Raw genomic sequence first — 55955 nt, forward strand, 5'->3', positions numbered from 1 at the left:
CTACGCCTTTTTGCTGGTTCCATTACGTCCTCCTGAAAAACAGATCAGAAGGTGTAAACCTTATTCAGGACGGGACAAAGTAAACAAAAAAGGCCCGCATCGCTGCGGGCCTTCTTTTTAAGCAGGGTGGAGCAGGGGATTAACCCGCCACCAACACCCGAATCGCTTCCAGTCGCAGCGCAGCCTTGTCGAGCATGGCCAGGCCTTGCTCGCGTTGTTTGCGCAGGGCCACCAGTTCGCTGTCGCGCACGGTCGGGTTGACCGCTTGCAAGGCGGTCAGGCGCGCCAGTTCTTCTTCGGTATCGGCGGCCAGGCGACGCTGCGCCTCGGCGACACGTTCAGTGTGGCGCGGCAGGATCTTCGCTTCACCGGCGTTGATCCGTGGCGTCAGTTGGTCACGCTGGGCCTGGATGAACTTGTTGGCGCTGGCACGCGGCACGCTTTCGAGCTGGTCGTTCAAGGTTTCGAACGACACGCGGGCCGACAGGTCGTTGCCGTTGGTATCGAGCAGGCAGCGCAGGGCGGCCGGCGGCAGGTAGCGACCCAGTTGCAGCGAGCGCGGGGCAACTACTTCGCTGACATACAGCAGTTCCAGCAACACGGTGCCGGGCTTCAGCGCTTTGTTCTTGATCAGCGCCACGGCGGTGTTGCCCATGGAGCCGGACAGCACCAGGTCCATGCCGCCCTGAACCATCGGATGCTCCCAGGTGATGAACTGCATGTCTTCGCGAGACAGCGCCTGGTTACGGTCGTAAGTGATGGTCACGCCTTCGTCGTCGCCGAGCGGGAAGCTGGCGTCGAGCATTTTTTCACTCGGCTTGAGGATCAGCGCGTTTTCCGAATGGTCTTCGCTGTCGATGCCGAAGGCGTCGAACAGGGTTTCCATGTAGATCGGCAGCGCGAACTGATCGTCTTGCTCAAGGATATCTTCCACCAGCGCATCGCCTTCGCCCGCGCCACCGGAGTTCAGCTCCAGCAAGCGGTCACGGCCGGTGTGCAGCTCGGCCTCCAGGCGCTCACGCTCGGTGCGGGCTTCGTCGATCAGCGCTTGCCACTCGCCATCGTCGGCTTCTTCGAGCAGCGGCAGCAGGCGCGGGCCGAACTGGTGCTGCAGGGCGTTGCCGGTCGGGCAGGTATTGAGGAACGCGTTCAGCGCTTCGTGGTACCACTGGAACAGACGCTCTTGCGGGCTGGTTTCCAGGTACGGCACGTGCAGTTCGATGATGTGCTTCTGGCCGATACGGTCCAGACGACCGATGCGTTGTTCCAGCAGGTCCGGGTGGGACGGCAGGTCGAACAGCACCAGGTGATGGGAGAACTGGAAGTTGCGACCTTCACTGCCGATTTCCGAGCAGATCAGCACTTGCGCGCCAAATTCTTCGTCGGCGAAGTAGGCGGCGGCGCGGTCACGCTCGAGGATGTTCATGCCCTCATGGAACACCGTGGCCGGGATGCCGGAACGCACGCGCAGGGCGTCTTCCAGGTCCATGGCGGTTTCGGCGTGGGCGCAGATCACCAGCACTTTGGTGCGCTTGAGCATCTTCAGCTGGTCGATCAGCCACTCGACGCGCGGGTCGAACTTCCACCAGCGTTCTTCTTCGCTGGCGTCCGGTTGAGCCTGGAAGCTGACTTCCGGGTACAGTTCGGCATGATCGCCCAACGGCAGTTCGAGGTATTCGTCCGGGCACGGCAGTGGGTACGGGTGCAGCTTGCGCTCCGGGAACCCCTGCACGGCGGCGCGGGTGTTACGGAACAGCACGCGGCCGGTGCCGTGGCGGTCGAGCAATTCACGCACCAGACGGGCGCTGGCTTCGGTGTCGCCATCGTTGACGGCCGCCAGCAGGGCTTCGCCTTCGTTGCCGAGGAAACCGTGGATGGTCTTGTGGGCTTGCGGCGACAAGCGCCCCTTGTCCAGCAACTCCTGAACGGCTTCAGCCACCGGGCGATAGTTTTCGCTCTCGGCGCGGAAGGCTTGCAGGTCGTGGAAGCGGTTCGGGTCGAGCAGGCGCAGACGAGCGAAGTGGCTGTCCTGGCCCAGTTGTTCCGGGGTGGCGGTCAACAGCAGTACGCCGGGAATGGTCTCGGCGAGTTGCTCGACCAGGGAATACTCGGGGCTGACCTGATCTTCGTGCCACACCAGGTGGTGAGCCTCGTCGACCACCAGCAAGTCCCAGCCCGCCGCGAACAGCGCGTCCTGGGCCTTCTCGTCGTCCACCAGCCACTCAAGTGCGACCAGCGCGAGCTGGGTGTCTTCGAACGGGTTGCCGGCATCGCTTTCGATGAAGCGTTCTTCGTCGAACAGCGCGACCTGCAGGTTGAAGCGGCGGCGCATCTCCACCAGCCATTGGTGCTGGAGGTTTTCCGGAACCAGGATCAGCACGCGGTTGGCGCGGCCCGAAAGCAATTGGCGATGGATCACCAGGCCGGCTTCAATGGTTTTGCCCAGGCCCACTTCGTCGGCCAGCAGAACCCGTGGCGCGATACGGTCGGCGACTTCGCGGGCAATGTGCAACTGGTGCGCGATCGGTTGCGCACGCACACCGCCCAGACCCCATAGCGAGGACTGCAACTGGCGGCTGGTGTGCTCCAGTGTGTGGTAACGCAGGGAGAACCAGGCCAGCGGGTCGATCTGGCCGGCGAACAGACGGTCGCTGGCCAGGCGGAACTGGATGAAGTTCGACAGCTGGGTTTCCGGCAGGGTGACCACTTCGTTCTGCCCGTTGAGGCCGTGATAGACCAGCAGGCCATCGACGTCGTCGACTTCGCGAACGGTCAGCTTCCAGCCTTCGAAGTGAGTGATGGAGTCACCCGGCGAAAACCGCACACGGGTGAGGGGCGCATTCCTTAGCGCGTACTGGCGAGTGTCGCCAGTGGCCGGATAGAGCACGGTCAACAAGCGGCCGTCCTGTGCCAGAACGGTGCCTAAACCCAGCTCGGCTTCGCTGTCACTGATCCAGCGTTGCCCCGGTTGATACTGCTGCGCCATGCTGCCTGACTCCCACCTGAAAAAGCGGGCTATCTTAACGGAATGAGGGCTTCAGGGCCAAAGGACTCTCAGAAAAACTCACAGTCATACGTTAGCCCACCTGTGCATGACGCGCCGTCCGGTGCACTAATGAGTGCCAAATGAGTCACAGTTTGCGACCGATGGCTCAAGTCGCCATCCCCGCAGCCGACAGCCTGCTGAGAGGAGACTGAAAACATGCTGCCACCGATGCTCCCATTGAGTGCCGTGCCGATCACTTCACAGACCGATCCGATCCGTCAGCGTCCGGATATTCCTCCGGTGGTGCCGGTGCAGGAAAGCTCCAGTGAAAGCACCATCGACCTGCAAAAGCGCAATCCTGAAGAGGACGGGTTGGTGCTGCGCGAGGAACAGCGCCGCAGGCAGGAGCAGGAACGACGTCGCCACGAGGCTGATAATGACCCCGAGGCTCACCTGGCGATTCCCGGGGATGAGCTCAATGCCGACAACACCGTGCCGGTGGCGCCGCTGATGGAAGATCAGCCGCGGCAGGGGCTGTGGGTCGATATCGAGATTTGAGCGCAGGCTGGTCAGCACGGCCGTCAGGCCGCATTATTGGCGCAGGGTTGCCGAACGCTACGGCGGCTTAAACTCATTTCAAGCGATGCACTGACCGCCATGAGCCAAGACGACAAACTGATTGACCTCAATGCTGAACGCGCCAAGCGTGTTCATGACCTCAATGACAAGCGACTCAATGAAGTTCGCCAGGCGTTCGAGCAGGCCATGCCGTTGGGCAAGGCCAAAAAAAAGCCGAAGAACAAACCGAAAAAGCGCTGAAAGCCCCCGCATTCATTGATGCGGGTCAAACTTCCCCCTCCCTCTTGCCCAGTCTCGGGCGACATTGATCCCGGTCAATATTCTCTCCTGCCCGTTTGGTTAACTTAGCCCTATCGCAACAGGGCAGGTACAGGAGACGCGTCATGTTTTTCGACAACGTGGTGATCGCCGGAGTGCTGACCGTCAGCCTCATGCTTGTATTTTTTGCAGGGTTCGGACTTTTTATCTGGAAAGATTCGCACAAGCGGAAGTAACCGTAGTTCTTTCTGGATGCAATGAGCACGCAAGGCATTTTGGGCAACTTCGGTTGCCCTTTTTTTTGCCTGTCTTTTGAGGAAGTACAGAAGATAAATGTGGGAGCGGGCTTGCTCGCGAAGAGGCCGTGTCAGTCGGTATCTATGTTTACTGACACACCGCCTTCGCGAGCAAGCCCGCTCCCACATTGGTTCTATGGTGTTAAGACGATTGCAGCAATAAAAAAGGCGCGTTCCTTGCGGAGCGCGCCTTTTTCGTTTGGCTGCTTATCAGCTGCCAAGGGCCTTCGAGGCCAGCCAGAACAACCCGGCCGACAGGGCCACGGTGGCTGGCAGGGTCAATACCCAGGCCAACAGGATGGTTCTGACGGTGCCGCCTTGCAGGCCGCTCTTGTTGGCGACCATGGTGCCCGCCACGCCCGAGGACAGCACGTGGGTGGTGGAAACCGGCAGGCTGAAGATGTTGGCCATGCCGATCAGGCTGGCGGTGGTGATCTGCGCCGACATGCCCTGGGAGTAGGTCATGCCTTGCTTGCCGATCTTCTCGCCAATGGTCAGTACCACGCGTTTCCAGCCGACCATGGTGCCCAGGCCCAAGGCCAGTGCAACCGCCAGGATCACCCAGAATGGGGCGTATTCGGTGGTGGTGGTCAGGTCCTTGCGCAGCTTGTCCAGGTCAGCCTTTTCACGGGCACCGAGCGTTGGCAACTTGCTGACTTTCTTCGCCGTGTCGTCCAGACAGAGCAGGTAACGACGTACTTCGATGCGGCTTTCCGCCGACAGCGAGTGGTAGTCCGCTACACCCTTGAGGGTGCCGAGCAGGGCGCTGATGGTCGGTTCGGTCTGTTGCGGGTTGCAACGGAATTTCTCCGGCAGATCGCCTTCCACGCTCTTGCCCAGGGCCAGGAACTCACCCAGGGTTTCCGAGTTGCGCTGGTAGAACTGGCTCAGGTGCAACGTGGCGTCGCGAGTCCGCTCGATCTGATAGGTCGTGCTGTTCAGGTCGAGGACGAACTGGGCCGGCACGATGCCGATCAGGACCAGCATGATCAGGCCGATACCTTTCTGGCCATCGTTGGAACCGTGCACGAAACTCACGGCCATGGCCGAGATCACCAGTACCAGGCGATTCCAGAACGGCGGGTGTTTCTTGTCGTCGATCTTGCGGCGCTGTTCCGGCGTCTTGTGCATCTTCGACAGCGGGCGCCACCATTTAAGACCGATCAGGATCAGTGCGGCGATCAGGAAACCGGCCATCGGCGAGAACACAAGCGACATGGCGATATCGATCGCCTTCTGCCAGTTCACGCCATCGGCCAACGGTATGTCGTTGATCAAGGCGTTCGCCAGGCCCACGCCGAGGATCGAACCGATCAGCGTATGGGAGCTGGAGGCGGGGATACCGAAGTACCAGGTGCCCAGGTTCCAGGTGATGGCTGCGGCGAGCAACGAGAACACCATCGCCAGACCATGGCCGGTGTTCACATTGATCAGCAGCTCCACCGGCAGCAGGTGAACGATGGCATACGCCACGCCGACCCCGCCCAGCAGCACGCCGAGGAAGTTGAACACACCGGAGAAGAACACCGCCAGGTGAGGCGGCATGGCTTTGGTGTAGATAACGGTCGCCACCGCGTTAGCGGTGTCATGAAAGCCGTTGATGAACTCGAAGGCGAGGACAAAGGCCAGGGCGAGCAAGAGGCTCACAAGCACCCAAGCATCCAGTCCGCTGAATAAATCGATCATGAAGGTTTTCTGACCCGGTCATAAGGGGGCGCGATTATGCCAGAAAAGACTGCTAATCAATGCACTAGCTGCTCATCGGTTACATTCTTCAACGATTTTTTTTGCCGCCGTACCTGAAAACCCACGGTTTTGCTGCGTTTTTTAAGTTGTTGATTTAAATGAAAAAATACTCTGTCACAAAACCGTCGCGACCCGGTAAGAGGTGCCTGAACGGCTGTGAGAAAAATCTGAGAAATAGGTCAGATACCGGAAATCTGCCGGATTCGGCGACGGTGATGGCCGCTGCCCGCTCGTAGCGGGCGCGAAAGGCAACATCCATACATCCCGCTTTTAACGGGTGCAGAGGCAGGCCCTTGTCAGGATCAGGCCGAAGCAGTCACGGCTCTTCGGCTTTGAGTTCCTTTTCCATTTTTTGAATTTCCTGCTGGAAAACCTGATCCTGAACGGTGGCGCGTTTACGCCAGGGTTTGCGTTCCGGTTCGGGTTGAGCGGCGTAAGTGGTGACTTCTCCGCCGTAAACTTCCTTGTAACGTTGTTCCTGGCGCTCTAGTTCCGCGCGCAGTTCGTCTTTCGTCACAGTGCTACCTGATTGAGTTGGGATAAATTCTGGTGAAAACGCGCTGCATCAAATCGTTTGATCATGTTCGTCGAATGGTCAATGCCCGTCCAGGCATCGTTTTTGACAATAACGTGATCAATACTTCCATGTCACAGGCGGCCACGGCACCAGAGATAAACAGCTGACGTAGCTTCAGTTTCCTGGTTCGGCAAGCGCATCGGCAAGGCTGTGCAATGCGGATCTGGCGCTTGCAACGGGCAACGGTGATGGAACATCGCATTGCCGGGCAGCGGGCTCGGCAAGTAAAAAACCGAAGCGCTACTGAATTGTATTATAGCGGGCGATTTGAAGAACACTATCTCCAAAGAGTTAAAAGTTGTTCTTGGTGTGTGACCGTTTTGTTGCTCGCAACTTTACGATTAAGTAGAGCGTCGACTGATTCCAGATCGCTGCGATGCCTTTCTGATGCCATTCAGTCAGGCAAGTTACGGTAATTGGATTTCCCCATTAAGTCCGGTGCCGATTCGACGTAAACATGGGGACGAGAGTCGATGAAAACCGGGCATCGGCGTATCGGTGGATTGCGATTATCGGTCGATCGTTCGATAATCGCACGGAGTTGACGAGTCGGGCTTGAGCGCCAGGCGCCAGCCCTTTGTAATAGTCGCTGATCCGAATGGGTAAAAGGACCTTGTATGAACGATCAAATGCGCAATTCCTTCGCTTCAGTGGCTCCTCCCATCGTTGCCTCACCGGCCAAACGGATCCAGGCACTGACCGGCGATCCGGACTTCATGACGTCCCTGGCCCGTGGCCTGGCCGTGGTGCAAGCGTTCCAGGAGCGCAAACGGCACCTGACCATCGCCCAGATCAGCCACCGCACGGAAATTCCCCGCGCCGCCGTGCGCCGTTGCCTGCACACCCTGATCAAGCTCGGCTACGCCACCACCGACGGCCGCACCTATTCGCTGCTGCCCAAAGTGCTGACCCTCGGCCATGCCTATGTTTCATCGACGCCGCTGGCGGTTTCCGCCCAGCCTTACCTGGACCGCATGAGCGAGCAACTGCACGAGGCCTGCAACATGGCCACGCTGGAGGGTGATGACATTCTGTACATCGCCCGCTCCGCGACCACCCAGCGCCTGATTTCGGTGGACCTGTCGGTAGGCGGACGCTTGCCGGCCTATTGTACGTCGATGGGGCGGATCCTGCTGGCCGCTCTGGATGACACGTCGCTGGGCGAATACCTCGACCACGCCGAATTGCAGGCCAAGACCAGCCGCACGATCCACACCCCCGAGGCGTTGCTCGAATGCCTGCAAGAAGTACGACTGCAAGGCTGGTGCATCGTCGATCAGGAGCTCGAGCAAGGGCTGCGTTCGATTGCCGTCCCGGTGTACGATGCTTCCGGGCAGGTGGTGGCGGCCCTCAACGTCAGCACCCATGCGGGGCGAGTCAGCCGCAATGAACTGGAACAGCGTTTCCTGCCCGGTTTGTTGAGCGCCAGCCGCGACCTCAGCGCCCAGCTGTTTGCCTAAGCTGTTCGATAAACGCACAGAGTCGCGTTTATCGAATTGACGCTGTTTCCTCGGGATCATTACTGTCGCGGCTTCGTCAGCATCTGCTGACACCGTTCGACTGCGATCCGTGGAATAAAAATAATGAACCAGCCTCAGTCTGCTGTAGGTAACTGCCTCGACGTGCAGTCCTTCATCAATGCCCAACCCATTTCGCGCTACCAGTGGCGCGTGGTGATTCTGTGTTTCCTGATTGTCTTCCTCGATGGCCTCGACACCGCGGCCATGGGTTTCATCGCCCCGGCCCTGTCCCAGGACTGGGGTATCGACCGTGCCAGTCTCGGCCCGGTGATGAGTGCGGCGTTGATCGGCATGGTCTTCGGCGCACTGGGCTCCGGCCCTCTGGCTGACCGCTTCGGGCGAAAAGTCGTACTGGTCGGTGCGGTGCTGTTGTTCGGTGCCTTCAGCCTGGCCTCGGCCTACAGCACCAATGTCGATCAGTTGCTGGTGTTGCGCTTCCTGACCGGCCTGGGTCTGGGTGCCGGCATGCCGAACGCCACCACGCTGCTGTCGGAGTACACCCCGGAGCGCAAAAAATCCCTGCTGGTGACCAGCATGTTCTGTGGCTTCAACCTCGGCATGGCCGGTGGCGGATTCATCTCGGCCAAGCTCATTCCGGCCTTTGGCTGGCACAGCCTGCTGTTGATCGGCGGGATTCTGCCGCTGATCCTTGCCGTGGTTTTGCTGCTCTGGCTGCCGGAGTCGGCGCGTTACCTGGTGGTGCGCAACCGCGGTACGGACAAAGTGCGCAAGGCACTGGCGCCGATAGACCCGATGGTGGTGGCCCAAGCGTCCAGTTTCAGCGTACCGGAACAGAAAACCGTGAAGGCGCGCAATGTGTTTGCGGTGATCTTCTCCGGCACCTACAGCACCGGCACCTTGTTGTTGTGGTTGACCTACTTCATGGGGCTGGTGATCGTTTACCTGCTGACCAGCTGGCTGCCGACCCTGATGCGTGACAGTGGCGCGAGCATGGAGCAGGCGGCCTTCATCGGCGCGCTGTTCCAGTTTGGTGGCGTGCTGAGTGCAGTGGGCGTGGGCTGGGCGATGGACCGGTTCAATCCGCACAAGGTTATCGGCACTTTCTACCTGCTGGCCGGGGTGTTTGCCTACGCAGTAGGGCAGAGCCTGGGCAACATCGCACTGCTGGCGACCCTGGTGCTGGTGGCCGGGATGTGTGTCAACGGTGCGCAATCGGCGATGCCGTCATTGGCGGCGCGGTTCTATCCGACTCAAGGGCGGGCCACCGGAGTGTCGTGGATGCTCGGCATCGGCCGCTTCGGTGCCATCCTTGGTGCCTGGATGGGCGCGACGCTGCTGGGGCTGGGCTGGAACTTCGAGCAAGTGCTGACGGCGCTGGTGATTCCGGCGGTGCTGGCGACGACGGCGGTGGTGATCAAGGGCATGGTCAGTCATGCGGATGCGACCTGAGTTCAGGCTTCGGAATCTTCAGTAAGTTTGATGGCCTCTTCGCGGGCAAGCCCGCTCCCACAGGGATACGCGGTCACCTGTGGGCTTGCTCGCGAAGCTTTTGGGGATCGGTAGCCAGACAACAATGTGTTCGATAATCGAACGCTTAGTCGATTATCGGATTGTTTGGCGTTTTTCACAGGCTTAACCTTCAGTCATTCCGGCGCTGCGCATCGGCGCCTTCTTCCACTGTCGGTTAACAATAAACGGGAGCCTGCCCCAATGGCTGAAATCCTTTCGCTGCACGACGCGGTGAAGCAATTCGTAAACGACGGCGATACGGTCGCGCTCGAAGGCTTTACTCATCTGATCCCGACGGCGGCGGGTCACGAAATCATTCGCCAGGGCAAGAAAGACCTGACCCTGGTGCGGATGACCCCTGACTTGATCTACGACCAGTTGATCGGTGCCGGTTGTGCCCGCAAGCTGATTTTCTCCTGGGGTGGTAACCCTGGCGTAGGCTCGCTGCACCGTCTGCGTGACGCCGTAGAGAAGCAGTGGCCCCACGTGCTGGAAATCGAAGAACACAGCCATGCCGACCTGGCCAATGCCTATGTCGCCGGCGCTTCCGGCCTGCCATTCGCGGTCCTGCGTGCCTACGCCGGTTCCGACTTGCCGAAGGTCAACCCGCTGATCAAATCCGTCACTTGCCCGTTCACTGGCGAGGTGCTGGCCGCCGTGCCTTCGGTACGCCCGGACATTACCGTGATTCACGCGCAGAAAGCCGACCGCAAAGGCAATGTGCTGCTCTGGGGCATTCTCGGCGTGCAGAAAGAAGCCGCGCTGGCCGCCAAGCGCTGCATCGTCACCGTTGAGGAAATCGTCGACGACCTCAATGCACCGATGAACTCCTGTGTATTGCCAACCTGGGCCTTGAGCGCGGTTTGCCACGTGCCTGGCGGCGCGCATCCGTCCTACGCCCACGGCTACAACGAGCGCGACAACCGCTTCTACCAGGCCTGGGACCCGATTGCCCGCGACCGTGAAACCTTCACCGCGTGGATCAACGAATACATCCACGGCAGCGCTGACTTCAGCGAGTTCCAGGCCAAACTGGCCGCCGCTTCGGAGGCGAAGTAATGACTTACACCACCAATGAAATGATGACCGTCGCCGCCGCTCGCCGCCTGAAGAACGGTTCGGTGTGCTTCGTCGGGATCGGCCTGCCGTCGAAAGCGGCCAACCTGGCGCGCCTGACTTCTTCACCTGATGTGGTGCTGATTTACGAATCGGGTCCGATCGGTGCCAAGCCAAGTGTATTGCCACTGTCGATCGGTGACGGTGAGTTGGCGGAAACCGCCGACACCGTAGTCCCGACCGGCGAGATTTTCCGTTACTGGCTGCAGGGCGGGCGCATTGACGTCGGTTTCCTCGGCGCGGCGCAGGTCGATCGTTTCGGCAACATCAACACCACCGTTGTGGGTGATTATCACGCGCCGAAAGTGCGCCTGCCGGGTGCAGGTGGCGCGCCGGAAATTGCAGGTTCCGCCAAGAGCGTGTTGATTATCCTCAAGCAATCGTCGCGCTCCTTTGTCGACAAACTCGATTTCATTACCTCGGTCGGCCACGGCGAGGGCGGTGATTCACGCAAGCGTCTCGGCCTGCCAGGCGCCGGTCCGGTCGGGATCATCACCGACCTGTGCATCATGGAGCCGGAGGAGGGCACCCACGAATTCGTGGTCACCGCATTGCACCCGGGCGTGACCCGCGAGCAAGTGGTCGCCGCCACCGGTTGGGCGATTCGCTTTGCCGACCATGTTGAGCAAACCGCCGAGCCGACTGAAGTCGAACTGACTGCGCTGCGCGACCTCGAAGCCCGCACCGCTGCCGCCCACGGCCAAGCCCCCGGAGAAGCGTGATGCGTGACGTTTATATCTGCGACGCGATTCGTACCCCCATCGGCCGTTTCGGCGGTGGCCTGTCGACGGTTCGCGCCGACGACCTGGCGGCCGTGCCGATCAAGGCACTGATGGAGCGTAACCCGTCAGTGGACTGGACCGCCGTGGACGAGGTGTTCCTCGGCTGCGCCAACCAGGCCGGTGAAGACAACCGCAACGTCGCACGTATGGCGCTGCTGCTGGCGGGCCTGCCGGAAACCATTCCCGGCGTGACCCTCAACCGCCTCTGCGCTTCGGGCATGGATGCCATCGGTACCGCGTTCCGCGCCATCGCCAGTGGCGAGATGGAGTTGGCGATTGCCGGTGGCGTCGAGTCGATGTCCCGCGCGCCGTTCGTGATGGGCAAGGCCGACGCGGCGTTCTCGCGCAACATGAAGCTCGAAGACACCACCATCGGCTGGCGCTTCATCAACCCGTTGATGAAAGCCCGGTACGGCGTGGATGCGATGCCGCAAACCGGTGACAACGTGGCCGACGATTACAAAGTCTCCCGCGAAGATCAGGACGCCTTTGCTCTGCGCAGCCAGCAGCGCACCGCCGTCGCGCAAGCCACCGGGTTCTTCGCCGAAGAAATCGTCGAAGTGCGCATTGCCCACAAGAAGGGCGAAACCGTGGTCAGCCAGGACGAACATCCTCGCACCGACACCACCCTGGAAGCCCTGACCAAACTGAAACCGGTCAACGGCCCCGACAAAACCGTCACCGCCGGTAATGCCTCGGGTGTAAACGACGGCGCAGCCGCATTGATCCTGGCCTCGGCCGAAGCCGTGAAGAAACATGGCCTGACCGCCCGCGCCAAAGTGTTGGGCATGGCCAGCGCCGGTGTAGCCCCTCGGGTGATGGGCATCGGCCCGGTGCCGGCGGTGCGTAAACTGACCGAGCGCCTCGGCGTGGCAGTCAGCGATTTCGATGTGATCGAACTCAACGAAGCCTTCGCCAGCCAGGGCCTGGCGGTGCTGCGTGAACTGGGGATCGCCGACGATGCCGCCCAGGTCAATCCGAACGGTGGCGCGATCGCCCTGGGCCATCCGTTGGGCATGAGCGGTGCGCGTCTGGTGCTGACGGCGTTGCATCAGCTGGAAAAGACCGGTGGCAAGAAAGGTCTGGCGACCATGTGCGTCGGTGTCGGTCAAGGTCTGGCCTTGGCGATCGAGCGCGTCTGACGCGCTCTGAAGACTTATAAGAACTGAGGAAAATTTCATGACTGACAAGCCTGGTTACCGTCGCCCGCAGGCGGGCACTCAGCCGCAATACCTGCACCCGGCCTATCAATCCACCAACCTGCGCTCGCCGTCAAAGCCGTTGGTGTTTTTGCCCCATTCGTTATCGGAAATCACCGGTCCGACTATCGGTGCCGAGCGCGTCAACGAGAAGGACAACGACCTGACTGCCCAGCATGAGGGGCAGCCACAGGGTGAACGCATTATCATTCACGGCCGCGTGCTGGACGAAAACGGTCTGCCGGTTCCGGGGATTCTGGTGGAGATCTGGCAGGCCAACGCCGCCGGTCGCTACGCCCATGCCCGCGACCTGCACGACGCACCGCTGGATCCGAATTTCACCGGTACCGGCCGCACCGTGACCGACGCCGATGGCTGGTATCAGTTCCAGACCATCAAGCCCGGCGCCTATCCGTGGGGCAATCACCACAACGCGTGGCGCCCGGCGCACATCCACTTCTCGCTGTTCGGTCCGAGTATCCTGACGCGCCTGGTGACGCAGATGTATTTCCCGGGCGACCCGCTGCTGGCGTACGACCCGATCTACAACTGCGTGCCCGATACCAGCGCCAAGGAGCGTTTGATCGCCACGTTCGATCTGGAAAAAACCATCCCTTCCTATGCCCTCGGTTATCGCTGGGACATCGTATTGCGCGGCCGCGACGCCACGCCGATGGAGAAATAAGATGACGCTGACTGCGACCACGTCCCACACCGTCGGGCCGTACTACCACATCGGCCTGACCTGGCTGAACCGCGAAAACCTGACCGTCGAACAAACCCTGGGCGAGCGCGTGGCGATCACCGGGCAAGTGGTCGACGGCAATGGCGACATCGTCAATGACGCGATGCTGGAAGTCTGGCAGGCCAACGCCGCCGGCAAGTATGACCATCCGGAGGACGACCAGGAAAAACCCCTGGACCCGAACTTCGAAGGCTTTGGCCGGGTGCCGGTGGATGCCGAAGGGCGCTTTCGTTTCACGACCATCAAGCCGGGAACGGTCGAGGGGCTCAACGGCACGACTCAGGCACCGCACCTGGTGGTACTGGTGTTTGCCCGTGGTCTGGTGAAGCACCTGCTGACACGGATCTACTTTGATGGAGAGGCGGCCAACGTGAACGATCCGTTGCTGGAATGCGTGCCGGCCGAGCGTCGCAATACGTTGCTGGCCAAGCAGGATGCGTCGGGCGTGTACCAGTGGAACGTGATTCTGCAGGGTACCGATGCCGAGACGGTGTTCTTCGACTATTAAGCGAACACCGCAAAAAAACTGTGGGAGCGGGCTTGCTCGCGAAAGCGGTGTATCAGACAACATTGATATCGACTGATACGACGCCTTCGCGAGCAAGCTCGCTCCCACAGGGATATGTGTTCGCCAATGCATCTGTGGAACGGGACTGTTGCAAAGTGTGTCTAGACTCTCTCTGCCCCCATTGAGTGAAAAAACAATGACAACACCCACAGCTTCTATAGCTCTTTATACGGGCGAAGAACGCAGCAAGCGGATCTTCGCCATCGTCGGTGCCTCGTCCGGCAATCTGGTCGAATGGTTCGACTTCTACGTCTACGCTTTCTGCGCGATCTATTTCGCCCCGGCGTTTTTCCCGTCCGATAACCCCACCGTGCAGTTGGTCAACACCGCAGGCGTGTTCGCCGCCGGGTTCCTGATGCGGCCGATTGGCGGCTGGATTTTCGGTCGGTTGGCGGACAGGCACGGGCGCAAGAATTCGATGTTGATCTCGATTCTGATGATGTGCTTCGGCTCCTTGCTTATCGCCTGCCTGCCGACCTACAACAGCATCGGGGTCTGGGCACCTATCCTGTTGCTGTTCGCCCGTTTGCTGCAAGGTTTGTCGGTGGGCGGTGAGTACGGCACTACCGCGACCTACATGAGCGAAGTAGCGCTCAAGGGCCAGCGCGGTTTCTTCGCCTCGTTCCAGTACGTGACCCTGATCGGCGGCCAGTTGCTCGCGGTGTCGCTGGTGGTGATCCTGCAACAGTTCCTCACCGAAGATGACCTGCGTGCTTACGGCTGGCGGATTCCCTTCGTGGTGGGAGCCATGGCGGCGCTGGTTTCGCTGTATCTGCGTCGTTCGCTCAAAGAGACCACCAGCAAGGAAATGCGCGAAAACAAGGACGCCGGCAGCATCAGCGCACTGTTTCGCGACCATAAAGCCGCGTTCATCACCGTACTCGGTTACACCGCCGGTGGTTCGCTGATTTTCTACACATTCACCACGTACATGCAGAAGTACCTGGTGAACACCGCCGGCATGCCGGCCAAGACCGCCAGCTACATCATGACCGGCGCGCTGTTCCTTTATATGTGCATGCAACCGGTTTTCGGCATGCTCGCCGACAAGATCGGCCGGCGTAACTCGATGCTCTGGTTCGGCGCCCTCGGCACGCTGTGCACCGTGCCGATCCTGTTGAGCCTCAAAAGCGTGACCAGTCCGTTTCTGGCCTTCGTGCTGATTACCCTGGCGCTGGCGATCGTCAGTTTCTACACCTCCATCAGTGGCCTGGTGAAAGCCGAGATGTTCCCGCCCGAGGTGCGCGCACTGGGTGTCGGCCTGGCGTATGCGGTGGCGAATGCGATCTTCGGTGGTTCGGCGGAGTATGTGGCCTTGAGCCTCAAGGCCGTGGGCATGGAAAACTCCTTCTACTGGTACGTCACGGTGATGATGGCGGTGGCATTCCTGTTCAGCCTGCGCCTGCCGAAACAGCCGAAGTATCTGCAGCAAGACCTTTGATCTTCACGCGCGGGTCGCAAAGGCCCGCGCCTTAAGGAACTGTTTATGAACCAGCGACCGGGCAATCAATTGTTCGATGCCTATTTCACGGGCCGCGATATGCGTGAGGTGTTCTGCGATCCGGGCCGGGTCCAGGCCATGCTCGATTTCGAAGCGGCACTGGCCAGGGCCGAAGCGCGGGTCGGGTTGATTCCGTCGAGTGCTGTCGCGCCGATTGAAGCGGCTTGCCGCGCCGGGCTTTACGACTTTGCGGCGTTGGGCGAGGCGATTGCCACGGCGGGTAATTCGGCGATTCCGTTGGTCAAGGCGCTGGGCAAACAGATCGCGGCCACCGATGCCGAAGCCGAGCGCTATGTGCATCTGGGCGCGACCAGTCAGGACGTGATGGACAGCGGCCTGGTGCTGCAACTGCGCCGCGCGCTGGAGCTGATCGAGAGCGACCTGGCACAACTGGGGCAGACCCTCGCGTCCCAGGCCCAGCGCTACGCGACCACGCCATTGGCCGGACGCACCTGGTTGCAGCATGCAACGCCGGTCACCCTCGGCATGAAAATCGCCGGTTGGCTGGGGGCGGTGACGCGCAACCGGCAACGCCTGGCCGAACTCAAGCCGCGCCTGCTGGTGCTGCAATTCGGCGGTGCGTCCGGAACTCTTGCGGCCCTTGGCGAACAGGCCATGCCGATTGCCCGGGCGCTGGCCGAAGAACTGCAATTGACCCTGCCTGAGCAGCCGTGGCACACCCAGCGTGACCGTGTGGTGGAGTTCGGCGCCGCGCTTGGCCTGATCGCCGGCAGTCTCGGCAAACTCGGGCGCGACATCAGCCTGCTGATGCAAACCGAGGCAGGCGAAGTGTTCGAGCCCTCGGCGCCAGGCAAGGGCGGCTCCTCGACCATGCCGCACAAGCGCAATCCGGTGGGCGCGGCGGTGTTGATTGGCGCGGCGACGCGTGTACCGGGTTTGCTTTCGACGCTGTTCAGCGCCATGCCCCAGGAACACGAGCGCAGCCTCGGCCTGTGGCATGCCGAGTGGGAAACCCTGCCGGAGATTTGCTGCCTGGTGTCGGGCAGCCTGCATCAAGCATTGTTGATCGCCCAGGGGCTGGAAGTGGATGCCGAGCGCATGGCTCGCAACCTCGATTTGACCCAGGGCCTGGTGCTCGCCGAAGCGGTGAGCATTGTCCTCGCGCAGCGGGTAGGGCGCGATACCGCGCATCATCTGTTGGAGCAATGCTGCAAACGCGCCGTGACCGAACAACGTCACCTGCGTGCGGTCCTCGGCGACGAACCGCAAGTGACCGCCGAGCTGTCGGCGGCTGAGCTCGATCATCTGCTTGACCCCGCCCACTATCTCGGTCAGGCCAAAACCTGGGTCGAGCGGGCGGTGGCTGAACATTCTGCATTGACTGCCTGAAGGAGACTTGCTGTGGCTTTTGTACAACTCGCCGAGGGCGAACTGCATTACCAACTCGATGGGCCGGTCGACGCGCCGGTGCTGGTGCTGTCCAACTCCCTGGGCACCGACCTGCACATGTGGGACGCGCAAATCCCGGCGTTCACCGAGCATTTTCGCGTGTTGCGTTTTGACACCCGTGGTCACGGCCAATCGCTGGTGACGCCGGGCTCGTACAGCATTGAGCAACTGGGCCGCGACGTGCTCGCATTGCTGGATGCCTTGCACATCGAGCGTGCGCATTTCTGCGGACTGTCCATGGGCGGGTTGATCGGCCAGTGGCTGGGCATCAATGCCGGCGATCGCCTGAACAAGCTGATCGTGTGCAACACCGCGGCGAAAATCGGCGATCCGTCGGTGTGGAACCCGCGTATCGAAATGGTGCTGCGTGATCGTCAGGCGGCCATGGTTGCCCTGCGCGATGCGTCGATTGCCCGCTGGTTCACCCCGGACTTCTCCGAAGCCAACCCGGCGGTGGCCAAGCAGATTACCGATATGCTCGCGGCCACTTCACCAGAAGGCTATGCAGCCAACTGCGCAGCCGTGCGCGATGCCGATTTCCGTGATCAATTGTCGTCGATCAAGGCACCGCTGCTGGTGATTGCCGGTACCGAAGACGCCGTGACGCCGCCGTCCGGTGGGCATTTCATTCAAGAGCATGTGCGCGGGGCCGAGTACGCCGAGTTCTACGCCGCGCACTTGTCCAACGTCCAGGCAAGCGATGCGTTCAGCGAGCGCGTGCTGGCGTTTCTGTCGGCTGATTGAGGGTATTGCTGTGGATGAGAAACAACGTTACGACGAGGGGATGAAAGTCCGCCGCGCAGTCCTCGGCGACGCCCACGTCGACCGTAGCCTGACCACCCTGACCGAGTTCAACTCGGAGTTTCAGGAGATGATCACCCGCCACGCCTGGGGTGACATCTGGACTCGCCCGGGCCTGCCGCGCCATACCCGCAGCCTGATCACCATCGCCATGCTGATCGGCATGAACCGCGAGGGCGAACTCAAGCTGCACCTGCGTGCCGCCGCCAACAACGGCGTCAGCCGTGGCGAGATCAAGGAAGTGATCATGCAGAGTGCAATCTACTGCGGGATTCCGGCGGCCAATGCGACATTCCACCTGGCCGAGTCGGTGTGGGATGAGTTGGGGATTGAGTCGCGGGAGTAAGCCCGATGATTTGCATTGATTGAACTGACGTCTTCGCGAGCAAGCCCGCTCCCACATTAGACCGTGTTTGCCGTTGCGGCTCGGTCAACTGTGGGAGCGGGCTTGCTCGCGAAGGCGATCGTAAGGTCTAGAGCAGGCTGATCGGATAGCTGATGATCAAGCGGTTCTCATCGAACTCGTTGTTGCTGTAATCCCGGCGCATGGTCGAGTTGCGCCATTTCAGGTTCAGGTCCTTCAGCGCACCGCTTTGCACGGTGTAGCCCAGTTCCGATTCACGTCCCCATTCCTTGCCATCGGTGATGCTGCCGGTGTGCACGTTGTCGCCACTGATATAGCGGTTCATCAGGGTCAGGCCCGGTACGCCGAGGGCGGCGAAGTTGTAGTCGTGACGTACTTGCCAGGATTTCTCCTGGGCGTTGTCGTAGCTGGAGTTGTAGCTGTCGTTGGCCAGTGTGCCGCCGCTGGTGCCGTTGACCCGCATCCAGGCATTGTCGCCGGTGAGTTTTTGCAGGCCGACGTAGAAGGTGTTGCCGCCGTATTTGGCCGAGAACAAGCCGTACATGGTTTTGTTGTCCAGCTCACCGGCCCGGGCGCTGCCGTCATCCTTGCCATGGAAGAAACCGAGGTTGGCGCCCAGGGTCCAGTCGCCAAGCGGTTGGCTGTGGATCAAGTTGACGAATTGCTGGCTGTAGATGTCCTTGAGCTCGGCGTTCCACAGGCCGATCTGGGTGCGCTTGTCGTTGAACACGTACTCGCCGCCCTGAAAGTTGAAACGGTCGGAGGTGAACGCGGCTTTGCCGGTCATCGACATGTCGCTCATGCTGCTGTCGTCCCGTGGGCTGTTCTGGCGGAACTGGCCGCCGTAGAGCGTCAGGCCATTGATTTCCTTCGAGGTGATCTGGCCGCCACGGAAGGTTTGCGGCAACGAACGACCGTCGTCCGAACGCAGGATCGGCAGCACCGGCATCCACTCGCCGACTCTCACTTCGGTCTGCGACAGCTTGGCTTTGAACGCCACGTTGGTGCGCCCGAAGTTATCCGCCGGACGACCGTCGTGATCCAGTGGCAGCAGTTGCGTGCCGCCGGTGCCTTTGCCGCCGTCGAGCTTGACCGAATACAAACCGAGCACATCCATGCCGAACCCGACGGTGCCTTGGGTGAAGCCGGATTTGGCATCGAGAATGAAGCTTTGCGTCCACTCTTCAGCCTTGCCCTGGGCCTTGGTCGGGTTGGTGAAGTTGCGGTTGATGTAAAAGTTGCGCAGGTTCAGGTTGACCTTGGCCCCTTCGACAAAACCCGACTCTTCGGCATAGGCGGGCAGGGCGGCGCTGGCCAGGGCGGCGGCGATCAGGCTGGGTACGAAATACTGCGCGGTGGAGGACGTCATGAGCTCGGGTCTCTCTAATTCTTGGGGATGAAGCGCGGTGATGCCGCAACCCGGGGTTGCAGACGAATATTTGAAATCAGCACAAAACGAAGCGGATCAGCCGGAGAGGGCGGGGCGCGGGGACATGGTGTCGAACCTGTTGTTATTGGTTTTGTGGTTCGGATGGTGCGTGGAATGTACTGGATGGTTCAATCGTAAAAAGCGGGTTTTGGGCGATTATCGAACGCAACATTGGGCATGGTTTTGTAATGGTTTTACGGGCCTCTTCGCGAGCAAGCCCGCTCCCACAGGAGGGCCGGGTTTGGCAAAAATCTTATGCACGCCGTAAGTCCACTGTGGGAGCTTGCTCGCGATGGGGCCATAACCGACAAAACAGATTTTCAGGCAACCAACAAAAAGCCCACCAATCGGTGGGTTTCTTGTTTTCACAGCGCTATCAGAAATACTTCATCTTCGGCGCTTCTTCCTTCAACGGCTCGTTCTTCGCCGTCTGTTCGTTCCAGCCACCACCCAGTGCCTTGTACAGGTTGACCTGACTGATCAGCTGCGCCAGGCGATCGGTAATCAGTGCCTGTTGTACATCTGAAGTTTTTTACTGAAATTGGTCGGTTTGTCCTTGCTAACTGGTATTTCTGACAGTAGAGGGAGCTGATTTACAGGTGTAGTCTCTTGTGTGATGTATTTAGTAAATATCTCGTAGTGATATAAATTTAGGAGCAAGTGGCATGACTGATAAAGAAATTGAAGTGCGTTCCTTTGAAGCTATTGATGTTCGTGGCGCAAGGTATGAGAAGCCCAATAGCGCACAGGGATTTATCAAGCTCGAAGTTACAAGGGGCAACGCTGTTCCAGTATCTTTGGAAACTAGATGGATCAGCTTCGTCATGGGAAACACAAGCCTCTCTCTGGAAGCTTATTTTGGAGAGGATACTGGTCATCTTGTACAGGCAGTCGGCTTCATGACCATCATTATGCCGGCAAAGGGAAGTTATGAAATCAGAGATCCTTTTGGAGACCAGCCTTGGCAGGTAGCGGCTTTATTTGGCAAAGGGAGGCCAGATGCAAATCTGCAAGGTGATAATTATGGGAAAGGAAAGTTAACTGTGTCGGACATTATCGACGACTCGGCGAGAAAATATATTAAAGGCAGTTTTGAGTTTATATACTTGGATCGGAATGGTGTGGTGGTGAAAGTTGTGTCGAAAGAGTTTTCGGCCGAATATGATGGTTAGCTCTTTAATTGTCTTTCTGGTGTTTCAGGTTAAGATTTTTTAGTATGAATAATAGTTGTTTTATGTAAAAAGCCCACCAATCGGTGGGCTTCTTGTTTTCACAGCGCTATCAGAAGTATTTCATCTTCGGCGCTTGTTCTTTCAACGGCTCGTTCTTCGCCGTCTGTTCGTTCCAGCCACCACCCAGGGCCTTGTACAGGTTGACCTGGCTGACCAGCTGCGCCAGGCGGTCGGTGATCAACACCTGTTGCGCACTGAACAGCTGACGCTGGGCATCGAGGAAGGTCAGGTTGCTGTCGACACCGATGCGGTAGCGACGCTCGGCCAGGCGGTAGTAGTCCTGGTTGGCACTGACGAAGTCTTTCTGTGCCTGCAACTGCTGGACGTAGGTCTGGCGGGCGGCCAGGCCGTCGGCGACTTCCTGGAAGGCCGTTTGAATGGACTTCTCGTAGTTCGCCACGCCGATGTCTTTCTGGATTTTCGAGTAATCCAGGCTGGCGCTCAGGGCGCCGGCGTTGAAGATCGGCAGGTTGATCTGCGGCTGGAACAGCCAGGTGCCTGAACCACCCTTGAACAGACCGGACAGATCCGGGCTCAGGGTGCCGGCATTGGCTGTCAGGCTGATGCTCGGGAAGAACGCAGCCCGCGCCGCGCCGATGTTGGCGTTGGCGGCCTTGAGGTTGTACTCGGCCTGAAGGATGTCCGGACGACGATGCAGCAAGTCCGACGGCAGACCGGGCGGAACGTCGCTCAGCAGGTCGTCATCAAGCGGTTTGGCTGCTTGCAGGTTGGCCGGGACGCCGGTACCGAGCAGCAGCACCAGGCTGTTCTCGTCCTGGGCGACCTGGCGGGTGTACTTGGCCAGTTGCGCACGGGCGTTTTCCACCGAGGTGCGCGACTGCGCCAGGTCCAGAGCCGAGGCAACACCGACTTCGTTGCTGCGGGCGGTGAGCTTGTAGCTCTCCTCGAAGGCGGCCAGGGTGTCCTGGGTCAGCTTGTACAGTTCCTTGTCGGCCTGCCAGGTCAGGTAGGCGTTGGCCACGCTGGCCACCAGGCTGATCTGCGTGCTGCGGCGGCCTTCTTCAGTGGCGAAGTACTTCTGCAAGGCTTCTTCGTTCAGGCTGCGAACCCGACCGAACAGGTCGAGTTCATAGGCGCTGACCCCGACCGTGGCCGAGTAGGAACTGGTGATGCCGGCTTCGCCGGTCTGCGAAGCGTCAGCCGGAAGCCGCTGACGGCTGCCGGTGCCGTTGGCCGAGACGGCCGGGAACAGATCGGCACGGGAGATGCGGTACTGAGCCGCAAACGCGTCGATGTTCAGGGCCGCGACACGCAGGTCGCGGTTGTTTTCCAGGGCAACCTGGATCAGCTGTTGCAACGCCGGGTCATGGAAAAACTGCTTCCAGCCCTGCTCGGCAGCCGCTTGCGCCGGTGCCTGGGCCGGCGAGTACGCCAGGCCCTGCGGGTACTGGCCCGCCACCGGCGCTTCGGGCTGCTGATAATCAGGTATCAGCGAACAGCCACCGAGCACGAAGGCGGCGACTGTCAGGGAGAGTAGCGACTTGCTCATTAGCCAGCCTCTTTAGGAGTTTCAGTAGCGTCATCCTGGTCGGCGATTTTGCGCTGGCCTATGGACGACACGGTGACGAAGAACAGCGGGACCCAGAAGATCGCCAGCACAGTCGCCGTGATCATACCGCCGATCACGCCGGTACCGATTGCATGCTGGCTACCGGAACCTGCGCCCGTGGATATCGCCAGTGGTACCACGCCGAGAACGAAGGCGAGCGAGGTCATGATGATCGGTCGCAGACGCATGCGGCACGCCTCGATCGCCGCATCGCGCAGGCTACGCCCTTGTTCATGCAGCTCCTTGGCAAATTCGACAATCAGAATGGCGTTTTTCGCCGCCAGACCGATAGTCGTCAACAAACCTACCTGGAAGTACACGTCGTTGGACAAACCGCGCAGGCTGGTGGCCATCAGTGCACCGATGATCCCCAGCGGTACCACCAACATCACTGCGATCGGAATCGACCAGCTTTCATACAACGCCGCCAGGCACAGGAACACCATCAGCAGCGACAGGGCGTACAGCGCTGGCGCTTGTGAACCGGACAGACGTTCTTCGTACGACAGGCCGGTCCAGGAAATACCGACACCCGCCGGCAGTTTCTTGGCAATGGCTTCGACTTCGAGCATGGCTTCACCGGTGGAGTAGCCTGGCGCCGGGGCACCGAGGATTTCCATCGCTTCCACGCCGTTGTAGCGGGCCAGTTTCGGCGAACCGTAAATCCACTCGCCCTTGGCGAACGCCGAGAACGGAACCATGGTGCCGACGCTATTGCGCACGTACCACTTCTGCAGGTCTTCAGGGCCCATTCGAGCGCCTGGCTGGCCTTGCACGTAAACCTTCTTCACCCGACCACGGTCGATGAAGTCGTTGACGTAGCTACTGCCCAGGGCAATCGACAGGGTGTTGTTGATGTCGGCGATGGTAATGCCCAGGGCACTGGCCTTCTCGTCATCGATTTCCAGCTGGTATTGCGGTTCGTCGTTCAGGCCGTTCGGACGCACCTGAGCCAGAATCTTGCTTTGTGCGGCCATGCCGAGGAACTGGTTGCGCGCTTCCATCAGTTTTTCGTGGCCGATACCGGCACGGTCCTGCAGGAACACGTCGAAACCGGTGGCGTTACCCAGTTCCAGTACCGCCGGTGGCGCGAAGGCGAACACCATGGCATCGCGGAAGGTGAAGAAGTGCTGCTGGGCACGGGCCGCGACCTTGAACACGTTGTTGTCGGCGTTACGTTCGTCCCACGGGCGCAGCATGATGAACGCCATGCCCGAACTCTGGCCACGGCCGGCGAAGTTGAAGCCGGTCACGGTAAACACCGAGTTCACCGCATCGCCTTCACCGCCATCCTTGCCAGGGCGCAGCAGGAATTCACGCATTTCGTCCACGACCACCTGGGTGCGCTGGGAAGTCGAACCGGCCGGGGTTTGCACCTGGGCAAACAGTACACCCTGGTCTTCTTCCGGCAGGAACGCCGTTGGAATGCGGGCGAATAGCCAGATCATACCCACCACGATCAGCAGGTACGCCAGCAGATACGGGATCTTGCGCTGCAGGATATTGCCGACACCGCGTTCGTAGCTGCGAACGCCGCGGTCGAAATTGCGGTTGAACCAGCCAAAGAAACCGCGCTTGGGTACGCCGTGCTCGCCTTTCGGGATCGGCTTGAGCATGGTGGCGCACAGCGCCGGGGTGAAGATCAGCGCGACCAGTACCGACAGGGCCATGGCCGAGACGATGGTGATCGAGAACTGCTTGTAGATCACACCGGTGGAACCGCTGAAGAACGCCATTGGCAGCAGCACCGCCGACAACACCAGGGCGATACCGACCAGTGCGCCCTGGATCTGACCCATGGACTTCTTGGTGGCTTCCTTGGGCGACAGGCCTTCTTCGCTCATCACCCGCTCGACGTTTTCCACCACGACGATGGCGTCGTCCACCAGCAAGCCGATGGCCAGCACCATGCCGAACATGGTCAGGGTGTTGATGCTGAAACCGGCGGCCGCGAGGATGCCGAACGTACCGAGCAATACCACCGGTACGGTCATCGTGGTGATGATGGTGGCACGGAAGTTCTGCAGGAACAGGAACATCACCAGGAACACCAGAGCGACCGCCTCGACCAGGGTGTGAACCACGCCCTTGATCGATTCCGTTACTACCGGAGTGGTGTCATACGGGAACACCACTTCCATCCCTTCAGGGAAGAACGGCTTGAGGCTGTCGATGGTGGTGCGCAAGGCCTTGGCGGTATCGAGAGCGTTGGCACCGGTGGCCAGTTTCACCGCCAGGCCGGAAGCCGGGGCGCCGTTGAACTGGGCGTTGATGCTGTAGTTCTCGCCACCCAGACCGACTTCAGCGACATCTCTCAGGCGAACCTGGGAGCCGTCCTTGTTGACCTTGAGCAGAATCTTGTCGAATTGCTCCGCGGTCTGCAGGCGGGTCTTGCCGATGATCGTCGCGTTCAGCTGGGTGCCGGGTAGGGCAGGCAGGCCGCCGAGCTGGCCGGACGATACCTGGACGTTCTGCGCAGCGATGGCGGTTTTGACATCGATCGGGGTCAGGTTGTAGTTGTTCAACTTGGCCGGGTCGAGCCAGATACGCATGGCGTACTGGGAACCGAACACCTGGAAGTCGCCGACACCGGCGGTCCGCGAGATCGGGTCCTGCATGTTCGACACGATGTAGTTGGACAAGTCGTCCTTGGTCATGCTGCCGTCACGCGACACCACGCCGATCACCAACAGGAAGTTCTTCACCGCCTTGGTGACGCGGATACCTTGCTGTTGCACTTCCTGCGGCAGCAGCGGGGTGGCCAGGTTCAGCTTGTTCTGGACCTGAACCTGCGCGGTGTCGGAGTTGGTGCCTTGCTCGAAGGTCGCGGTAATGGTCATGGTGCCGTCGGAGTTACTTTCCGACGATACATAACGCAGGTTGTCGATACCGTTGAGTTGTTGCTCGATCACCTGAACCACGGTGTCCTGTACCGTTTGTGCCGAAGCACCCGGGTAGGCCACGGAGATGGCGATCGCGGGTGGTGCAATGCTCGGGTACTGGTTGATCGGCAACCGCAGGATCGATAGTGCCCCGACCAACATGATCACCAGGGCAATTACCCAGGCGAAAATCGGACGGTCGATAAAAAATTTCGACATGGTTTACTCCCCTTTGCCGCCAGAGGCTTTATCAGCTGCCTGGGCGGGGGCCGGGTTCATTGCGGCTACGTTGGTCGCTTCACTGGCCTTGACTTCGATGCCGGGTTTGACGAATTGCAAACCTTCGGTGATCAGGCGATCGCCGGCCTTCAGGCCGTCTTCGATCAGCCATTGATTGCCGACGGTGCGGTTGGCCTTGAGTTGACGCAGTTCGACCTTGTTGTCCGGGCCGACAACCAGTGCGGTTGGCGTCCCCTTGAGGTCGCGGGTGACGCCTTGCTGCGGGGCCAGGATCGCCGCGCTGTTCACACCGGCCAGCAACTTGGCGTGCACGAACATGCCAGGCAACAGGGTGTGATCAGGGTTCGGGAAAATCGCGCGCAGGGTGACGGAACCGGTGGTCTGGTCAACCGAGATTTCGGAGAACTCCAGCTTGCCGTCCAGCTTGTACTCGCTGCCGTCTTCCAGGGTCAGCTTGACCGAGGCTGCGTTATCGCCGGCCTTTTGCAGGCGACCGCTTTCCAGCTCACGGCGCAGTTGCAGCAACTCGACCGAGGACTGTGTCACGTCGACGTAGATCGGGTCGATTTGCTGGATCACCGCCATTGCGTCGACCTGGGCATTGCTCACCAGCGCGCCTTCGGTCACCGAGGAGCGGCCGATGCGGCCGGTCAGCGGGGCATAGACCTTGGTGTAGCGCACGTTGATCTGTGCGGTTTGCAGCGCGGCTTCCGATTGCAGGCGGTTGGCCACGGCGGTGTCGTATTCCTGACGGCTTACGGCTTGTTCGTCGACCAGTTGCTTGTAGCGGTCGGAAATCGACTTGGTCGAACGCAGGTTGGCTTCGGCGCTGGCGAGCGTTGCTTCATAGATCGACGGGTCGATCTGATAGAGCTGCTGGCCGGCCTTGACGTCACTACCTTCCTTGAACAGGCGCTTGAGAATGATGCCGTTGACCTGCGGGCGGACTTCGGCGATGCGGAACGCGCTGGTACGGCCGGGCAGATCGGAAGTCAGGGTGAAAGCTTGCGGTTGCAGAGTCACGACGCCGACCTGAGGCGGTGGGGCGGCCGGTGCTGCCTCTTCCTTTTTGCATCCGCTGAGCAGCGATGCCAGGGCGACGGCGGCGACCAGAGCGGTAACAGCTGGCTTGAATTGCATGAAAATCCTCGGGTCAGGCGCGCAAGGTGCGCACTAGAAAGGTGGAAGGTTGAAATTTGTTTGCCGAGTGGATAAGTAGCTTGCTAAGTAATATACTTACGTACATGGCTGTTTGTAAATACCCAGGCTGCGTATCAATGTCGTTACACCGGCCGTTACACAAGTCGTTGAAAGGTTGGAATTGTAGGCCGGGGACGAACCCCCAGAACGTTCGCCCCACTTTTATTCAGCCGATGTTCAGGCATCGCTGAGTCACCCTGATTGAGGTTGTACTGCCATGGTCCGTCGTACCAAAGAGGAAGCTCAGGAAACCCGCGCGCAAATTCTCGTGGCGGCCGAAAAGGCCTTTTACGAGCGAGGCGTGGCGCGCACGACCCTGGCGGACATCGCAACCCTGGCCGGTGTCACTCGAGGGGCCATCTACTGGCATTTCAGCAACAAGGCGGATCTGGTGCAGGCCATGCTCGACACCTTGCATGAGCCCCTGGAAGAAATGGCCAAGGCCAGCGAAAGCGAAGACGAACTCGATCCCCTGGGCTGCATGCGCAAGCTGTTGATTCATTTGTTTCATCAAATTGCGCTGGACCCGAAAACCCGACGCATCAATGAGATTCTTTTTCATAAGTGCGAATTCACCGATGAAATGTGCGACCTGCGCCAACAACGAGTTTCAGCCAGTCTCGAATGCAATGTGCGGATCGGCCTGGCCCTGAGTAATGCCGTGAATCGCGGCCAGTTGCCGGAAAACCTCGACACCGCCCGCGCAGCGATCAGCTTGCATGCTTACATTGACGGCATCCTGTACCAGTGGTTGCTGGCCCCCGACAGTTTTGAACTGCACGCCGAAGCCGAGCGTTGGATCGATACCGGGCTGGATCTGTTGCGCTTCAGCCCCAGCCTGCGCAAATAAAGCAAAATGCGTAATTGGTGCCTTGTGTGTCAACCACTGAGGCCGCAGATGAACAGTTCTTCACGCGCCCTTCGGCAATGGGGTGCTTTTATATACTTACACTCGGCAGGTTGACAGGTAGCAAGCTCAGTAATTTGTAGGGAATTTGTGTCGAGTCTGTGAGCGAATGTGAGTCTTCCGTTTTTTGCACCGTGCGGACATCGGTTTGTGAACTGATCTCGGGGCGCAGGGGAGGTCGGAGGGAGTGGCACAGAGGTCGGGACGTTCCCCTCCGACTTATTACGATGTCTATTTACTGATACTAAAGTCAACTATGTAACTGAAGGGTGGCTTCGTCATCTTTTTTGAGATCGTTGCGTTGCATTTGTACTGGCCATTTCCTGATGGTTCCACTGTTATCTTCCAGTCAGGTTTGTAGTCAGGCTCTAAAACGCCGTAACCAATCGGAGCATCCATCCGGGTTTTCAGTCGGCATCGATAACCATGCACTTCATATTCCAGGTCGAGGTTGACAGGTGCAACTTTTTGCCTGCGAGGTTGCCAGCCTGATTTGTCGAGTGTAAAGGGTCTTGGATAGGGTATGTCGAGGAATTCTTTGGTGCCTGGCCCGACGTTAAATGTGATTAAAGGACCATTCAGCGGAATTTCCAGACCCGAAATGTTCTTCAGTTTTAACGTGCCGAAAGTATTGTTCGATAGTTCTAGGGTGATGACGGTGTCGGTCATGCTGTTTGCATTGATTGAGTAAAATAAAAGCAATGCAAGTATTGGCAGTTTGTAAGTGTGCATTTTTGCTTACTCGTAGATGGGAGGCGCGGGGTTATTCCATGGTGAACTCAATGCTCATACTATTTGGGTGGCTATTTTTCACTTCAAGAATTTCAGTTGAGCAGTCAGCCGCTTCAGCACCCGTTGATTTGCCATTGCCCGACCAATGGGGCACTCGTTCGACATCGGCCCCTTGTTTTTCCAGCCTGACTTCAATGGATGCTGTGTATAGACATTCTTTGTTTCCCGAAATGTAGGCAAATGTTTCTGTCAACTCGGTCGCTTTACCGAAAGCAATGGAGCTGAAGAATTTTGGGAAGTCAGCTGCATATTCGGATCGGCCCTTGGCGGGGACATCGAACTCACTGATGGGGTAGGAGGAGTTGCTTTGTTTTTTTGTAGGCTTTGAAAGCTTCATTGTGTTGTTTGTGAGGTTTTTAATGTGATAGTGAATAGTCGTTGTGTCCGGGTCTTCGGATTGAATGAGTGGTTTGTACTTTTCGTTTGAAGCAAAGCTGGAGCTGCTTGTTGTGAGGGCGAGTGTTAGCCCTGTCAGAGTGATCTTTATGAGTTTTGCGAGTGAAGGCATTGGCTTAATTCCATTTAAGTAGTGCTTGGGTGTGAATGGGTTTAAGTCATTGTTGTTCGTGATGGGCGGTTATTCAATAAGCGGGCTGAAGTGAGTTGTTAGTTTATCTTGCTTGATGTGGATGGAGTGCTTGATGGGGGGAATCGAGAGAGTTAGTAAAAGCAGTATTGTTTAATTTTTTTCGGACAAAAAAGGCCTCGGCGCAAGAGCGCGGAGGCCTTTAAAACAAGAAAGTGTTAATTATAGCGTCGGGTAGTCGATGTAACCGACCGGACCCTTGGCGTAGAACAGTTCCGGGCGCGCTTCGTTCAGCGGCGCGTCGGCCTGCAAGCGTGCCGGCAGGTCAGGGTTGGCAATGAAAGGTACGCCGAAGGCGACTGCATCGGCCTGGCCGCTGGAGAGCAACGCGTTGGCGCTGTCCTTGGTGAAACGCTCGTTGGCAATGTAAGGGCCGCCGAAGGCTTCCTTGAGTTGTGGGCCGAGGCTGTCGGCACCTTCTTTTTCCCGCGAGCAGATGAAGGCAATACCACGCTTGCCCAGTTCGCGAGCGACGTAGGTGAAGGTTTCGGCCAGGTTGTCGTCGCCCATGTCATGCAGGTCCGCACGTGGCGACAGATGCACCCCGACACGGCCGGCGCCCCAGATTTCGATCGCCGCGTCAGTCACTTCCAGCAGCAGGCGGGCACGGTTTTCCAGGGAGCCACCGTAGTTGTCGGTGCGCTGGTTGGTACTGCTTTGCAGGAACTGGTCGAGCAGGTAACCGTTGGCAGCATGGATTTCCACACCGTCGAAGCCGGCCGCCTTGGCGTTCTCGGCACCGACGCGGTAAGCGTCGACGATGTCGGCGATTTCAGCGGTTTCCAGAGCGCGCGGCACCGGGAAGTCGGCCAACGGGCGAACCAGGCTGACGTGGCCCTTGGGCTGGATGGCGCTCGGGGCGACCGGGGCTTCATCGTTCAGGTACAAACCGTGGGAAATGCGACCCACGTGCCACAGTTGCAGGAAGATCTTGCCGCCCGCGCCATGGATCGCCTTGGTCACGTTGGACCAGCCGCGCACCTGGTCGTTGGACCAGATGCCCGGGGTGTCCGGGTAGCCGACGCCCATCGGCGTGACCGAAGTGGCCTCGCTGAGGATCAGGCCGGCGGAGGCGCGTTGCACGTAGTACTCGGCCATCAGCGCGTTGGGCACGCGACCTTCGTCGGCGCGGCAGCGGGTCAGTGGCGCCATGATGATGCGGTTGGCCAACTCGAGGTCGCCCAGTTTGATCGGATCGAAAATAGTCGTCATTTAATGGCTCTCTTTTGGAGATCAGTTAGAAGTAGCAGGGGCCAGATCGGGATTGCCGCTCTGACGGAAAGTAATCAGGGTCACCAGCAGGGCGAGTACCGCCAGTACGGCTGCCGCGAGCGGCACGCTGGTCAGGCCGAAGCCATGGGCGATCACACTGCCGCCGACCCAGGCACCCAGGGCGTTGCCGATGTTGAAAGCGCCGATGTTCAGGGTCGACACCAGGTTCGGTGCGGCCTTGCCGAAGGTCACCACGTTCACTTGCAGCGCCGGTACGGCGGCGAAGCACGCGGTGGCCCAGAGGAACAGGGTGATTTCGGTCGGGATCAGCGCAACGCTGGTCCAGGTCAGCACGGTGGACACCACGGCCATGGTGATGAACACGCCGATCAGCGTCGCGGCCATGCCTTTGTCGGCCAGCTTGCCGCCGATGATGTTGCCGACCGTCAGGCCCAGGCCGATGAGCATCAGAGTCCAGGTCACGCCACGGGGCGAGACGCCGGTCACTTCACCCAGCAGCGGTGCGACGTAGGTGAACAGGGTGAACACCGAGGCGGCGAACAGCGCGGTCATGCTCAGGGACAGCCAGATGCCGCCGCCCTTGAGTGCGGCCAGTTCGGCGCGCATGTCGAGTTTTTCTTCATCACGCTTGGCCGGCAGGAAGCGGATCAAACCGATCAGTGCGATCACACCGATCACCGTCACGGCCCAGAAGGTCGAACGCCAGCCGGCTTCCTGACCGAGGGCGGTGCCCAGCGGTACGCCAAGGACGTTGGCCAGGGTCAGGCCGGTGAACATCAGGGCCACGGCCGAAGCGCGTTTGTTGGCCGGCACCAGGCCAGCCGCCACCACCGAACCGATGCCGAAGAAGGCACCGTGGCACAGGGCGGTGACCACACGGGCAAACATCAGCACGTTGTAGTCGCCGGCCACCGCGCAGAGCAGGTTGCCGATAATGAAGATGCCCATCAATGCCACCAGGGCAGCCTTGCGCGGCAGCCGGGCGGTGGCCAGCGCCATGAACGGCGCGCCGATGGCCACGCCCAGGGCGTAACCGGTCACCAGCCAGCCGGCACCGGGAATCGACACACCGAGGTCGGCCGCCACATTGGTCAGCAGGCCCATGATGACGAACTCGGTGGTGCCGATGGCGAAGGCGCTCAAGGCCAGGATGAGTAGCGAGAGGGGCATTATTTAATTCCTTTTCGGCTGGATCAGAGCTCTTTACTGAAGGTTTTGAGGAATTCCTGAATGGTTTCCTCGTTGCGTTTGAAGAAGTGCCACTGGCCGACTTTGCGGCTGCTGATCAGGCCGGCGCGTTGCAGGGTCGCCAGGTGTGCGGACACCGTGGACTGCGACAAGCCGCAACGTTGATCGATCTGCCCGGCGCAAACGCCGTGTTCGTTGCTGTGGGACTGGTCGGGAAATTCGACGGTCGGGTCCTTGAGCCAGTGCAGGATTTCTCGCCGTACTGGGTGTGCCAGGGCTTTTATTATTTCGTCGAGATTGATGGTCATGATGTGGGCTCGTGATGTTTAAAACGCTATATCGCGATGAGGCGAACTTTAAATCGGTATTTCGCGATATACAAATATGATTTGGCTCTGACCCGCTCACATTTCGGTATATCGAGTTATAACGATATGTTGAGTGTAACAAGACAAGGGGGCAGTGCTAAGCTGCGCCCATGAACTATCTCGCACATCTACACCTCGGTGGCCAGCGTCCTGGCCAATTGCTCGGCAGTCTGTATGGCGATTTCGTCAAGGGACGGCTGCAAGGGCAGTTCGCTCCGGAAATCGAAGGAGCTATCCAGTTGCACCGCAGCATCGATGTGTACACCGATCGCCATCCGCTGGTGGACATCGCGTTATCGCGTTTTTCGCTGACCCGACGTCGCTACGCGGGGATCGTGCTCGACGTGTTTTTCGACCATTGCCTGGCCCGGGACTGGGCGCTGTATGCCGACCGGCCGTTGGAGCTGTTCACTTCAGACGTGTATCGCGTGCTGTCCAGCGAACGGCAGTTGCCGGAGCGGCTGGCGAAGATTGCCCCGCACATGGTGGCCAATGACTGGTTGGGGTCGTATCAGGAATTCGAAGTACTGGAACAGGTGTTGCGCGGGATTTCGCGGCGCCTGACCCGGCCGCAAGAGCTGGCGGCGGCGATGCAGGAGTTGCGGCGGTTGTATGAACCGTTGAGCGAGGATTTTCGGTTGTTCTATCCGCAGCTACAGGATTTTGCCCGGAACTATTCTGCGACATAAGACCCATGTGGGAGCGGGCTTGCTCGCGAAAGCGGCGTGTCAGCCGATATCAATGTCGCCTGACACGCCGCTTTCGCGAGCAAGCCCGCTCCCACAGGGGATCTGTGTTTAAGCTGCGATAGCAGGGCGCATCGGTGCTCGTTGCGGTTCGACAACAGTCCCGAACAACACCTTCTGCACCGCCTGTTGTGCCTCGAACGCCAGCGCTGCACGTTCCCGGCCCAGACACTCGATTGGCTTGAGCAGATGAATCTCCACACCGCCACGATCATTGGCAAACAACCGCATCAGGTGCGACAGCAAGTCATCGTCGCCAATAAACGGAGCCAGCGCGCAAGGCTCGCCGTCACGCACATAACGAATCGCCACCGGCTGCATCGCCACTTCGGAATCGATGGCGGCGGACAGCAGGCGGCCGTGGAAAGTACGCAGCGAACGGCCATCGGTGGTGGTGCCTTCCGGGAACATCAGCAGGGGGTGAGCCTGTTCCAGGTGACGGGTCATCTGCTTGCGGATCAATTGGCTGTCACCCGAGCCACGGCGGATAAACAGACTGCCGGCCTTGGCCGCCAACCAGCCGGCCACCGGCCAGGTGCGCACTTCAGCCTTGGACAGGAACGACAGCGGCGTGAGCATCCCCAGCAGCGGGATGTCGGTCCAGGACACGTGGTTGCTGACCCAGAGCATCGGCGTTTTCGGCAGCTCGCCATGCACGGTCACATCGAAAGGCAGGGCGTTGCTCAGGCGGGCCATGAAAAACCGCGACCAGCGCTGACGACGCGCCATCGAATGGGCCATGCCCAGACGCTCGAACACCCCGAACACACTGGCCATGCCCAGGCCCAGCGTTACCACCAGCAGCACTCGCGCGATTCGCGCGTACACCCGCAACCGGCTCATTACACAGCCGCCTTGAAGTGTTTGGCGTAACGCGGGCAGAGCTCGTCGCGCTTGAGCAGGATGAACACGTCGGCGACCTGGAAGTCTTCGTCCCAGCAGGGTTCGCCGCAGATCTTCGCGCCCAGGCGCATGTAGGCCTTGAGCAGCGGTGGCATTTCGGCGATCACGTTCGACGGGATGTCCAGGTTTGGCAGCGGGTTTTTCGGCTCGGCGCGCAGGTGTTCGGTGCACAGGTAGCGTTCGCGCAGACGCTGCATGATCGCGTGGGCCTGCACGCCGCCATCCTGCATCGGAATGCTCGCGCAACCCATCAGGTAGCTGTAGCCGCCCTGGTTCAGGACTTCGGCCAGTTCGCCCCAGAGCACGGCGATGGTGCCGCCGTTACGATAGGCCGGATCGACGCAGGTGCGACCGATTTCCAGGATCGGGCCTTGCAGGTGCACCAGGCCGTGGAGGCTGAATTCCTCTTCGCTGTAGAATTTGCCCAGGCTGCTGGCAGCCGTGTGGTCGAGCAAACGGGTGGTCGCCACCAGACGCCCTGTGTTCAGGTCACGCACGCCGATGTGGGCGCAGTGAACGTCGTAGTCATCCATGTCCAGACCCAGTTCCGCGCCTTTCAGCTTGGCGTTGAATTCACCGCTGAACACGTTGAAGCGCAAGGCCTGGGCCTCCTGCAATGCCTCTGCGCCCACCAGGCGTTCGGCTTGCAGGCGGCGTTCGTTGCCGGTGTCGCTGATGCGGGCGATCTGAGTCATGGCGAATCTCCGTGCGGGCTGCTTACCCGTCTTTGGGCTACAGCGAATCGACTTTCTTTGTCTAGCCGTGTTGTGCAAAGTCAGGCTATGTAGCCCCGGTGTCATCGCCATTAAGCTTTGGTGATGCTTATGTGACAGCCCTCGAGGAGCCTCCTATGCCCTGGCAAAACCTGTTGAACCGCCGTGATCGCTTGCCCGCCAACCCGGATCTGGCCGAAGGTTTCGCGACCTTGTTGCAGCAGTTGGGCACGGTCACGCCGTTTGAATTGGCCGTGCTTGGCGGGCGGTTGATGGCGACGCCGGGGCTGGCGTTTCTGGTGGGGTATCAGGCGGCCTTGCGCATGCTCTGGCCGAGCGCGCCCCTGAGCCTGGGCGCACTGTGCGCCACCGAACAGCGCAGCCTGCGCCCGGCCGACATGCAAACCCGGTTGAGCGGTTTGCGCTTGAGCGGACGCAAGGATTTCGTCACCGCCGGTAATGCCGCCGACTGGCTGCTGGTGGCGGCGCGCAGCGAAGAACCCGGTGCCGATCCACGCTTGAGCCTGGCGGTGATCTATCGTGATGAGCCGGGTGTGCGGGTGGAAAAACTGGCGCCGATCCCGTTGATGCCGGACATCAGCCATGGCCGCTTGTTTCTGGATAACGCGCTGTGCGAATTGCTCGCGGGGGATGGTTGGGACGCGTACGTCAAACCGTTCCGCACGCTGGAGGACATCTATGTACTGAGTGCCATGACGGCGTGGCTGTATGGCGTCGGTCAGGAATGCGATTGGCCGCAAGGCTTGCAACTACGTTTGCTGGCGGTGTTGGCCGGATGTGCGGAAACCAGCCGCCAGCCACCGACCCATCCGGCCGGGCATGTGTTGCTTGGCGGATTGTTTGCGCAGTTCGAAGGGCTCAAGGCTGAGGTGAATGAGGCGTTGGCTGAAGGGCCTCAAGAGTGGGCGGCGATGTGGCAGCGGGATCAGGCGGTGATGGAGTTGGCGGGAGGGGCGCGGGGGAAGAGGTTGGCCAAGGCATTGGCGGAATTTTCGTTGAATTGACTGGCCCCTTCGCGAGCAAGCCCGCTCCCACAATGGATCTTTGGTGTGAGCGAGATCCCTCGCGAAGGCGACCTGATTGGCAACATGAACTTCTGAACTGTCATCAACCTCGACTAGGCTCAGCAGGTTCAATCTCCGAGCCCCCGCCATGTCCAAAGGCTTGTCCCTGATTTTCCTGCTGTTGCTCAGCCTCACGACCCAGGCTGAAAACTGGCCCGCCGAGCAATGGCCGACCGCCCCGACACCGACCGGTCCGGCGTTTCAAGCCCTGGAGGCCTATGCCTTCCCATCCCGTGATGACATCACTCGCCAGGGCATTCGCAGCGATGCCTTGCTGGTGATCCGCGACGGCCAGTTGATCTACGAACGCTACGCCGGCCCGACGACGGCCGAGACACCTCACCTGACCTGGTCGATCAGCAAGAGCCTGATGGCCGCCGTCCTCGGCGTGGCCTATGGCGAAGGTTTGTTCAAACTCGACGACCCGGCGGCGAAGTTTTATCAGCCCCTGCAAAAGCATCCCGACATGACCATGGCCGACCTGCTGCACTGGGCCTCGGGCCTGGACTGGCAAGAAGACTACGAATACGCACCGCTGAAGTCTTCGGTGGTGGCCATGCTCTACACCCGTGGTCACCACGACATGGCCGAATTCACCGCGGCCCATACGGCGTACGCGGCTCCGGGCCAGGCGTTTCGCTACTCCAGCGGTGACAGCAACCTGTTGTCCGCCGCATTGAAAACCATCGTCGGCCCCAGTCGCTATCCGGACTATCCGTGGACTGCGCTGTTCGAACCGCTGGGCATTCGCCATGCCGTGTGGGAAACCGATGCCACGGGCACTTTAGTCGCTTCGTCCTATGCCTACCTCACTGCACGGGATCTGGCCCGGGTCGGTCTGTTGATGGCCCGCGAGGGGCGCTGGGCAGGCAAGCAATTGCTGCCCAGGGACTGGGTGGCGTTCAACCGCGAGCCGTTCGCTCACTATCATGCCGGTCAAGACGATGCGGTGCCCGGCGGCCATTGGTGGCTCAATCGAGCGGTCGGGGGCGCGGCACGACCCTGGCCCGATGCCCCCGCCGACACCTTCGCCGCGTTGGGGCATTGGGGCCAGGCGATGTATGTGATCCCCAGTGAACAACTGGTGATCGTCCGCTACGGCGATGACCGCGACGGCAGTTACCGGCACAACGAATTGCTCAGGCTCGCGCTCAAGGCCTTTGCCGGGAAGGTGCAGCCATGAGCGGTTTCATTCGCCGTCGACCGGTCAGTTCGCTATTGCTGATTGTGCTGATCGCCTTGATCGGCTGGGTCTGGCACGAGCGGGTGGCGCTGTGGGCGTTCCCCGACATCATCAGCGCCTACACCGCCAAGGAATACTGTTCGTGCCGCTATGTGATGAACAATGACACCGAGTACTGCCACGGTTATGTGAAACAGTGGCTGCCCGCCAGCGGCTTTACCGATGACCCGGCCGGCAAGCGTGTCACGGTCAGCGGCATGGGCCGCAGCAACGGCGCGGTATGGGTCAGCGAGCGCCAGGGCTGCCGCTTGCAGCCCTGATATCCCTTCAGGTTCCACTCTGTGGAACCACATTCGATTGTCCTGGCGCGCGACTCGCGGTTATCTGGCGGTGAGCGCGACCTGCCTTTGACGTGTCGCGAAATCACTGCGAACAACAAGAACGGGACTACACCCGGCCCGAGGACAATCGTCATGACCCGATATCAGCACATCCTTGCCTGGCTCAACGACGTGGCCAGCGATCTGCACGCCACCCGCCAGGACATCCACGCCCACCCGGAACTCGGCTTCGAGGAAAACCGCACCTCGGCGCTGGTGGCCAAATCCCTGGCGGATTGGGGCTACGAGGTGCACACCGGCATCGGCAAGACCGGTGTAGTCGGCGTGCTGCGTAATGGCAGTAGCCCGCGCAGACTCGGTTTGCGGGCGGACATGGATGCGCTGCCGATCATCGAGAACACCGGTGCAATCTACAGCAGCCAGCATCAGGGTTGCATGCACGCCTGTGGGCATGACGGCCACACCACGATGCTGCTCGGCGCGGCGCGCTACCTGGCGGCGACACGCCAGTTCGACGGCACCCTGACGTTGATTTTCCAGCCTGCCGAAGAGGGCCAGGGCGGTGCCGAAGCGATGCTTGCCGATGGCCTGCTCGAACGTTTCCCCTGCGATGCGCTGTTCGGCATGCACAACATGCCGGGGCTACCCACCGGCCATTTGGGTTTTCGTGAGGGGCCGATGATGGCCTCGCAGGATTTGCTTAACGTGACCATCGAAGGTGTCGGCGGCCACGGTTCGATGCCGCATCTGGCGGTCGATCCGCTGGTGGCGGCGGCCAGCGTGGTCATGGCCCTGCAGACCGTGGTCGCGCGCAACATCGATGCGCAACAGGCGGCGGTGGTCACGGTGGGCGCGTTGCAGGCGGGGGAGGCGGCCAACGTCATTCCACAACAGGCAATCCTGCGCCTGAGCTTGCGGGCACTGAATGCCCAAGTGCGCGAACAGACCCTCGAACGCGTGCGCGCAATCATCGAATCCCAGGCCCGGAGTTTCGGTTGCAGTTCGCGCATCGAACATCGTCCGGCCTACCCGGTGCTGGTCAACCATGCAGCCGAAACCGAATTCGCCAGGCAAGTCGGCGTTGATCTGGTCGGTGCCGATGCGGTCGATGGCACTACCCCCAAACTCATGGGCAGCGAAGACTTCGCCTGGATGCTGCAACGTTGCCCCGGCGCCTACCTGTTCATCGGCAATGGCGTGTCGCGGCCGATGGTCCACAACCCCGCGTATGACTTCAACGACGACATCCTGCTGACCGGTGCCGCGTACTGGGGCGCACTGACCGAGAGCTGGCTCAAGCCGGCCTGATTTCCTCACTTTCTACTGCCGCCGGACCGGGTGCGCGCTGCCGTGCCCGCCGTTACCCAACAGGTTTTTGGAGAGTTCCCCCATGCAGACTTCGAGCACAGGCGTTTCGCGCACCCGGCAGGTGGTCGCCGCGGTTATCGGCAACGCGCTGGAATGGTATGACTTCATCGTTTACGGCTTTCTGGCCAGCATCATCGCCCGGCAGTTTTTCCCCTCTGACGACGAATACGCCTCCTTGCTGATGGCCCTGGCGACATTCGGCGTCGGCTTCTTCATGCGTCCAGTGGGCGGCATCCTGCTGGGGATGTATTCGGACCGCAAAGGGCGTAAGGCGGCGATGCAGATGATCATTCGCCTGATGACTGTATCCATCGCACTGATTGCGTTTGCACCGAACTACGCCGCTATCGGCATGGGTGCGCCACTGTTGATCGTGGTTGCGCGGATGCTGCAAGGCTTCGCCACGGGCGGCGAATACGCCAGCGCCACGGCGTTCCTGGTGGAAAGCGCACCGGCGCACCGCAAGGGCTTGTACGGCTCGTGGCAATTGGTCGGGCAATGCCTGGCGGTGTTCTCCGGGGCGGCGATGGTCGCATTGTTCACCCACCTGCTGTCCCCTGAGGCACTGGAGAGCTGGGGCTGGCGGATTCCGTTTGTGCTGGGTTTGCTGATCGGCCCGGTCGGGCTGTGGATTCGCAAGCACATGGAGGAACCGGAGGAGTTTCTCGAAGCACGCAAACAGGCCAAAGGCGCGAGCCCAAGCCTGATGCAAGTGCTCCGCGAACACACGCGCAGCATTCTGGTATCCATGGGCCTGGCCTGTGGCGCGACCGTGTCGTTCTACGTGGTGCTGGTGAACATGCCAACCTTTGCCCACAAGAATCTCGGCCTGCCGCTGGATCAGGTGTTGCTGGTGCAAATGCTCGCGGTGGCGCTGATGACCGTGATCATTCCGTTGTCTGGCGCACTGTCGGACCGACTCGGCCGGCGCCCGGTGTTGATGGCCTTCACCCTGGCGTTTTTCCTGATGGTTTATCCCTTGTACGTGTGGGTGGCGGCGGCGCCATCGGTTGAGCGTTTGCTGGTGATGCAACTGTTGCTGTGCAGTGCGATCGGCGGTTTCTTCGGCCCGGCTCCGACCGCGCTGGCCGAGCAGTTCCCCATCGAAGTGCGTTCCACCGGTGTGTCGGTGGCTTACAACGTCGCGGTCATGGTCTTCGGCGGGTTCGCGCCGCTGATCGTCACTTGGCTGAGCAAGGTCCTGGCGACTCCGGTGGCGCCATCGTTCTACGTGTTGTTCGCCTGCTTGCTGACGTTGCTCGGCACCTACTGCATGCAAGAAGCACCGCGGGCAAAAAGATCCGTTGAACTCAATCTTGGGGTGAAACCTTGAGCAGCAATCCGATTGTTGAAATGGACGCCGATGCGCTGTCCCGGGCCATTCATGGGCGGCAGGTGTCCTGTCGCGAGGTGATGCAGGCGTATCTGGCGCAGATCGAACGCTTCAATCCACAGGTCAATGCGCTGGTGTCCCTGCGCCCGGCCGAGGCATTACTGGCAGAGGCCGACGAGTGTGATCGCCAACTCGACCGGGGCCAGTCCCGAGGCTGGATGCACGGCATGCCGCAGGCGGTCAAAGACCTGGCGGCCACCGCCGGTTTGCGCACCACGATGGGCTCACCGCTGTTCGCCGAGCAGGTTCCGCAACACGACGCCATCAGCGTGGCGCGGGTGCGCGACTGCGGGGCGATCATCATCGGCAAGAGCAACGTCCCGGAATTCGGCCTCGGCTCGCAAACCTACAACAGCGTGTTCGGCACCACCACCAACGCCTACGATCCGACCTTGATTGCCGGTGGCAGCAGCGGCGGGGCGGCGGTGGCGCTGGCGTTGCGCATGCTGCCAGTGGCCGACGGCAGCGACATGATGGGTTCGCTGCGCAATCCGGCGGCGTTCAACAACGTCTATGGATTGCGTCCGTCCCAGGGGCGTGTGCCGTTCGGGCCCGGACCTGAGATGTTCGTCCAGCAACTGGCCACCGAAGGACCGATGGGCCGTACGGTCACCGATGTTGCCCGTTTGCTCGGCACCCAGGCCGGGTACGATCCGCGCGTACCGTTGTCGCTGACTGAAGATCCGGGGATATTTCACCAGTCGTTGCAGCAGGATTTCAGGGATGTGCGGCTCGGCTGGCTGGGGGACTACAACGGCTACCTGCCGATGGAGCCCGGCGTCATGAGCCTGTGTGAATCGGCGTTGCAGGACTTCGCCACGCTGGGTTGCAAGGTCGAGGCCTGCCAGCCGGATTTCTCCATGGAACGCCTGTGGCAAACCTGGCTGGTGCATCGCCACTGGCTGGTGCAAGGTAGCCTCGGCGGGTTGTATGCCGATGCGCAAAAACGCGAACACCTCAAACCCGAAGCCCGATGGGAAGTCGAGGGCGGGTTGCGTCTGACGGCGGCGGATGTCTATCAGGCCTCGGTCAGTCGCAGCGAGTGGTATCGAGCGCTGAACGAATTGTTCGATCGTTACGACTTCCTGTTGTTGCCCTCCGCCCAAGTGTTTCCTTTTGATGCACAAACCCCTTGGCCGCGCGTTGTTGGCGGGCACGCCATGGACACCTACCACCGCTGGATGGAAGTGGTGATCGGGCCGACCCTGGCCGGGTTGCCGAGCATGAGTGTGCCGGTGGGATTCAACCCCGCCGGACTGCCGATGGGCCTGCAAATCATGGGTCGGGCCCAGGCTGACCTTGCGGTTTTACAACTGGCGTATGCCCATGAGCAGTTGACTCAATGGGTCAAGCGCTGTCCGCCCGGTTGTCTGCAAAATGCATGAGCCCAGCGGACAGGCCCGCATCTTGCTGCGCAAAGTGATCATCCATCTGCGCTTAGGGAGATCGAACCTATGGAGAGCAAGGCAGAAACCGGTAGCGTGCGTTCCGTCGAGCGCGCCCTGGCGATTGTCGAGTTGCTGGGTGAGCATCAGGCTTTGGGGCTGGAGGAGTTGCACTACCTGACGAGCCTGCCCAAGGCCACGGTGTCGCGCATGTTGCTGACCTTGCAGGAGCAGGGCTGGATCTATCGCGGCCTGAGCGACCGGCGTTATCGCTTGTGCGCCAAGCGCCTGTTTGGTGACAGCCAGCAGCGCTTCAAGCGGCGTCTGGTGGAAAACGCCGCGCCGCTGTTGCTGGAGTTGAGTGAGCGCACCGGGTTGGTGGCGGACCTGTCGTGCTTTGACGGCGAGCGGATCGAAGTCATGGAAAGCGCGATCCCCACGGTGCTGCGCAAGCGATACCCGAACAACTGCCAGATCGTCGGCCAGCACGCCAGCCTGTTCCATTCGGCCATGGGGCGGGCCTGCCTTGGCGAGCTGGACAGCCATGAAGTGGAGCGTCTGGCCAGCCGTGAGCGAATGACGGACGAGTCCGTGTTCAACACCACTGAGCAGGCATTGCATCAAGGCTTCGGCCAGCGCACCGAGGGTTACTGGGAGTATCCGGTGCGCCTGCCGTTCCTGATTCGCGCGGTGGCCCTGCCGATCCGCACCGATGGCCGCCTGGTCGGCAGCATGGCGCTGCACTGGCCGATGGATCAGGCGCCGGTGGAGCGAGTACTCAACCTGCACCTCAACAGCCTGGCCACGACCATTGGCGATGTGCAGCAGGCGATGGCCTGATTTGGAACTTGTGGTGGTTTAGAGACTCAAGGCAACACATTTCTTGCAACCTGTGGCAGGCCGGTTAAGGTTCAGCACAGGTTTCTCTGCCTTACGAGTCTCTATGTTCAAGCGCTCCGCCCTCCGATCCCTCGTTTTTCTGCTGCTGACGGGTGCTGCATTGTCGGCCCGCGCCGACTGGTACCTCGATGGCGAATCTTCACGCCTGTCGTTTGTCAGCACCAAAAACGCCAATGTTTCCGAAGTGCAGCGCTTTCTGGTGCTGCACGGCAAAGTCGATCCCCAGGGGTTGGCGCAGGTGGAAGTCGAACTGGAGTCGATCAACAGCGGCGTCCCGTTGCGCGATGAGCGCATGCGCAAGGAGCTGTTCCAGGTCGAGCGGTTCCCCGACGCCTTGATCACCACGAAAATCGATTTGCGCCCGATCAACGATCTCGCTCCCGGCGCACAGCTGGAATTGCGCCTGCCACTGACCGTCGACCTGCATGGCAAGCAACACGAATACAACGCACAGTTGCTGGCGACCCGTCTCGATGACCGGCGCTTTCAGGTGGTGACCCTCGAACCGCTGGTGATCAATGCCGAGGATTTCGATCTGGCGCCGGGTCTGGAAACGTTGCGCAAAATGGCCGGCCTCTCGGCCATCAGTCTTTCGGTGCCGGTGGGTGCGGTGCTGATTTTCACGGCGCGCTGACATGGCCGGAGCGATTTTTCCCTGGCGTGAAGGCAACCACTTCGAACTGCTGATCGATGGCCCGCAGTTTTTTCCGCGCATGCTGGTGGCGATTGCCCGGGCTGAAGAGCAGGTCGAACTGGAGCTGTATCTGGTGGAGGCGGGCGCCTGCGCCGAAGCCATGGTCCAGGCCTTGGTGCAGGCTGCCGAGCGCGGTGTGCGGGTGCGCTGCCTGTTCGATGATTACGGCAGCCTCGCCTTCACACTGACCTTGCGTCAGCGGCTGATGGCAGCCGGGGTGGAACTGCGTTTCTACAATCGCCTGAGTTGGCGACGCTGGGTCGGCAACTTCTACCGCGATCATCGCAAACTGTTGCTGGTGGACCAGAGCCTGGCCGTGGTCGGCGGTACCGGTGTCACCGACGAGTTCTGGACACCGGGGGAAGACGTCAGCCAATGGCATGAAGTGATGGTGGAAATCACCGGCCCGCTGGTACTCGACTGGCAACTGCTGTTCGATCGTCAGTGGATTGCCAACCGCCATCGACGTGCCTGGCGACCGGCCTCGCATTTCGGTCTGCCGCGCCTGCCACGGGTGCCGTCCATAGGCGAGGGCATGGGCCGGGTGGCCTATGCCGACGCCCGCCAACACCGGGACATTTTGCAATCGCTGGTGCGTGCCCTGAACAGCGGTCAACGACGGATCTGGCTAGCCACGCCGTACTTTTTGCCGACCTGGAAAGTTCGCCGCTCCCTGCGCCGGGCAGCTGCCCGGGGCGTCGAAGTGCGGTTGTTGCTGACCGGGCCCCGTACCGATCACCCGTCCGTGCGCTATGCCGGGCATCGTTACTACCCGCGACTGCTCAAGGCGGGGGTGAAGATTTTCGAATACCGGCCGTGCTTCCTGCACCTGAAAATGGTCCTGATCGATGACTGGGTGAGCATCGGATCGTGCAATTTCGATCACTGGAACCTGCGCTTCAACCTGGAAGCCAACCTGGAAGCCCTGGACCCCGGATTGACCCGCTCGGTGGCGGCGAGTTTCGAACGGGACTTCGGGTTGAGTGAGCAAGTCAGCCTGGAGGAGTGGCGACGCCGGCCATTGTGGCGGCGAGTCAAGCAGCGGGTGTGGGGATGGGTGGATCGGGTGGTGGTGAATCTGCTGGATCGACGGGGCTAGTGCCCGCTTTCTGAAAACACTGAGATCCAATGTGGGAGCGGGCTTGCTCGCGAAAGCGGTCTGTCAGTCGACATCATCGTTGTCTGACACTCCGTCTTCGCGAGCAAGCCCGCTCCCACAGTAGTTTTGTGTTGCATCAGGGATTACAGCAACTCAAAACTCTGCTGCGTCACGTCCTGTGAATCCAGGCCGATCTGCACGTTGAACTTGCCCGGTTCCGCCGCGTACTTGAGCTGGGTGTTGTAGAACTTCAGGTCGTCCTCGGTAATGGTGAAGTGCACGACTTTCTGTTCGCCGGCCTTGATCATCACTTTCTGGAAGTTCTTCAGTTCCTTGATCGGGCGGATCATCGAGCCTGCCACGTCCTGGATGTACAACTGCACCACGGTTTCGCCGTCGCGCTTGCCGGTGTTTTTCACCGTGACACTGGCGTCGAGCTTGCCGGTCTTGTTCAGCGTGGTCGACGACAGCGCCATGTCGCTCAGGTTGAACTCGGTGTAGCTCAGGCCATAGCCGAATGGGTACAGGGGACCTGTGGTGTCATCGAAGTACTGCGAGGTGTAATTGCCCGGCTTGCCCGGAGTGAACGGCCGGCCAATGGTCAGGTGGTTGTAGTAGGTCGGAATCTGGCCTACCGAACGCGGGATGCTGATCGGCAGTTTGCCCGACGGGTTGTAGTCGCCGAACAGCACGTCGGCGATGGCGTTGCCGCCCTCGGTGCCGGTGAACCAGGTTTCCAGGATCGCGTCAGCCTGTTCCTTCTCTTCGAGGATCGTCAGTGGACGGCCGTTCATCAACACCAGTACCAGCGGTTTGCCGGTGGCCTTCAGGGCACGGATCAGCTCGCGCTGGTTTTCCGGGATGTTCAGGTCGGTGCGGCTCGACGATTCGTGGGACATGCCACGGGATTCGCCGACGGCGGCAACCACTACATCGGCATCCTTGGCCGCTTTCACCGCTTCGTCGATCAGCACCTTCGCCGGTCGCGGGTCATCCACCACTTCCGGGGCGTCGAAGTTGAGGAAGTTCAGGTAACCGAGGATTTTCGGGTCGCTGGTGATGTTGGCGCCACGGGCGTAGATCAGTGTCGATTTGCTGCCCAGGGCGTTGGTCATGCCATCGAACAGGGTCACCGATTGAGCAGGGCGACCGGCGGCTGCCCAGCTGCCCATCATGTCGATAGGCGCCTTGGCCAGCGGACCGACCAGGGCGATTTTCGCGGTCTTCTTCAGTGGCAGGGTTTCGTTGCGGTTTTTCAGCAGCACCTGGCTGCGGCGTGCCACATCACGGGCCTCGGCGCGGTGCAGGCGGCTGTCGGCGTAGGTGTCGACCGGATCGTCCTCGGCCTTGCCGATGCGCAGGTACGGGTCCTTGAACAGGCCCATGTCGTACTTGGCGCCGAGCACCGCACGCACGGCGTTGTCAATGTCGCTCTGCTGGATCTCGCCGGCCTTCAGCAGCCCTGGCAGCTCTTTGCCGTACAGGGTGTCGTTCATGCTCATGTGGATGCCGGCCTTGATCGCCAGCTTCGCCGCTTCGCGACCGTCGGCGGCAACGCCGTGCTTGATCAGCTCGAAAATCGCCCCGTGGTCGCTGACCGCCAGCCCCTTGAAGCCCCACTCCTTGCGCAGCAGGTCGTTCATCAGCCAGGTGTTGGCGGTGGCCGGCACGCCGTTGATCGAGTTCAGCGCGACCATGACCCCGCCAGCGCCGGCATCGATGGCGGCGCGGTACGGCGGCAAGTAGTCCTGGTACATCTTGACCGGACTCATGTCGACTATGTTGTAGTCGCGGCCACCCTCGACCGCGCCGTACAGGGCGAAGTGCTTGACGCTGGCCATGATACTGTCGGCGGCGTTCGCGCCAGTACCCTGGAACGCCTTGACCATCACGCCGGCAATGCGCGACACCAGGTAGGTGTCTTCGCCGAAGCCTTCGGAAGTACGGCCCCAGCGCGGATCGCGGGAGATGTCGACCATCGGCGCGAAGGTGATGTCGAGGCTGTCAGCGGCGGCTTCCTTGGCGGCAATGCGCCCGGACAGGCCAATGGCATCCATGTCCCAGCTCGAGGCCAGGGCCAGGGGGATCGGGAAAATGGTGCGGTGGCCGTGGATCACGTCGTAGGCGAAGAACATCGGGATCTTCAGACGGCTGCGCATGGCCGCGTCCTGCATCGGCCGGTTTTCCGGGCGGGTGATCGAGTTGAACGTACCACCGATATTACCTGCCGCGATTTCCTTGCGGATCATTTCGCGCGGCATTTCCGGGCCGATGCTGATCAGGCGCAGTTGGCCGATTTTTTCATCGAGGGTCATTTGCTTCATCAGGTTGCTGACGAAGGCTTCCTTGTTCTCCAGGGGTGCGGGCGTCGTGGCGGCCAATACGTTATGACTGGCCAGGCTGACGAACAGGCCCAGCAAACACAGCTTCTTCATGAATAGTTTTCTCAAGGGCCCAAACGGCGATGCACACGCCGGCCAGCCAAAATTTAGGGAGCGTCTATTGTTGTTCGGGTGCCGGCTCAAAAGACCAGAGCCAAAAAACCACAGCCAGATGGCGGATGCGTTTTCGCGCAGGGCCTCTTTTTAGCCCATCGGCCCGTTGCAATCCAGAGGCGCGGGCGATTATGCCCCAAGAGCCGGTCCAGAAGGTTTCACGGTCGGTTTTTTCATGAAATGCACAAGGGAGCATCACCCAGATGAATGTAAGTCCAACCTACCGCTCGCGTTTGCAGGTCGTCACGCTGCTGATGCTGGCCACGTTGCTGACCGCCTGCGGCATCAACAACATCCCCACCCTGGACGAACAGGCCAAGGCCGCCTGGGGCCAGGTGCAGAACCAGTATCAGCGGCGCGCCGACCTGATTCCCAACCTGGTGGAAACTGTCAAGGGCTATGCGGCCCACGAGCAGGAAACCCTGACCGCCGTCATCGAGGCCCGGGCCAAGGCCACGTCGATCCAGGTGGATGCCTCGACCCTGGATGACCCGGAAAAGCTCAAGCAGTACCAGCAGGCCCAGGACCAGCTCAGCGGTGCCTTGAGCCGTTTGATGGTGGTCTCCGAACGTTATCCGGACTTGAAGGCCAACCAGAACTTCCTCGCCCTGCAATCGCAGCTTGAAGGCACCGAGAACCGCATCAGCGTGGCCCGGCGCGATTTCATCCTCGCGGTGCAGAAGTACAACACCGAGATCCGCACGTTCCCCGGTCGCCTGTGGCACACCGTGATGTACAGCGACCTGCCGATGCGTGAGACCTTCGAAGCCACGCCGGGTTCGGAAAAGGCCCCCGAGGTCAAATTCTGAAAAGCGCTCATCGGCGTCACCACGCAAGAGGTTGTCCATGGGCGTCCTGAAAACAGGCCTGTTGCTGATGTTATGGGTGGTGGCGATCGCTGCCCGGGCCGAACTGAGCTTCCCGGCGCTGACCGGGCGGGTGGTCGACAATGCTCAAATGATCGAGCCATCGGTGCGCCAGCAGCTCAGCCAACAACTTCAGGCCCATGAACAAGCCACCGGCGAACAGCTTGTGGTCGTGACGTTGCCGGATTTGCAAGGCACCGATATCGCCGATTTCGGTTACCAGCTCGGCCGCCACTGGGGCATCGGGCAGAAGGACAAGAACAACGGCGCCTTGCTGATCATCGCCCGGGACGAGCGCCGGCTGCGCATCGAAGTCGGTTACGGCCTGGAGGACCGCCTGACCGATGCCCAGAGTTCGGTGATCATCAACCAGGTCATCACCCCGGCATTCAAGACCGGCAATTTCAGTAAAGGCATCAGTGACGGCGTGGCGGCGATGCTGGTGGTGCTGGGCGGCAACCCTCTGGACGAACCCTCCACGGCGTATGACTCCAGAGGCGATCCGGGGGACGATTTCATCGCGCGGCATCCCGGTTTGTTCGTGTTTTTGGTGATGTTGCTCATCCTGACTGTTTTTGTGTGCCAGATGCTCGGTATCCTTCCCGCGAGCCGGGGCAGCTCCGGTGGATCCGGGGGCGGCTTTGGCGGTGGTGGATTTGGCGGCGGCGGTGGAGGGGGAGGCTTCAGCGGCGGCGGGGGCAGTTTCGGCGGAGGCGGTTCGTCCGGCGGCTGGTGATAATAAAAACGAGCAGGCACTTCACGACATGGCATTACTGACTGAACACGAACAACGCAAGGTGGCCGAGGCCATTGCCCGGGTCGAGCGCGACACTGACGCCGAACTGGTGACCGTGCTCGCGGTCCGCGCCGACGACTATGCGTACATCCCGTTGCTGTGGGCCAGCCTGCTGGCGCTGCTGGTACCGGGCATCGTGCATTACTTCACCGGTTGGCTGACCCTGCACAGCCTGCTGCTGGTGCAATGGGCCATCTTCATCGTGCTGTGCCTGGTGTTCCGCCTGCCGAAAGTCACCACCCATCTGATCCCGCGCTCGGTGCGCCACTGGCGCGCCTCGAACCTGGCGCGCCGGCAGTTCCTGGAGCAGAACCTGCACCACACCGAGGGCAGCACCGGCGTGCTTATTTTCGTTTCCGAGGCCGAGCGTTATGTGGAGATCCTGGTGGATGAAGGGATTTCCAGTCGCCTGGACAACAAGAACTGGGACGCGATCGTCGCGACGTTCACCCAGCAGGTTAAACAGGGGCAGACGCTGCAGGGCTTTGTCAGTTGCGTCGAGGCCTGTGGAGAGTTGCTCAAGGTGCATGTGCCGGTGACCCATGTGCGCAACGAACTGCCCAATCGTCTGGTGGTGCTGGGTTAAGCCAGGGCTTCATCTGCTTTTGTAGTGCGCTGCGATACAGTTCCCAAGCGTTGTCCGCCGGGGAGCTTGTCTTCAACATCTCTCACATGATGCACGCCCTGCGATGGGCGTTCTGTGTAGAGGGAGTTTTTATGAAAACGCAACAATCGCTGAGTATCTCGGTGGCGGATTTCCCCGGTAGCGCAATGCTTGCTTCGCCGGTGCAACTGACAGCGAAAGAGACACAAGCCCTGGAGTGGTGCCTCAAAGGCAAAACGTCCTGGGAAATCGCCAGGATTCAGAGTTGCTCGGAATCCACCATCAACTTCCACTTCTCCAATATCCGCCGCAAGTTTGCCGTCAGATCTCGTAACGCTGCCGTGTTCAGGGCGTTGGAGTTGGGGGCCATCACTGTTGAACCATCGCAGCCGCGAGATAATCCATGAGCCTGACTGATTCGACCTACAACAGTATCAGCGGGCTCATGGTGGGGTTGGGTATTGCGACGTTGCCGGTTATCGATGGAGAAGTCCTGTTCGGTGCGACGCTTGGCGCGTGGCTGGTCACTACCACTCGCGCCAACTTCAAGGCCTGGCAACGTATCGGCTCCTGGCTGTTGTCTGCGGGTGTCGGTTACCTGTTTGCCCCGGTCGCCCGGCCACTGGCGCCTTTTCTGACAGCCGGTGTGACTGCTTTTCTGTGCGCGTTACTGGTTATTCCCATCAGTATCAAGCTCATGCAGTGGATCGATGGCGCTGGCCTCGGTGACATCCTTAGTCATCTCAGAGGGCGAGGGCAATGACCTTTGAGATGGCGACTCTGGTGTGGGTGACGAGCGTGGCTCACCTGATCAGTGCGTTCAGGCTGGCGTGTTACCAGCGCGACGAACAACATTACAACTGGTGCGACAGGATATTGATCAGTTTGTGTGGCGCAGTGTTTTGCCTTGCCGGCATCGATGTATTGCTGGCATTCCTGCCGGTGAGCCCATGGCATGCAGTGGTGAGTTTTTTTTCATGCGTAATGATTGTTCGCAGTAATGGCAACATTATTGTTTTGTGGCATGCCTTCAAGCATTGAAACGTCGGACTTCAAGTCAGGTTTTGTTCGAGTATCCAAGTGTTGCCAGGATAGCGGCCATTTCTGAAAGTTGCGTTTCCAGATCCCGCAGGCGACGCTTTTCCTCCAATGCGTGTTGTATTGCGCAGCGGTCATTCTCATCTAGCAATCGCCACAGCGAAAGGATGGTGCTTTCCTGTGTTGTTGCCGTTTGCGCAACATTTGCAGGGGCGTTTAGAGGCGTTTGCCGCAGCATCGGCCCCTCGCCCAGCAGCAACCAGTCGAGGGAGATACCGCGAGCCTGTGCAATGTCTACGCATAATGAGTATGGCGTGCTGTCGCGGCCTTTCCAGCTACTAAGTGTCTGCGGGCTGATCTGTAACGCAGAAGACAGGGATGCGTCAGTTTTTGTGCCCGTAATCTGTTTCAGGCGAGCCAAAACAGCTTGTGATTTTTTGCTACGCAATTTGAGCCTCTTCCTTTTGACATATGCTTTTTGAGTGCTTAACGTATGCGTAATGAGTACTTTTTTTCTTGTAAGTAATCAATCATCAACTATGAATCAGAAGAATACGATGTCGAAACTTCCTAATGGTATCAGGGTGATTTCCTACGAGCTTGCCTCGTATCTATTACGTGTCCGCCCGTTGCACTTCCTTTTGTCTGGCGGACGTTATTTGCAGCACCGGTCTTTTACGAATTGTGTTTCAAGCAGTATTGCGTTTGATCAATTCGATTACCACCGGATAGCCCAAGGGAAGCAAGTATGAGTACTTACAAGATGGTGTGCCCGCACTGCTTGAGCCGGATGCGCATACGTACCAGCGAAGGACGGCATATTTTCCTGCGGGTGGCGTACCTGCAATGTACGTCGGAGGCCTGTGGCTGGTCGGTGCGGGCCGAGTTCGAAATGACCCATGAGCTTTCCCCCAGTGGCATGCCCAATCCGGCCGTGCACCTGCCGTGCGCCGGACCTGACTTGCGCCGCGCCGCGCGGCCTGTCGCCGAAAGTGCTCCGGCGGTGCAAGTGCAACAGGAGCCTTGAGCATGAAGGAGGTTGGTGAACAGGCCCGATTGAATGAGGAGCTATTGACCATAGCGCAGGCGTTTCTGGCCCGTCATGAGGACGAGGGTGTGATTGATGATCAAGTGCTGTTCTTCCGTGCGGTGAGGCATTTGCAGAGTCTGGATATGCCGATGCACCAGGCGGAGCGGCTGGTCGGCCACGCGTACGGATTGCTCAAATCCAGCAACGATCGCCGGCGTCTGGATCTGGATGCAAGTTCCGAAACTGTCGCCGTGGTCACTGATCCGGCCAACGGTCTGACGTGGGCGGTGCCGGTAGGGTTGATCGTCAAGTTCGTCATTAACTCGCCGACCAATCGCAAACTTCGGCTGGTGGAGCCCTGAGGTAGCGACGGTTGGATTCAGGTCCCGATTGGCGGGAACGGGACCTGGCGTAAAATTACCCCGTGCCCAAAACCCTCGTCCCCCCTAAAATACCCGGCATCCCCCCGATTCGTATTGCCGAGGCCGTTTTTCCATGTCCGTCACCGCCACTCCCGCCAGCCTCGCGCCGGATCATCACGCCCAGTTCATCGACCTGCTGCAAGCCAGTCTCGAGCACAACGCGTTCATCAAACTGGTGCTGGCCAAGTACGTGGGCGATGAAACGGACCTGCAGCGGATCATCATCAAGCCCGTGACTGTCAAGGCGCAGCCTTGCCTGTCTTTTGTCTACCGCTACAAGACCCGCGATATCACCAAGAACCTGCCGCTTGTCGAAGGTGTGGCGAACATTGCCGGGCTGCTGCCGGCATCGTTCAAAAATGCGCATTTGTTGTCGTTGACCGACGAAGCCCAGCTCGAATACAGCAAAAAGGGCAAATCATCGCTGTTCAAGAGCCAACCTCAGCAATTGCGCGAAGTGCCTTCGGCCGAGCATAACCGTGAGAAAAACCGTTTTCTTGACCTGAACCGGCCGTTTCTCGCCGACCTGGGTGTGACCAACAAACAGCATGAACTGATCCCGGCGATGTCGCGCAAGTGGAAGCAGATCAACAAGTTCATTGAAGTGTTCAGCCATGCGCTGACCTCGTCACCCCTGGCACTGGACAAGCCGGTGCGTGTGGCGGACTTCGGATCGGGCAAGGGCTACCTGACCTTCGCCATCCACGATTACCTGCGCAACACCTTGAAGGCCGAAGGCGAGGTGACCGGCGTCGAACTGCGTGAAGACATGGTCACCCTGTGCAACACCGCCGCCGCCAGGCTTGAACACCCCGGCCTGGTGTTCAAGTGCGGTGATGTGCGCAGCGTGGCGCCGAGCGAGCTGGACGTGATGATCGCCCTGCATGCCTGCGATATCGCCACTGACTATGCGATCCACACCGGCATCCGTTCCGGTGCTTCGATCATCATGTGCTCGCCGTGCTGCCACAAACAGATCCGCCTGCAAATCCAGAGCCCGGCGCTGCTCAAGCCGATGCTGCAATACGGCTTGCACCTGGGCCAGCAGGCCGAGATGGTCACCGACAGTTTGCGCGCGTTGTTCCTTGAGGCCTGCGGCTACGAGACCAAGGTGTTCGAGTTCATTTCGCTGGACCACACCAACAAGAACAAAATGATCCTGGCGGTCAAACGCGCCGAGTCGGTGGACCCGGTCCGGTTGCTGGCGAAGATTCAGGAGCTGAAGGATTTCTATCACATCAGCGAGCATTGCCTGGAAACCTTGCTGCGCTCCGACGGCTACCTCTGATTCTGTGGGAGCGGGCTTGCTCGCGAAGGCGTTGGGGCAGTCGATATCGGTGTTGAATGTGCAGCCGCATTCGCGAGCAAGCCCGCTCCCACACTGGGTTTGACTGCTGTCTTGCGTCCGAGCATCACCGTCACGATGACCCCGCCCGCAAACAGCCAGGTAATCGGCTCCACACGTTCACCGAAGAACAGCGCCGAGAAGGCGATGGTGAAGAAGATCTGCAGCAACTGGATCTGGCTGACCCGGGCAATGCCCCCCATGGCCAGCCCGGCGTACCAGGCGAAGAAGCCGATGAATTGCGAAAACAGCGAGACATAACCGAAGGCCCACCAGGTCTTGGCGGAAATCTCGCCTTGATGTTGTAGTGCCAGATACACCACCGGCCCAATCAGCACCGGTGTCGACAGCACCAGCGCCCAGCAGATCACCTGCCAGCCACCCATCTCCCTGGCCAGTCGGCCTCCCTCGGCATAGCCCAATCCGCCCACTGCAATGGCGCCAAGCATCAGCAGGTCACCGGCCTGAATGCTGCCGGCACCGCTGATCAGTGCATAACCGAGCACCAACGCACTGCCCAATGCGGCGCAAGCCCAGAAGGCTTTCGATGGCCGCTCATGGGACAACCACGCGGCGTACAGCGCCACGCACAGCGGCTGCAAGCCGTTGACCAGCGCACCGTGGGATGCCGGCAAGGTTTGCATGGCCCAGGCCGACAATACCGGGAAACCGAGGATCACCCCGGCCATCACCAGCGTCAGGCCTTTGACCTGCTTCCAGGTCGGCCATTTTTCCCGGTTCCACAGCAACAGCAACGCCGCCGGAACCGCCGCAAACAGTGCCCGGCCCAAGCCGTTGAGCAGTGGGTGGAGTTCCTGCACGACGATCCGCGTGAAGGGCAGGGTGAGGCTGAAGATCACAACGCCGAGCAGGCCCAGGGCCATGCCGGTGTTTTCGCGCGAGGACATGATGGCAACCAGAATATGGGGTGATGGGGTAAGGCTCCATAAAGCCATAAACCATGGGTTTGCGCTGTTACAGCTAGGCACAGACTTATCCGTACAGTTTGCGGGCCTCTTCGCGACCAAGTCGGATCGCCGCACCGCCGCTCCCACATTGGAATGCGTTCCCCCTGTGGGAGCGGGCTTGCTCGCGAAGAACGATAACGCGGTCCATCAGGTAGTAGCCGGTTGTTACCCGACCCGCCGGATAAGGACTACCTTGAATACTCCTGCACGCCCACTTCCAGAGGAGTCCTCCCCATGGCTGCGAAAAAAATCCTGATGCTGGTTGGTGATTACGTCGAAGACTATGAAGTGATGGTGCCGTTCCAGGCGCTGCTGATGGTCGGCCACACGGTGCATGCCGTCTGCCCGGACAAGGCTGCCGGCCAGACCGTGCGCACAGCGATCCATGACTTTGAAGGCGACCAGACCTACAGTGAAAAACCCGGTCACCTGTTTGCCTTGAACTTCGATTTCGCCAAGGTCAACGCCGCCGATTATGACGCCGTGTTGATTCCGGGCGGCCGCGCGCCTGAGTACCTGCGCCTGAACGAAAAAGTCCTGGAGCTGGTGCGCGCATTCGACAAGGCCGGCAAGCCGATCGCTGCCGTGTGCCATGGCGCGCAGTTGCTGGCGGCAGCGGGTATTCTCGAAGGCCGCGAATGCAGCGCTTATCCGGCTTGCGCTCCGGAAGTGCGACTGGCGGGCGGTACGTATATCGACATTCCGGTGACGGACGGCCATGTTCAGGGCAATCTGGCCACGGCGCCGGCCTGGCCTGCGCACCCGAACTGGCTGGCTGGTTTCCTGGGTTTGCTGGGTACCAAAATCACGCTGTAACGAGGGACGTGTCCATGTGCGAGCTGTATGTCAAAGCCGACCCGATACTCTACGAATCGCGCTCCCGCTCGCTGCGCATCTGCGGGGTGGTCACCACCCTGCGGCTGGAGAATCAGTTCTGGGACATCCTCAGCGAAATCGCCGAGGTCGACGGCATGACCACCAATCAGTTGATCGCCAAGCTGTATGAAGAGGTGATGGACTACCGCGGCGAGGTGGTCAATTTCGCTTCGTTCCTGCGGGTGAGTTGTACGCGGTATCTGAGCCAGCGGCGCACGTCGGCGCCGGAGTTGTCGGTGGTGCGGGCAGTGGTGAAGTAGTCAAAACTGCGTCGACCCCTTCGCGGGCAAGCCCGCTCCCACAGGGATTACGCCGAACCTGTGGGAGCGGGCTTGCCCGCGAAGGGGGCCGTACAGGCGACAGAAATCCCGGCCTGGTCTTTACTGTGAAGCGCGCAACCTCTCAATCGCCAAGGAGAAACAGCATGTCCGGATGGTATGAAGTGAGCAAAAGCAGCAATGGCCAGTTCAGGTTCGTCCTCAAGGCGGCCAACGCCGAGACCATTCTGACCAGCGAGCTGTACACCACCCACGCCGCCGCCGACAAAGGCATCGCCTCGGTCCAGGCCAACAGCCCACTGGATGAGCGCTACGAGAAGAAAACCACCAAGGACGGCCATCCGTATTTCAACCTCAAGGCTGGTAACCACGAGATCATTGGCAGCAGCGAGACCTATTCCTCCGATGCCGCCATGGAGAAAGGCATTGCCAGTGTGAAGGCCAACGGCTCGACCAAGGTGGTCAAGGACAAGACGTTGCCGGTGCTTTGATCACTGCCTTCAAAGCCAGTACAAATCCTTGCTCGCGATGGCGGTCTGACAGTCAACATCTGTGTTGGATTTAATGGCCTCATCGCGAGCAAGCCCGCTCCCACAGGTTCAGCGTGATCCCTGTAGGAGCGGGCTTGCTCGCGAAAGCGTCAACCGCGTCGCCGCTAAACCTCGACCGGAACCGTGAGTTTCGTGCCACCCAGTGCATGACTCTTCGAATCAAAAAACCGCAACTCCACGCCTGTCCCCTCAAACACCTTCGCGTAATGCCGTTTCTGGTGCTGGATGAATGCCTTGCTGCGCGGGTAAATCGAGATCGCCACCACCTGAGGTTTTGCCAGGCGCAAGGCATGGATTATGTGGCTGTCCTGCTCTCCCAGCGCATGGCCGAAGATGCACAGCGCCTGGCCGTGACCGAGTAATTGCTCGTAGCAGAACGACAGGTAGTCCGAACTGCGGATGGTCTTGAGCTTGTCCGCACTCGACCCTTCGTTGACGAACAGCGGCACGTCGTCGAGGGTCTTGATCGTGTTGTTGATGGCGAAATTGCCCAGCAACGTGCCCTCGGTCGACATCAGCTTGCGCGCCGTTCCGTCCTGGTTGCGCACCAGATGCAGACCGCCGTGCAGGTACAGCAACCGGGTTTTATCGGTGGCCGTGTCGCTCAGGTCGAAACCGGGCTCGGCGCCCTGGAACAGATCGGTGATCGCCTCAGGCTGGTGTTGCACCGCCCAGTAGTTGAGCAAGTCGTAATTGGTGGTGAACACAGTCCGGTAACTGGCCAGTTCCTGATTGATAGTAACCAGCGTCGAAGGCACCACCAGCCGCCACGGGATATGCACCGCATGCACGGTATTGATCAGCGCTTCCTTGATCGCGTAGTAGCGATTGCGCGGGGCGGCGGAGCTGACGGCCAGGGCCTTGTTGACCCGGCTGGTGGTTTTCAAGGCGCTCAGTACCTGCTCGAAACTGCGGGTCTGCATGGCATCGAACACGCTCAGCTCGGACGGGCTCAGGGGTTTTTCTTCAACGGTGCGGGCGTTTTCGAACAGCGACTCGTAGCCGAAATCGTCCCACACCGCGCGACTGGCACCGTTACCCACCAGCAAACCACTGAACGAAGCGGTGCTGCGCAAGGCGTTCCAGTCTTCAAGTTGAGTATCGACATCCTGGAAATCGGTCATTGCGGTCTTCGTCTCACGGCAAAAGGTCTGTGGGCGGCGACTTTATCACGACCGGTGCCCGGACCACGGCACGACGCGGGCGAAGAACGCTATGCTGCGACTTCGCCTGAGCCGACTTCGCCGAGTACCCGATGCTGCAAAAAAGCCTGATCCGCCGTCTCGACCTGATCACTCTGCAACTGTTCGTCGCCGTGCATGAAGAGGGCA

Annotated in this window: 57 protein-coding genes and 1 pseudogene (1 of these 58 running past the window's edge); 39 read left to right on the forward strand and 19 right to left on the reverse strand. The window is 60.1% G+C overall.

All coding sequences use genetic code 11. The features are described 5' to 3' along the window. Positions 1–139 precede the first annotated feature (139 nt). Complete coding sequence (gene rapA / locus AC07W4_RS21520; RefSeq protein ID WP_495033902.1) at positions 140–2986, reverse strand: RNA polymerase-associated protein RapA; 2847 nt, start codon at positions 2984–2986, stop codon at positions 140–142. A gap of 216 nt (positions 2987–3202) precedes the next feature. Here rapA and AC07W4_RS21525 point away from each other — a divergent pair, with 216 nt between their 5' ends. From AC07W4_RS21525 to ccoM, 3 genes are all read left to right on the forward strand, one after another. Beyond that, a complete protein-coding gene (locus AC07W4_RS21525) occupies positions 3203–3544 on the forward strand; it encodes a hypothetical protein (RefSeq protein ID WP_008054180.1) in 342 nt (113 codons plus the stop codon). A 99-nt stretch (positions 3545–3643) separates the two neighbouring features. Next, entirely contained in the window at positions 3644–3805 is a 162-nt protein-coding gene (locus AC07W4_RS21530; RefSeq protein WP_008016476.1) for a hypothetical protein, read from the forward strand. Between the two features lie 143 nt (positions 3806–3948). Next, positions 3949–4059 carry a cytochrome c oxidase subunit CcoM gene (gene ccoM, locus AC07W4_RS21535; RefSeq protein ID WP_429487836.1) on the forward strand — a complete coding sequence of 37 codons (111 nt, stop codon included), beginning with the start codon at positions 3949–3951 and terminating at the stop codon, positions 4057–4059. Positions 4060–4329: 270 nt separating this feature from the next. On the opposite strand, the gene AC07W4_RS21540 is transcribed toward ccoM, so the two are convergent. Both AC07W4_RS21540 and AC07W4_RS21545 read right to left on the reverse strand, forming a co-directional pair. Beyond that, a complete protein-coding gene (locus AC07W4_RS21540; RefSeq protein WP_495033903.1) occupies positions 4330–5805 on the reverse strand; it encodes an inorganic phosphate transporter in 1476 nt (491 codons plus the stop codon). A gap of 376 nt (positions 5806–6181) precedes the next feature. After that, complete coding sequence (locus tag AC07W4_RS21545; protein ID WP_008054177.1) at positions 6182–6382, reverse strand: hypothetical protein; 201 nt, start codon at positions 6380–6382, stop codon at positions 6182–6184. A gap of 677 nt (positions 6383–7059) precedes the next feature. On the opposite strand from AC07W4_RS21545, the gene pcaR reads away from it, so the two are divergent. From pcaR to pcaC, 11 genes are all read left to right on the forward strand, one after another. Then, the gene (pcaR, locus tag AC07W4_RS21550) at positions 7060–7902 is read left to right on the forward strand and encodes a pca regulon transcriptional regulator PcaR (RefSeq protein ID WP_008054175.1); all 843 of its coding nucleotides are present in this window, start codon (positions 7060–7062) and stop codon (positions 7900–7902) included. A gap of 123 nt (positions 7903–8025) precedes the next feature. Beyond that, positions 8026–9372 carry a 4-hydroxybenzoate transporter PcaK gene (pcaK, locus tag AC07W4_RS21555; RefSeq protein WP_495033904.1) on the forward strand — a complete coding sequence of 449 codons (1347 nt, stop codon included), beginning with the start codon at positions 8026–8028 and terminating at the stop codon, positions 9370–9372. 261 nt (positions 9373–9633) lie between these two features. Further along, a complete protein-coding gene (locus AC07W4_RS21560; RefSeq protein WP_495033905.1) occupies positions 9634–10491 on the forward strand; it encodes a CoA transferase subunit A in 858 nt (285 codons plus the stop codon). After that, positions 10491–11270, forward strand: coding sequence for a CoA-transferase subunit beta (locus tag AC07W4_RS21565; protein ID WP_008054172.1), 780 nt, complete (start codon positions 10491–10493; stop codon positions 11268–11270). Before AC07W4_RS21560 ends, AC07W4_RS21565 begins: the two co-directional genes overlap by 1 nt. After that, a complete protein-coding gene (gene pcaF, locus AC07W4_RS21570; RefSeq protein ID WP_495033906.1) occupies positions 11267–12472 on the forward strand; it encodes a 3-oxoadipyl-CoA thiolase in 1206 nt (401 codons plus the stop codon). The genes AC07W4_RS21565 and pcaF overlap by 4 nt, the downstream gene beginning before the upstream one ends. A 37-nt stretch (positions 12473–12509) precedes the next feature. Next, positions 12510–13214, forward strand: coding sequence for a protocatechuate 3,4-dioxygenase subunit beta (gene pcaH / locus AC07W4_RS21575; protein WP_008054170.1), 705 nt, complete (start codon positions 12510–12512; stop codon positions 13212–13214). Position 13215: 1 nt separating this feature from the next. Beyond that, positions 13216–13782, forward strand: a complete 567-nt coding sequence (pcaG, locus tag AC07W4_RS21580; protein ID WP_495033907.1) for a protocatechuate 3,4-dioxygenase subunit alpha — start codon at positions 13216–13218, stop codon at positions 13780–13782. 196 nt (positions 13783–13978) lie between these two features. Then, complete coding sequence (locus AC07W4_RS21585; protein ID WP_495033908.1) at positions 13979–15283, forward strand: MFS family transporter; 1305 nt, start codon at positions 13979–13981, stop codon at positions 15281–15283. Between the two features lie 45 nt (positions 15284–15328). Beyond that, a complete protein-coding gene (locus AC07W4_RS21590) occupies positions 15329–16693 on the forward strand; it encodes a 3-carboxy-cis,cis-muconate cycloisomerase (RefSeq protein ID WP_495033909.1) in 1365 nt (454 codons plus the stop codon). A 12-nt stretch (positions 16694–16705) separates the two neighbouring features. Beyond that, the gene (gene pcaD, locus AC07W4_RS21595; protein ID WP_495033910.1) at positions 16706–17497 is read left to right on the forward strand and encodes a 3-oxoadipate enol-lactonase; all 792 of its coding nucleotides are present in this window, start codon (positions 16706–16708) and stop codon (positions 17495–17497) included. Positions 17498–17507: 10 nt separating this feature from the next. After that, positions 17508–17900 (forward strand): 4-carboxymuconolactone decarboxylase, encoded by a 393-nt coding sequence (pcaC, locus tag AC07W4_RS21600; RefSeq protein ID WP_495033911.1) that lies wholly within the window; start codon positions 17508–17510, stop codon positions 17898–17900. A gap of 127 nt (positions 17901–18027) precedes the next feature. Here pcaC and AC07W4_RS21605 read toward each other — a convergent pair whose 3' ends face one another. Together AC07W4_RS21605 and AC07W4_RS21610 are read right to left on the reverse strand one after the other, a co-directional pair. After that, positions 18028–19287, reverse strand: coding sequence for an OprD family porin (locus AC07W4_RS21605; RefSeq protein ID WP_495033912.1), 1260 nt, complete (start codon positions 19285–19287; stop codon positions 18028–18030). Between the two features lie 436 nt (positions 19288–19723). Further along, positions 19724–19864 (reverse strand): annotated as a pseudogene (locus AC07W4_RS21610) (hypothetical protein); the annotation flags it as partial. 148 nt (positions 19865–20012) lie between these two features. Between AC07W4_RS21610 and AC07W4_RS21615 the strand changes: the two are divergent. Beyond that, complete coding sequence (locus tag AC07W4_RS21615; protein ID WP_495033913.1) at positions 20013–20519, forward strand: hypothetical protein; 507 nt, start codon at positions 20013–20015, stop codon at positions 20517–20519. A 109-nt stretch (positions 20520–20628) separates the two neighbouring features. On the opposite strand, the gene emhC is transcribed toward AC07W4_RS21615, so the two are convergent. Genes emhC through AC07W4_RS21630 form a run of 3 tightly spaced genes read right to left on the reverse strand, consistent with a single transcriptional unit; the run spans position 20629 to position 26411 of the window. Then, positions 20629–22089, reverse strand: a complete 1461-nt coding sequence (emhC, locus tag AC07W4_RS21620) for an efflux RND transporter outer membrane subunit EmhC (RefSeq protein ID WP_495033914.1) — start codon at positions 22087–22089, stop codon at positions 20629–20631. Continuing rightward, entirely contained in the window at positions 22089–25250 is a 3162-nt protein-coding gene (emhB, locus tag AC07W4_RS21625) for an efflux RND transporter permease subunit EmhB (RefSeq protein ID WP_495033915.1), read from the reverse strand. The genes emhC and emhB overlap by 1 nt, the downstream gene beginning before the upstream one ends. Positions 25251–25253: 3 nt before the next feature. After that, on the reverse strand, positions 25254–26411 hold the full coding sequence (locus AC07W4_RS21630) for an efflux RND transporter periplasmic adaptor subunit (RefSeq protein WP_008051784.1): 1158 nt from the start codon (positions 26409–26411) through the stop codon (positions 25254–25256). Positions 26412–26688: 277 nt separating this feature from the next. Between AC07W4_RS21630 and emhR the strand changes: the two genes are divergently transcribed. Then, the gene (gene emhR / locus AC07W4_RS21635) at positions 26689–27321 is read left to right on the forward strand and encodes an efflux system transcriptional repressor EmhR (protein ID WP_495033916.1); all 633 of its coding nucleotides are present in this window, start codon (positions 26689–26691) and stop codon (positions 27319–27321) included. Positions 27322–27609: 288 nt separating this feature from the next. Here the strand turns inward: emhR and AC07W4_RS21640 are convergent, their stop codons facing one another. The 5 genes from AC07W4_RS21640 to AC07W4_RS21660 all read right to left on the reverse strand — a co-directional run bounded on the left by AC07W4_RS21640 (position 27610) and on the right by AC07W4_RS21660 (position 31485). After that, on the reverse strand, positions 27610–28110 hold the full coding sequence (locus tag AC07W4_RS21640; protein ID WP_495033917.1) for a hypothetical protein: 501 nt from the start codon (positions 28108–28110) through the stop codon (positions 27610–27612). Positions 28111–28141: 31 nt separating this feature from the next. Further along, entirely contained in the window at positions 28142–28678 is a 537-nt protein-coding gene (locus AC07W4_RS21645; protein ID WP_495033918.1) for a hypothetical protein, read from the reverse strand. 240 nt (positions 28679–28918) lie between these two features. Next, positions 28919–29968 (reverse strand): alkene reductase, encoded by a 1050-nt coding sequence (locus AC07W4_RS21650; protein ID WP_495033919.1) that lies wholly within the window; start codon positions 29966–29968, stop codon positions 28919–28921. Positions 29969–29989: 21 nt separating this feature from the next. After that, positions 29990–31159, reverse strand: a complete 1170-nt coding sequence (locus tag AC07W4_RS21655; RefSeq protein WP_495033920.1) for an MFS transporter — start codon at positions 31157–31159, stop codon at positions 29990–29992. Between the two features lie 23 nt (positions 31160–31182). Then, entirely contained in the window at positions 31183–31485 is a 303-nt protein-coding gene (locus AC07W4_RS21660) for an ArsR/SmtB family transcription factor (RefSeq protein ID WP_007983055.1), read from the reverse strand. Positions 31486–31655: 170 nt separating this feature from the next. Between AC07W4_RS21660 and AC07W4_RS21665 the strand changes: the two genes are divergently transcribed. Continuing rightward, positions 31656–32234: an acyl carrier protein phosphodiesterase gene (locus tag AC07W4_RS21665; protein ID WP_495033921.1), complete on the forward strand. Its 579-nt coding sequence runs from the start codon at positions 31656–31658 to the stop codon at positions 32232–32234. Between the two features lie 108 nt (positions 32235–32342). Here the strand turns inward: AC07W4_RS21665 and AC07W4_RS21670 are convergent, their stop codons facing one another. Together AC07W4_RS21670 and olsB are read right to left on the reverse strand one after the other, a co-directional pair. After that, positions 32343–33134: a lysophospholipid acyltransferase family protein gene (locus tag AC07W4_RS21670; RefSeq protein ID WP_495033922.1), complete on the reverse strand. Its 792-nt coding sequence runs from the start codon at positions 33132–33134 to the stop codon at positions 32343–32345. Further along, positions 33134–33889, reverse strand: coding sequence for an L-ornithine N(alpha)-acyltransferase (olsB, locus tag AC07W4_RS21675; protein WP_495033923.1), 756 nt, complete (start codon positions 33887–33889; stop codon positions 33134–33136). The genes AC07W4_RS21670 and olsB overlap by 1 nt, the downstream gene beginning before the upstream one ends. Before the next feature lie 155 nt (positions 33890–34044). On the opposite strand from olsB, the gene AC07W4_RS21680 reads away from it, so the two are divergent. The 9 genes from AC07W4_RS21680 to AC07W4_RS21720 all read left to right on the forward strand — a co-directional run bounded on the left by AC07W4_RS21680 (position 34045) and on the right by AC07W4_RS21720 (position 43355). Beyond that, complete coding sequence (locus AC07W4_RS21680) at positions 34045–34932, forward strand: acyl-CoA dehydrogenase family protein (RefSeq protein ID WP_495033924.1); 888 nt, start codon at positions 34045–34047, stop codon at positions 34930–34932. Positions 34933–35080: 148 nt separating this feature from the next. Further along, a complete protein-coding gene (locus AC07W4_RS21685) occupies positions 35081–36175 on the forward strand; it encodes a serine hydrolase domain-containing protein (RefSeq protein WP_495033925.1) in 1095 nt (364 codons plus the stop codon). Beyond that, on the forward strand, positions 36172–36495 hold the full coding sequence (locus tag AC07W4_RS21690; protein ID WP_495033926.1) for an amidase: 324 nt from the start codon (positions 36172–36174) through the stop codon (positions 36493–36495). The genes AC07W4_RS21685 and AC07W4_RS21690 overlap by 4 nt, the downstream gene beginning before the upstream one ends. A gap of 153 nt (positions 36496–36648) precedes the next feature. Further along, the gene (locus AC07W4_RS21695) at positions 36649–37824 is read left to right on the forward strand and encodes a M20 aminoacylase family protein (protein ID WP_495033927.1); all 1176 of its coding nucleotides are present in this window, start codon (positions 36649–36651) and stop codon (positions 37822–37824) included. An 82-nt stretch (positions 37825–37906) separates the two neighbouring features. Further along, complete coding sequence (locus AC07W4_RS21700; RefSeq protein WP_218485615.1) at positions 37907–39217, forward strand: citrate-proton symporter; 1311 nt, start codon at positions 37907–37909, stop codon at positions 39215–39217. After that, entirely contained in the window at positions 39214–40662 is a 1449-nt protein-coding gene (locus AC07W4_RS21705; RefSeq protein WP_495033928.1) for an amidase, read from the forward strand. The genes AC07W4_RS21700 and AC07W4_RS21705 overlap by 4 nt, the downstream gene beginning before the upstream one ends. 69 nt (positions 40663–40731) lie before the next feature. Further along, positions 40732–41502: an IclR family transcriptional regulator gene (locus AC07W4_RS21710; protein WP_495033929.1), complete on the forward strand. Its 771-nt coding sequence runs from the start codon at positions 40732–40734 to the stop codon at positions 41500–41502. A gap of 103 nt (positions 41503–41605) precedes the next feature. Beyond that, complete coding sequence (locus AC07W4_RS21715) at positions 41606–42196, forward strand: YceI family protein (protein WP_102701047.1); 591 nt, start codon at positions 41606–41608, stop codon at positions 42194–42196. Position 42197: 1 nt separating this feature from the next. Continuing rightward, positions 42198–43355, forward strand: coding sequence for a phospholipase D-like domain-containing protein (locus AC07W4_RS21720; protein WP_495033930.1), 1158 nt, complete (start codon positions 42198–42200; stop codon positions 43353–43355). Between the two features lie 143 nt (positions 43356–43498). Here the strand turns inward: AC07W4_RS21720 and bglX are convergent, their stop codons facing one another. After that, positions 43499–45790 (reverse strand): beta-glucosidase BglX, encoded by a 2292-nt coding sequence (bglX, locus tag AC07W4_RS21725; RefSeq protein WP_495033931.1) that lies wholly within the window; start codon positions 45788–45790, stop codon positions 43499–43501. A gap of 263 nt (positions 45791–46053) precedes the next feature. On the opposite strand from bglX, the gene AC07W4_RS21730 reads away from it, so the two are divergent. From AC07W4_RS21730 to AC07W4_RS21755, 6 genes are all read left to right on the forward strand, one after another. Continuing rightward, positions 46054–46659, forward strand: coding sequence for a LemA family protein (locus AC07W4_RS21730; RefSeq protein WP_008051807.1), 606 nt, complete (start codon positions 46054–46056; stop codon positions 46657–46659). Between the two features lie 37 nt (positions 46660–46696). After that, on the forward strand, positions 46697–47452 hold the full coding sequence (locus AC07W4_RS21735) for a TPM domain-containing protein (protein ID WP_495033932.1): 756 nt from the start codon (positions 46697–46699) through the stop codon (positions 47450–47452). Positions 47453–47480: 28 nt separating this feature from the next. Beyond that, on the forward strand, positions 47481–48098 hold the full coding sequence (locus AC07W4_RS21740) for a TPM domain-containing protein (RefSeq protein ID WP_495033933.1): 618 nt from the start codon (positions 47481–47483) through the stop codon (positions 48096–48098). Positions 48099–48229: 131 nt separating this feature from the next. Beyond that, positions 48230–48523: a helix-turn-helix domain-containing protein gene (locus tag AC07W4_RS21745; RefSeq protein ID WP_495033934.1), complete on the forward strand. Its 294-nt coding sequence runs from the start codon at positions 48230–48232 to the stop codon at positions 48521–48523. Further along, complete coding sequence (locus tag AC07W4_RS21750; protein ID WP_495033935.1) at positions 48520–48879, forward strand: putative holin; 360 nt, start codon at positions 48520–48522, stop codon at positions 48877–48879. The genes AC07W4_RS21745 and AC07W4_RS21750 overlap by 4 nt, the downstream gene beginning before the upstream one ends. Beyond that, positions 48876–49157 carry a phage holin family protein gene (locus AC07W4_RS21755; RefSeq protein WP_495033936.1) on the forward strand — a complete coding sequence of 94 codons (282 nt, stop codon included), beginning with the start codon at positions 48876–48878 and terminating at the stop codon, positions 49155–49157. The genes AC07W4_RS21750 and AC07W4_RS21755 overlap by 4 nt, the downstream gene beginning before the upstream one ends. 16 nt (positions 49158–49173) lie before the next feature. Here AC07W4_RS21755 and AC07W4_RS21760 read toward each other — a convergent pair whose 3' ends face one another. Further along, complete coding sequence (locus AC07W4_RS21760; RefSeq protein WP_495033937.1) at positions 49174–49602, reverse strand: helix-turn-helix domain-containing protein; 429 nt, start codon at positions 49600–49602, stop codon at positions 49174–49176. Positions 49603–49902: 300 nt separating this feature from the next. Between AC07W4_RS21760 and AC07W4_RS21765 the strand changes: the two genes are divergently transcribed. From AC07W4_RS21765 to AC07W4_RS21775, 3 genes are all read left to right on the forward strand, one after another. Beyond that, on the forward strand, positions 49903–50181 hold the full coding sequence (locus tag AC07W4_RS21765) for an Ogr/Delta-like zinc finger protein (protein WP_495033938.1): 279 nt from the start codon (positions 49903–49905) through the stop codon (positions 50179–50181). A 2-nt stretch (positions 50182–50183) separates the two neighbouring features. Next, on the forward strand, positions 50184–50546 hold the full coding sequence (locus AC07W4_RS21770; protein ID WP_495033939.1) for a hypothetical protein: 363 nt from the start codon (positions 50184–50186) through the stop codon (positions 50544–50546). 133 nt (positions 50547–50679) lie between these two features. Beyond that, positions 50680–51894: a class I SAM-dependent methyltransferase gene (locus AC07W4_RS21775; protein ID WP_495033940.1), complete on the forward strand. Its 1215-nt coding sequence runs from the start codon at positions 50680–50682 to the stop codon at positions 51892–51894. On the opposite strand, the gene AC07W4_RS21780 is transcribed toward AC07W4_RS21775, so the two are convergent. Next, positions 51885–52859: a DMT family transporter gene (locus AC07W4_RS21780; RefSeq protein ID WP_495033941.1), complete on the reverse strand. Its 975-nt coding sequence runs from the start codon at positions 52857–52859 to the stop codon at positions 51885–51887. The genes AC07W4_RS21775 and AC07W4_RS21780 overlap by 10 nt on opposite strands. A gap of 294 nt (positions 52860–53153) precedes the next feature. On the opposite strand from AC07W4_RS21780, the gene AC07W4_RS21785 reads away from it, so the two are divergent. The 3 genes from AC07W4_RS21785 (at position 53154) to AC07W4_RS21795 (ending at position 54564) form a co-directional block, all read left to right on the forward strand. Next, on the forward strand, positions 53154–53735 hold the full coding sequence (locus tag AC07W4_RS21785) for a DJ-1/PfpI family protein (protein WP_277535357.1): 582 nt from the start codon (positions 53154–53156) through the stop codon (positions 53733–53735). Positions 53736–53749: 14 nt separating this feature from the next. Then, positions 53750–54055 carry a ribbon-helix-helix domain-containing protein gene (locus tag AC07W4_RS21790; RefSeq protein WP_008051823.1) on the forward strand — a complete coding sequence of 102 codons (306 nt, stop codon included), beginning with the start codon at positions 53750–53752 and terminating at the stop codon, positions 54053–54055. A 164-nt stretch (positions 54056–54219) separates the two neighbouring features. Continuing rightward, positions 54220–54564, forward strand: a complete 345-nt coding sequence (locus AC07W4_RS21795; protein ID WP_495033942.1) for a YegP family protein — start codon at positions 54220–54222, stop codon at positions 54562–54564. Between the two features lie 164 nt (positions 54565–54728). Here the strand turns inward: AC07W4_RS21795 and AC07W4_RS21800 are convergent, their stop codons facing one another. Continuing rightward, positions 54729–55748, reverse strand: coding sequence for a DUF4917 family protein (locus AC07W4_RS21800; RefSeq protein ID WP_495033943.1), 1020 nt, complete (start codon positions 55746–55748; stop codon positions 54729–54731). A gap of 131 nt (positions 55749–55879) precedes the next feature. Here AC07W4_RS21800 and AC07W4_RS21805 point away from each other — a divergent pair, with 131 nt between their 5' ends. Beyond that, positions 55880–55955, forward strand: the 5' portion of a protein-coding gene (locus AC07W4_RS21805) for a LysR family transcriptional regulator (protein ID WP_495033944.1). It continues 827 nt past the right edge of the window; 76 of the gene's 903 nt are visible here — the first part of the coding sequence; its start codon is at positions 55880–55882; its stop codon lies beyond the right edge, outside the window.

Source organism: Pseudomonas sp. GW821-FHT02A08, from assembly GCF_059422045.1.

Coding starts and splice junctions, on each gene's coding strand:
- rapA (WP_495033902.1), bottom strand. CDS start 2,986: ATGGCGCAGCAGTATCAACCGGGGCAACGCTGGATCAGTGACAGCGAA.
- AC07W4_RS21525 (WP_008054180.1), top strand. CDS start 3,203: ATGCTGCCACCGATGCTCCCATTGAGTGCCGTGCCGATCACTTCACAG.
- AC07W4_RS21530 (WP_008016476.1), top strand. CDS start 3,644: ATGAGCCAAGACGACAAACTGATTGACCTCAATGCTGAACGCGCCAAG.
- ccoM (WP_429487836.1), top strand. CDS start 3,949: ATGTTTTTCGACAACGTGGTGATCGCCGGAGTGCTGACCGTCAGCCTC.
- AC07W4_RS21540 (WP_495033903.1), bottom strand. CDS start 5,805: ATGATCGATTTATTCAGCGGACTGGATGCTTGGGTGCTTGTGAGCCTC.
- pcaR (WP_008054175.1), top strand. CDS start 7,060: ATGAACGATCAAATGCGCAATTCCTTCGCTTCAGTGGCTCCTCCCATC.
- pcaK (WP_495033904.1), top strand. CDS start 8,026: ATGAACCAGCCTCAGTCTGCTGTAGGTAACTGCCTCGACGTGCAGTCC.
- AC07W4_RS21560 (WP_495033905.1), top strand. CDS start 9,634: ATGGCTGAAATCCTTTCGCTGCACGACGCGGTGAAGCAATTCGTAAAC.
- AC07W4_RS21565 (WP_008054172.1), top strand. CDS start 10,491: ATGACTTACACCACCAATGAAATGATGACCGTCGCCGCCGCTCGCCGC.
- pcaH (WP_008054170.1), top strand. CDS start 12,510: ATGACTGACAAGCCTGGTTACCGTCGCCCGCAGGCGGGCACTCAGCCG.
- pcaG (WP_495033907.1), top strand. CDS start 13,216: ATGACGCTGACTGCGACCACGTCCCACACCGTCGGGCCGTACTACCAC.
- AC07W4_RS21585 (WP_495033908.1), top strand. CDS start 13,979: ATGACAACACCCACAGCTTCTATAGCTCTTTATACGGGCGAAGAACGC.
- AC07W4_RS21590 (WP_495033909.1), top strand. CDS start 15,329: ATGAACCAGCGACCGGGCAATCAATTGTTCGATGCCTATTTCACGGGC.
- AC07W4_RS21605 (WP_495033912.1), bottom strand. CDS start 19,287: ATGACGTCCTCCACCGCGCAGTATTTCGTACCCAGCCTGATCGCCGCC.
- AC07W4_RS21615 (WP_495033913.1), top strand. CDS start 20,013: ATGACTGATAAAGAAATTGAAGTGCGTTCCTTTGAAGCTATTGATGTT.
- emhC (WP_495033914.1), bottom strand. CDS start 22,089: ATGAGCAAGTCGCTACTCTCCCTGACAGTCGCCGCCTTCGTGCTCGGT.
- emhB (WP_495033915.1), bottom strand. CDS start 25,250: ATGTCGAAATTTTTTATCGACCGTCCGATTTTCGCCTGGGTAATTGCC.
- AC07W4_RS21630 (WP_008051784.1), bottom strand. CDS start 26,411: ATGCAATTCAAGCCAGCTGTTACCGCTCTGGTCGCCGCCGTCGCCCTG.
- emhR (WP_495033916.1), top strand. CDS start 26,689: ATGGTCCGTCGTACCAAAGAGGAAGCTCAGGAAACCCGCGCGCAAATT.
- AC07W4_RS21640 (WP_495033917.1), bottom strand. CDS start 28,110: ATGCACACTTACAAACTGCCAATACTTGCATTGCTTTTATTTTACTCA.
- AC07W4_RS21645 (WP_495033918.1), bottom strand. CDS start 28,678: ATGCCTTCACTCGCAAAACTCATAAAGATCACTCTGACAGGGCTAACA.
- AC07W4_RS21650 (WP_495033919.1), bottom strand. CDS start 29,968: ATGACGACTATTTTCGATCCGATCAAACTGGGCGACCTCGAGTTGGCC.
- AC07W4_RS21655 (WP_495033920.1), bottom strand. CDS start 31,159: ATGCCCCTCTCGCTACTCATCCTGGCCTTGAGCGCCTTCGCCATCGGC.
- AC07W4_RS21660 (WP_007983055.1), bottom strand. CDS start 31,485: ATGACCATCAATCTCGACGAAATAATAAAAGCCCTGGCACACCCAGTA.
- AC07W4_RS21665 (WP_495033921.1), top strand. CDS start 31,656: ATGAACTATCTCGCACATCTACACCTCGGTGGCCAGCGTCCTGGCCAA.
- AC07W4_RS21670 (WP_495033922.1), bottom strand. CDS start 33,134: ATGAGCCGGTTGCGGGTGTACGCGCGAATCGCGCGAGTGCTGCTGGTG.
- olsB (WP_495033923.1), bottom strand. CDS start 33,889: ATGACTCAGATCGCCCGCATCAGCGACACCGGCAACGAACGCCGCCTG.
- AC07W4_RS21680 (WP_495033924.1), top strand. CDS start 34,045: ATGCCCTGGCAAAACCTGTTGAACCGCCGTGATCGCTTGCCCGCCAAC.
- AC07W4_RS21685 (WP_495033925.1), top strand. CDS start 35,081: ATGTCCAAAGGCTTGTCCCTGATTTTCCTGCTGTTGCTCAGCCTCACG.
- AC07W4_RS21690 (WP_495033926.1), top strand. CDS start 36,172: ATGAGCGGTTTCATTCGCCGTCGACCGGTCAGTTCGCTATTGCTGATT.
- AC07W4_RS21695 (WP_495033927.1), top strand. CDS start 36,649: ATGACCCGATATCAGCACATCCTTGCCTGGCTCAACGACGTGGCCAGC.
- AC07W4_RS21700 (WP_218485615.1), top strand. CDS start 37,907: ATGCAGACTTCGAGCACAGGCGTTTCGCGCACCCGGCAGGTGGTCGCC.
- AC07W4_RS21710 (WP_495033929.1), top strand. CDS start 40,732: ATGGAGAGCAAGGCAGAAACCGGTAGCGTGCGTTCCGTCGAGCGCGCC.
- AC07W4_RS21715 (WP_102701047.1), top strand. CDS start 41,606: ATGTTCAAGCGCTCCGCCCTCCGATCCCTCGTTTTTCTGCTGCTGACG.
- AC07W4_RS21720 (WP_495033930.1), top strand. CDS start 42,198: ATGGCCGGAGCGATTTTTCCCTGGCGTGAAGGCAACCACTTCGAACTG.
- bglX (WP_495033931.1), bottom strand. CDS start 45,790: ATGAAGAAGCTGTGTTTGCTGGGCCTGTTCGTCAGCCTGGCCAGTCAT.
- AC07W4_RS21730 (WP_008051807.1), top strand. CDS start 46,054: ATGAATGTAAGTCCAACCTACCGCTCGCGTTTGCAGGTCGTCACGCTG.
- AC07W4_RS21735 (WP_495033932.1), top strand. CDS start 46,697: ATGGGCGTCCTGAAAACAGGCCTGTTGCTGATGTTATGGGTGGTGGCG.
- AC07W4_RS21740 (WP_495033933.1), top strand. CDS start 47,481: ATGGCATTACTGACTGAACACGAACAACGCAAGGTGGCCGAGGCCATT.
- AC07W4_RS21745 (WP_495033934.1), top strand. CDS start 48,230: ATGAAAACGCAACAATCGCTGAGTATCTCGGTGGCGGATTTCCCCGGT.
- AC07W4_RS21750 (WP_495033935.1), top strand. CDS start 48,520: ATGAGCCTGACTGATTCGACCTACAACAGTATCAGCGGGCTCATGGTG.
- AC07W4_RS21755 (WP_495033936.1), top strand. CDS start 48,876: ATGACCTTTGAGATGGCGACTCTGGTGTGGGTGACGAGCGTGGCTCAC.
- AC07W4_RS21765 (WP_495033938.1), top strand. CDS start 49,903: ATGAGTACTTACAAGATGGTGTGCCCGCACTGCTTGAGCCGGATGCGC.
- AC07W4_RS21770 (WP_495033939.1), top strand. CDS start 50,184: ATGAAGGAGGTTGGTGAACAGGCCCGATTGAATGAGGAGCTATTGACC.
- AC07W4_RS21775 (WP_495033940.1), top strand. CDS start 50,680: ATGTCCGTCACCGCCACTCCCGCCAGCCTCGCGCCGGATCATCACGCC.
- AC07W4_RS21780 (WP_495033941.1), bottom strand. CDS start 52,859: ATGTCCTCGCGCGAAAACACCGGCATGGCCCTGGGCCTGCTCGGCGTT.
- AC07W4_RS21785 (WP_277535357.1), top strand. CDS start 53,154: ATGGCTGCGAAAAAAATCCTGATGCTGGTTGGTGATTACGTCGAAGAC.
- AC07W4_RS21790 (WP_008051823.1), top strand. CDS start 53,750: ATGTGCGAGCTGTATGTCAAAGCCGACCCGATACTCTACGAATCGCGC.
- AC07W4_RS21795 (WP_495033942.1), top strand. CDS start 54,220: ATGTCCGGATGGTATGAAGTGAGCAAAAGCAGCAATGGCCAGTTCAGG.
- AC07W4_RS21800 (WP_495033943.1), bottom strand. CDS start 55,748: ATGACCGATTTCCAGGATGTCGATACTCAACTTGAAGACTGGAACGCC.